The sequence below is a fragment of the Planobispora longispora genome (assembly GCF_016863135.1).
Taxonomy (GTDB): Bacteria; Actinomycetota; Actinomycetes; order Streptosporangiales; family Streptosporangiaceae; genus Planobispora; species Planobispora longispora.
The window spans coordinates 1-56,163 of record NZ_BOOH01000044.1 but is presented as its reverse complement, the minus strand read 5'-3'; the positions used below and the strand labels follow the sequence as shown (position 1 = coordinate 56,163).

General features: G+C 71.9%; 52 protein-coding genes (1 of these 52 only partly in view). 28 read left to right on the top strand and 24 right to left on the bottom strand.

The genetic code is table 11. The annotated features are described in order from the left end of the window. Both Plo01_RS26055 and Plo01_RS26050 read right to left on the bottom strand, forming a co-directional pair. Positions 1–45 carry the beginning of a baeRF2 domain-containing protein gene (locus Plo01_RS26055; RefSeq protein WP_203893325.1) on the bottom strand. It extends 1,029 nt beyond the left edge of the window, so only the first 45 of its 1,074 coding nucleotides appear in the window; the start codon lies at positions 43–45; its stop codon lies off the left edge, out of view. Continuing rightward, a complete protein-coding gene (locus tag Plo01_RS26050; RefSeq protein ID WP_203893324.1) occupies positions 42–461 on the bottom strand; it encodes a DUF2795 domain-containing protein in 420 nt (139 codons plus the stop codon). Before Plo01_RS26050 ends, Plo01_RS26055 begins: the two co-directional genes overlap by 4 nt. 187 nt (positions 462–648) lie before the next feature. Between Plo01_RS26050 and cbiE the strand changes: the two genes are divergently transcribed. From cbiE to ettA, 9 genes are all read left to right on the top strand, one after another. Further along, positions 649–1,815 (top strand): precorrin-6y C5,15-methyltransferase (decarboxylating) subunit CbiE, encoded by a 1,167-nt coding sequence (gene cbiE / locus Plo01_RS26045; protein WP_203893323.1) that lies wholly within the window; start codon positions 649–651, stop codon positions 1,813–1,815. Positions 1,816–1,987: 172 nt separating this feature from the next. After that, entirely contained in the window at positions 1,988–2,809 is an 822-nt protein-coding gene (locus Plo01_RS26040) for a sirohydrochlorin chelatase (protein WP_203893322.1), read from the top strand. 54 nt (positions 2,810–2,863) lie between these two features. Continuing rightward, positions 2,864–3,934 carry a nicotinate-nucleotide--dimethylbenzimidazole phosphoribosyltransferase gene (gene cobT, locus Plo01_RS26035; protein WP_203893321.1) on the top strand — a complete coding sequence of 357 codons (1,071 nt, stop codon included), beginning with the start codon at positions 2,864–2,866 and terminating at the stop codon, positions 3,932–3,934. A gap of 368 nt (positions 3,935–4,302) precedes the next feature. Then, positions 4,303–5,535: a uroporphyrinogen-III C-methyltransferase gene (cobA, locus tag Plo01_RS26030; protein ID WP_203893320.1), complete on the top strand. Its 1,233-nt coding sequence runs from the start codon at positions 4,303–4,305 to the stop codon at positions 5,533–5,535. 119 nt (positions 5,536–5,654) lie between these two features. Then, positions 5,655–7,931: a GTPase gene (locus Plo01_RS26025; protein ID WP_239317076.1), complete on the top strand. Its 2,277-nt coding sequence runs from the start codon at positions 5,655–5,657 to the stop codon at positions 7,929–7,931. Then, complete coding sequence (locus Plo01_RS26020; RefSeq protein ID WP_203893319.1) at positions 7,928–9,592, top strand: GTPase; 1,665 nt, start codon at positions 7,928–7,930, stop codon at positions 9,590–9,592. The genes Plo01_RS26025 and Plo01_RS26020 overlap by 4 nt, the downstream gene beginning before the upstream one ends. A gap of 245 nt (positions 9,593–9,837) precedes the next feature. Further along, on the top strand, positions 9,838–10,617 hold the full coding sequence (locus tag Plo01_RS41080; RefSeq protein WP_203893318.1) for a single-stranded DNA-binding protein: 780 nt from the start codon (positions 9,838–9,840) through the stop codon (positions 10,615–10,617). 500 nt (positions 10,618–11,117) lie between these two features. Continuing rightward, positions 11,118–12,413, top strand: a complete 1,296-nt coding sequence (locus Plo01_RS26010; RefSeq protein ID WP_203893317.1) for a GGDEF domain-containing protein — start codon at positions 11,118–11,120, stop codon at positions 12,411–12,413. Between the two features lie 59 nt (positions 12,414–12,472). Continuing rightward, positions 12,473–14,137: an energy-dependent translational throttle protein EttA gene (gene ettA, locus Plo01_RS26005; protein ID WP_203893316.1), complete on the top strand. Its 1,665-nt coding sequence runs from the start codon at positions 12,473–12,475 to the stop codon at positions 14,135–14,137. Positions 14,138–14,282: 145 nt separating this feature from the next. Here ettA and Plo01_RS26000 read toward each other — a convergent pair whose 3' ends face one another. From Plo01_RS26000 to Plo01_RS25985, 4 genes are all read right to left on the bottom strand, one after another. After that, a complete protein-coding gene (locus Plo01_RS26000; RefSeq protein ID WP_203893315.1) occupies positions 14,283–15,812 on the bottom strand; it encodes a glycoside hydrolase family 13 protein in 1,530 nt (509 codons plus the stop codon). Between the two features lie 54 nt (positions 15,813–15,866). Continuing rightward, a complete protein-coding gene (locus tag Plo01_RS25995; protein WP_203893314.1) occupies positions 15,867–16,265 on the bottom strand; it encodes a globin in 399 nt (132 codons plus the stop codon). Positions 16,266–16,395: 130 nt separating this feature from the next. Next, entirely contained in the window at positions 16,396–17,286 is an 891-nt protein-coding gene (locus Plo01_RS25990) for a mechanosensitive ion channel family protein (protein ID WP_239317074.1), read from the bottom strand. 565 nt (positions 17,287–17,851) lie between these two features. Then, positions 17,852–18,136, bottom strand: coding sequence for a hypothetical protein (locus tag Plo01_RS25985; protein WP_203893312.1), 285 nt, complete (start codon positions 18,134–18,136; stop codon positions 17,852–17,854). 340 nt (positions 18,137–18,476) lie between these two features. Between Plo01_RS25985 and Plo01_RS25980 the strand changes: the two genes are divergently transcribed. From Plo01_RS25980 to Plo01_RS25960, 5 genes are all read left to right on the top strand, one after another. After that, positions 18,477–20,057, top strand: coding sequence for an NsdA family TPR-like regulatory protein (locus tag Plo01_RS25980; protein ID WP_203893311.1), 1,581 nt, complete (start codon positions 18,477–18,479; stop codon positions 20,055–20,057). Continuing rightward, entirely contained in the window at positions 20,054–20,548 is a 495-nt protein-coding gene (locus Plo01_RS25975) for a GNAT family N-acetyltransferase (protein WP_203893310.1), read from the top strand. Before Plo01_RS25980 ends, Plo01_RS25975 begins: the two co-directional genes overlap by 4 nt. Positions 20,549–20,784: 236 nt before the next feature. Further along, positions 20,785–22,821: a tetratricopeptide repeat protein gene (locus Plo01_RS41075; RefSeq protein WP_275415420.1), complete on the top strand. Its 2,037-nt coding sequence runs from the start codon at positions 20,785–20,787 to the stop codon at positions 22,819–22,821. A gap of 641 nt (positions 22,822–23,462) precedes the next feature. After that, positions 23,463–24,080 (top strand): TetR/AcrR family transcriptional regulator, encoded by a 618-nt coding sequence (locus tag Plo01_RS25965; RefSeq protein ID WP_203893308.1) that lies wholly within the window; start codon positions 23,463–23,465, stop codon positions 24,078–24,080. Next, a complete protein-coding gene (locus Plo01_RS25960) occupies positions 24,077–25,237 on the top strand; it encodes an FAD-dependent monooxygenase (protein ID WP_203893414.1) in 1,161 nt (386 codons plus the stop codon). Before Plo01_RS25965 ends, Plo01_RS25960 begins: the two co-directional genes overlap by 4 nt. 80 nt (positions 25,238–25,317) lie before the next feature. Here Plo01_RS25960 and Plo01_RS25955 read toward each other — a convergent pair whose 3' ends face one another. The 3 genes from Plo01_RS25955 to Plo01_RS25945 form a co-directional block, all read right to left on the bottom strand. Then, positions 25,318–25,776: an NUDIX hydrolase gene (locus Plo01_RS25955; RefSeq protein ID WP_203893307.1), complete on the bottom strand. Its 459-nt coding sequence runs from the start codon at positions 25,774–25,776 to the stop codon at positions 25,318–25,320. Positions 25,777–25,998: 222 nt separating this feature from the next. Further along, complete coding sequence (locus Plo01_RS25950) at positions 25,999–26,634, bottom strand: DUF47 domain-containing protein (protein WP_203893306.1); 636 nt, start codon at positions 26,632–26,634, stop codon at positions 25,999–26,001. After that, a complete protein-coding gene (locus Plo01_RS25945; protein WP_203893305.1) occupies positions 26,631–27,569 on the bottom strand; it encodes an inorganic phosphate transporter in 939 nt (312 codons plus the stop codon). Before Plo01_RS25945 ends, Plo01_RS25950 begins: the two co-directional genes overlap by 4 nt. Positions 27,570–27,886: 317 nt before the next feature. On the opposite strand from Plo01_RS25945, the gene purU reads away from it, so the two are divergent. The 3 genes from purU (at position 27,887) to Plo01_RS25930 (ending at position 30,489) form a co-directional block, all read left to right on the top strand. Then, the gene (purU, locus tag Plo01_RS25940) at positions 27,887–28,744 is read left to right on the top strand and encodes a formyltetrahydrofolate deformylase (RefSeq protein WP_203893304.1); all 858 of its coding nucleotides are present in this window, start codon (positions 27,887–27,889) and stop codon (positions 28,742–28,744) included. A gap of 225 nt (positions 28,745–28,969) precedes the next feature. After that, positions 28,970–29,524, top strand: a complete 555-nt coding sequence (locus Plo01_RS25935) for a sigma-70 family RNA polymerase sigma factor (protein ID WP_203893303.1) — start codon at positions 28,970–28,972, stop codon at positions 29,522–29,524. Beyond that, positions 29,521–30,489 (top strand): maleylpyruvate isomerase family mycothiol-dependent enzyme, encoded by a 969-nt coding sequence (locus tag Plo01_RS25930; RefSeq protein WP_203893302.1) that lies wholly within the window; start codon positions 29,521–29,523, stop codon positions 30,487–30,489. The genes Plo01_RS25935 and Plo01_RS25930 overlap by 4 nt, the downstream gene beginning before the upstream one ends. An 80-nt stretch (positions 30,490–30,569) precedes the next feature. Here the strand turns inward: Plo01_RS25930 and Plo01_RS25925 are convergent, their stop codons facing one another. Continuing rightward, positions 30,570–31,217, bottom strand: coding sequence for a TetR/AcrR family transcriptional regulator (locus Plo01_RS25925; RefSeq protein WP_203893301.1), 648 nt, complete (start codon positions 31,215–31,217; stop codon positions 30,570–30,572). Positions 31,218–31,277: 60 nt separating this feature from the next. Here Plo01_RS25925 and Plo01_RS25920 point away from each other — a divergent pair, with 60 nt between their 5' ends. Continuing rightward, entirely contained in the window at positions 31,278–31,568 is a 291-nt protein-coding gene (locus Plo01_RS25920) for an antibiotic biosynthesis monooxygenase (RefSeq protein ID WP_203893300.1), read from the top strand. Positions 31,569–31,641: 73 nt separating this feature from the next. Beyond that, positions 31,642–31,980, top strand: coding sequence for a TrmO family methyltransferase domain-containing protein (locus tag Plo01_RS25915; RefSeq protein WP_203893299.1), 339 nt, complete (start codon positions 31,642–31,644; stop codon positions 31,978–31,980). A gap of 94 nt (positions 31,981–32,074) precedes the next feature. Here the strand turns inward: Plo01_RS25915 and Plo01_RS25910 are convergent, their stop codons facing one another. From Plo01_RS25910 to Plo01_RS25895, 4 genes are all read right to left on the bottom strand, one after another. Next, the gene (locus Plo01_RS25910) at positions 32,075–33,085 is read right to left on the bottom strand and encodes a methyltransferase (protein ID WP_203893298.1); all 1,011 of its coding nucleotides are present in this window, start codon (positions 33,083–33,085) and stop codon (positions 32,075–32,077) included. After that, positions 33,082–33,429, bottom strand: coding sequence for a VOC family protein (locus Plo01_RS25905; protein WP_203893297.1), 348 nt, complete (start codon positions 33,427–33,429; stop codon positions 33,082–33,084). Before Plo01_RS25905 ends, Plo01_RS25910 begins: the two co-directional genes overlap by 4 nt. Before the next feature lie 180 nt (positions 33,430–33,609). Continuing rightward, a complete protein-coding gene (locus Plo01_RS25900) occupies positions 33,610–34,431 on the bottom strand; it encodes a helix-turn-helix domain-containing protein (protein ID WP_203893296.1) in 822 nt (273 codons plus the stop codon). A 273-nt stretch (positions 34,432–34,704) separates the two neighbouring features. Then, positions 34,705–36,777: a prolyl oligopeptidase family serine peptidase gene (locus Plo01_RS25895; protein WP_203893295.1), complete on the bottom strand. Its 2,073-nt coding sequence runs from the start codon at positions 36,775–36,777 to the stop codon at positions 34,705–34,707. A 317-nt stretch (positions 36,778–37,094) separates the two neighbouring features. Here Plo01_RS25895 and Plo01_RS25890 point away from each other — a divergent pair, with 317 nt between their 5' ends. The 3 genes from Plo01_RS25890 (at position 37,095) to Plo01_RS25880 (ending at position 38,876) form a co-directional block, all read left to right on the top strand. Further along, positions 37,095–37,604 carry an HNH endonuclease gene (locus Plo01_RS25890; protein ID WP_203893294.1) on the top strand — a complete coding sequence of 170 codons (510 nt, stop codon included), beginning with the start codon at positions 37,095–37,097 and terminating at the stop codon, positions 37,602–37,604. 117 nt (positions 37,605–37,721) lie between these two features. Then, entirely contained in the window at positions 37,722–38,543 is an 822-nt protein-coding gene (locus Plo01_RS25885; protein WP_203893293.1) for a GNAT family N-acetyltransferase, read from the top strand. A 123-nt stretch (positions 38,544–38,666) separates the two neighbouring features. Next, the gene (locus Plo01_RS25880; protein WP_203893292.1) at positions 38,667–38,876 is read left to right on the top strand and encodes an FmdB family zinc ribbon protein; all 210 of its coding nucleotides are present in this window, start codon (positions 38,667–38,669) and stop codon (positions 38,874–38,876) included. A 119-nt stretch (positions 38,877–38,995) separates the two neighbouring features. Here Plo01_RS25880 and Plo01_RS25875 read toward each other — a convergent pair whose 3' ends face one another. From Plo01_RS25875 to Plo01_RS25865, 3 genes are all read right to left on the bottom strand, one after another. Beyond that, a complete protein-coding gene (locus tag Plo01_RS25875) occupies positions 38,996–39,481 on the bottom strand; it encodes a helix-turn-helix transcriptional regulator (protein WP_203893291.1) in 486 nt (161 codons plus the stop codon). A 317-nt stretch (positions 39,482–39,798) separates the two neighbouring features. Next, on the bottom strand, positions 39,799–41,637 hold the full coding sequence (gene ilvD / locus Plo01_RS25870) for a dihydroxy-acid dehydratase (protein ID WP_203893290.1): 1,839 nt from the start codon (positions 41,635–41,637) through the stop codon (positions 39,799–39,801). A 229-nt stretch (positions 41,638–41,866) separates the two neighbouring features. Further along, a complete protein-coding gene (locus Plo01_RS25865) occupies positions 41,867–42,562 on the bottom strand; it encodes a nuclease-related domain-containing protein (RefSeq protein ID WP_239317073.1) in 696 nt (231 codons plus the stop codon). A gap of 338 nt (positions 42,563–42,900) precedes the next feature. Here Plo01_RS25865 and Plo01_RS25860 point away from each other — a divergent pair, with 338 nt between their 5' ends. After that, positions 42,901–44,331 carry an amidase gene (locus Plo01_RS25860; protein WP_203893288.1) on the top strand — a complete coding sequence of 477 codons (1,431 nt, stop codon included), beginning with the start codon at positions 42,901–42,903 and terminating at the stop codon, positions 44,329–44,331. A 106-nt stretch (positions 44,332–44,437) separates the two neighbouring features. On the opposite strand, the gene Plo01_RS25855 is transcribed toward Plo01_RS25860, so the two are convergent. The 4 genes from Plo01_RS25855 to pepN all read right to left on the bottom strand — a co-directional run bounded on the left by Plo01_RS25855 (position 44,438) and on the right by pepN (position 49,172). Then, entirely contained in the window at positions 44,438–45,388 is a 951-nt protein-coding gene (locus Plo01_RS25855) for a hypothetical protein (protein WP_203893287.1), read from the bottom strand. Between the two features lie 77 nt (positions 45,389–45,465). Continuing rightward, a complete protein-coding gene (locus tag Plo01_RS25850) occupies positions 45,466–46,077 on the bottom strand; it encodes a methyltransferase family protein (RefSeq protein WP_203893286.1) in 612 nt (203 codons plus the stop codon). Between the two features lie 3 nt (positions 46,078–46,080). Beyond that, positions 46,081–46,440 carry an ArsR/SmtB family transcription factor gene (locus Plo01_RS25845; RefSeq protein WP_239317104.1) on the bottom strand — a complete coding sequence of 120 codons (360 nt, stop codon included), beginning with the start codon at positions 46,438–46,440 and terminating at the stop codon, positions 46,081–46,083. A 164-nt stretch (positions 46,441–46,604) separates the two neighbouring features. Further along, a complete protein-coding gene (gene pepN / locus Plo01_RS25840; protein ID WP_203893284.1) occupies positions 46,605–49,172 on the bottom strand; it encodes an aminopeptidase N in 2,568 nt (855 codons plus the stop codon). Positions 49,173–49,413: 241 nt separating this feature from the next. Here pepN and Plo01_RS25835 point away from each other — a divergent pair, with 241 nt between their 5' ends. Beyond that, on the top strand, positions 49,414–50,034 hold the full coding sequence (locus Plo01_RS25835; RefSeq protein ID WP_203893283.1) for a mycothiol-dependent nitroreductase Rv2466c family protein: 621 nt from the start codon (positions 49,414–49,416) through the stop codon (positions 50,032–50,034). Positions 50,035–50,309: 275 nt separating this feature from the next. Further along, a complete protein-coding gene (locus tag Plo01_RS25830; protein ID WP_203893282.1) occupies positions 50,310–51,719 on the top strand; it encodes an aldehyde dehydrogenase family protein in 1,410 nt (469 codons plus the stop codon). Between the two features lie 73 nt (positions 51,720–51,792). Here Plo01_RS25830 and def read toward each other — a convergent pair whose 3' ends face one another. After that, a complete protein-coding gene (def, locus tag Plo01_RS25825; protein ID WP_203893281.1) occupies positions 51,793–52,281 on the bottom strand; it encodes a peptide deformylase in 489 nt (162 codons plus the stop codon). Positions 52,282–52,380: 99 nt separating this feature from the next. On the opposite strand from def, the gene Plo01_RS25820 reads away from it, so the two are divergent. Further along, positions 52,381–52,848, top strand: coding sequence for a ribose-5-phosphate isomerase (locus Plo01_RS25820; protein ID WP_203893280.1), 468 nt, complete (start codon positions 52,381–52,383; stop codon positions 52,846–52,848). 29 nt (positions 52,849–52,877) lie between these two features. Here Plo01_RS25820 and Plo01_RS25815 read toward each other — a convergent pair whose 3' ends face one another. Both Plo01_RS25815 and Plo01_RS25810 read right to left on the bottom strand, forming a co-directional pair. After that, a complete protein-coding gene (locus tag Plo01_RS25815) occupies positions 52,878–53,027 on the bottom strand; it encodes a hypothetical protein (RefSeq protein WP_203893279.1) in 150 nt (49 codons plus the stop codon). 43 nt (positions 53,028–53,070) lie between these two features. Further along, complete coding sequence (locus tag Plo01_RS25810) at positions 53,071–54,318, bottom strand: GNAT family N-acetyltransferase (protein WP_203893278.1); 1,248 nt, start codon at positions 54,316–54,318, stop codon at positions 53,071–53,073. 118 nt (positions 54,319–54,436) lie between these two features. Between Plo01_RS25810 and Plo01_RS25805 the strand changes: the two genes are divergently transcribed. Both Plo01_RS25805 and Plo01_RS25800 read left to right on the top strand, forming a co-directional pair. After that, positions 54,437–55,552, top strand: a complete 1,116-nt coding sequence (locus Plo01_RS25805; protein WP_203893277.1) for a PP2C family protein-serine/threonine phosphatase — start codon at positions 54,437–54,439, stop codon at positions 55,550–55,552. A gap of 312 nt (positions 55,553–55,864) precedes the next feature. Beyond that, positions 55,865–56,047: a hypothetical protein gene (locus Plo01_RS25800; protein ID WP_203893276.1), complete on the top strand. Its 183-nt coding sequence runs from the start codon at positions 55,865–55,867 to the stop codon at positions 56,045–56,047. The last annotated feature ends 116 nt before the right edge of the window (positions 56,048–56,163 follow it).

Here is a 56,163-nt window from a genome sequence, read left to right as displayed (position 1 = left end):
CGGCCCCGTCCGCTCGTACAAGGACTGGAGCATGTCCAGTTTCATCCCTGATCCCTCTCCTCAGTGCCGTACCCCAGCGCCTCCGACACCTCGGCCATGTTCACGTAGGTCGCGTTCGGCAGTGACCGGAGGTCCGCGATGATCGGGTCCGGCGCCCCCTGCATCTCGGCACGGGACAGCAGGGCGTCGCGGTCGGCGGGGAAGACATCCGTGCCACTGATCCACTTGGCCAGGTCGCTGCGGCGCTCGGCCCCCTCCGGGGTGAGGCCGCGCGGGACGCCCGGCTGGTGGTCCGGCGGACGGTTCGTCGGCGCGGTGCCCTCCTCGCCCGGCGCGAGCGTGGGCTCGGGCTGCTTCCACTCCTGGGCGTGCGTGGTGCCCCCGCCCCGGGTCATCCCCTCGGTCTCGTGCTGCTGCTGGTCATCCAGGCGCGGGCCGTGCTTGGCACTTCCGCGTTCCATGGCGGTCACCCCTTTCACACTGGCTAGGCGACCCATACCCGGCGAATTGAGGACAAACATCGTGATTACGCGGGCTTGCCCCTTCGCGGGGAGGCTTGACCTCCGTATTGCCGAACAGGGAAAACGGGGTGCACCTGGTCTGATCCGCGTTGAGCCGTCACTCTGGAGGCGAGGACGGTGAGCACTGATGATCACAGTTGTCGGGGTGGACGGCTCCGGTCTCTCCGCGGCCGCGCGGGCCAGGCTGGACGAGGCGGTTCTGGTCACCGGATCCGAACGGGCCTTCCGCCGCCTGGGGCCCCTGCCCGCCGGGGTCACGAGAACCGACGGCCCTCTCCTGGAGATCGTGGACGCTCATCTGGAGTCGGGGGAGGGGCGGCTGGTCGTGCTCGCCGAGGGGGATCCCGGGTTCTTCGACGTGGTCCGACGGCTGCGCGGCCACGGGGTCACCCCGGAGGTCCTGCCCGGGCTCCCGTTCGTCTCGCGCGCCTTCGCCAAGGCGGGCCTGGCGTGGGAGGACGCCCTCGTGGTCACCGGCGGGCGGATCGACCGGGTGGTGAACGCCTGCCGCGCCCACCACAAGGTCGCCGTGCTGGTCACCCCCGGCATCGGGCCCGCCGAGATCGCCCGGGAACTGGCCCCCACCACCCCGCGCGCGCTGATCGTCTGCGAGGACCTCGGCGGCCCCGACGAACGGATCACGCACAGCCGGATGGGCGAGGCGACCACCCGGCCGTGGAAGGACCCCGACGTGGTGCTCGTCCTGGACCCGCTGCACCGGCCGTACGAGCCGAGCTGGGTGGCCGGGGCCCGGCCGGGGCCCGAAGAGTGGGCGCTGGACTTCGAGGGCGGCGGCCTGACCCCGGAGGTCCGGGCGTTCGTGCTGGCCAAGCTCGGCCCCCGGCTGGGCGACCTGGTCTGGGACGTCGGCGCGGGCGGCGGGGAGGTCGCGGTGGAGTGCGCCCGGATGGGCGCGGCCGTGGTGGCGGTGGAGCGCGAGGAGGAGGCGTGCGCCCGGCTGCGCCGCAACGTCATCGCGCACGGGGTGAAGGTCGCCCTGACCCGGGGGCAGGCGCCTCCGGCCCTGGAGCCGCTGGCCGACCCGGACGCGATCTTCGTGGGCGGCGGGGGCGCCGACGTGGTGGAGGCGTGCGCGGTCCGCAACCCCAGGACCCTGGTCTGCGCCCTGCGGACCGTGGAGCAGGTCGTCACCGTGCTGGGCATCCTCCGCGAGCAGGGCTACCAGGCCGAATGCGCGCAGCTGCAATCCTCCCGGCTGACCGTCCACACCGACGGAGGGCATCTCCTCTCCGCCGCCGACCCGGTCTTCGTCGTGCACTCCCGCAGACCGTGACCCGCCGGACGGCGGCGGCGCGGGACAGGGAGCGGCGGGAGAGGGAGTGAACGTCGCCGCGGCGACGGATGAACATCGTCTGCCCGTGACCTGTCCCTGCCGTGTCCTCATCGGCTATTCTCGCGAGTCGCCGCCACGCAATCGCAGGTCAAGGTCATTGGAGTCCTCTTTCATGAAGCCGCCGCTGCTGCTCATCGGGCAGGGCTCGCACGATGACAACGGATCCGCTGAATTCGGCAGGTTCGTCCACCGGCTCCGCTGTCGTCTGGACCGGACCGCGGCCGACGTCTCCGGCGGCTACCTCGCCAGGGCGACGCCGCGGCTCAGCGACTCGATCGCCTCGCTGGTCGCGCGGGGGCACCACCGCATGGTGGCGCTGCCGCTGAGCCTCGCCGGGGACACGCGGATCGGCGCCGAGATCCCGGCTGCGATGGCCCTGGAGCAGCAGCGCCATCCGATGCTCACCTGCGACTACGGCCGGCCCCTGGGAGCCGACCCGCGCGTGCTGGCGCTCCTGGCCGAGCGCCTGGCCGACGCCGCGGTCGAGGTGCCCAGCCTCCGCCTGGTCCCCGCCGGGGGTCCCGCGGAGGAGGAGCCCGAGCGGATCGAGACCGGCGAGACCGCCGTGGTGCTGGTCGGCGACGGCTCCACCTCGCCCGCCGTCAACGCCGACGTCCACCGCGTCTCCCGCCTGTTCTGGGAGACGCACGCGCACGAGTACATGACGGTGGAGACCGCCTTCGCCTCCCTCACCCCGCCCGGCGTGCCCGGCGGCATCGAGCGCTGCCGCCGCCTCGGCGCCCGCCGCGTGATCGTCGTCCCCTATCTGCTGTTCTCCGGCGGACTGCTGGAGAAGGTCTGGGCCCAGGCGATGGCCTACGCCGCCGGCCACCCCGAGCTGGACGTCCGCTGCGCCGAAGCGATCGGCGACTGCGAGGGCCTGGCCGACGTGGTCATCGAACGCTACGAGGAAGCGCTCGCCGCCGCCCGGTGATCTCCGGCCCCCGCCCGGTGACCTCGCGGGGGCGCTTTCGGGGACACTGGTGGCATGATCACCCTTGAGCAGACCATCGCCGCGATCCGGCCGTGCGACCCGGAGGCCGTCGCGGCGGCGCGGGCCCACCAGGAGCGGCTGACCAAGCCGCGCGGCTCGCTGGGCGTGCTGGAAGAGGTCGCGGTACGGCTGGCCGGGGCCGCGGCCGTCAGCCCGCCGCCCGTCCCGGCCCCCGCGGCGCTGGCCATCTTCGCCGCCGACCACGGGGTCCACGCCCGGGGCGTGAGCCCCTGGCCGCAGGAGGTCACCCAGCAGATGGTGGGCAACTTCCTGGCGGGCGGGGCCGTGGCCAACGCCTTCGCCAACCAGGTGGGGGCCACCGTGCGGGTCGTGGACGTCGGCGTCGCCGCCGACCTGCCCGCCGCGCCGGGCCTGGCGATCAGGAAGGTGGCGTACGGCACCGCGGACCTGTCCCGGGGACCGGCGATGACGCGCGAGCAGGCCGTCGCCGCCCTGGAGGCCGGGATCGCGACGGCCCGCGAGCTCGTGGAGGAGGGGGCCCGCTGCCTGGTCACCGGGGACATGGGCATCGCCAACACCACCGCCTCGGCCGCTCTGATCTGCGCCTTCACCGGACGGGACGCCGCCGAGGCGACCGGCAGGGGGACCGGCGTCGACGACGAGACCCTGACGCGCAAGATCGAGGTCGTCCGCGAGGGGCTGCGGGTGAACGGACTGCTCAGGGAGGGCGCCGTACCGGGCCTGGACATCCTGGCGGCGGTCGGAGGGCTGGAGCACGCGGCGATCGCCGGATTCATCCTGGGCGGCGCGTCCCTGCGGGTGCCGGTCATCCTGGACGGAGTGATCGCGGGATCGGCGGCGCTGGCCGCCGCCGCGCTGGCCCCGGACGTGCTGGACCACTGCGTGGCCGGGCACCGTTCGGCGGAACCGGGCCACGCCGTCGCGCTCGCCCACCTCGGCCTCCGCCCCCTGGTCGAGCTGGAACTCCGGCTCGGCGAGGGCACCGGGGGACTGCTGGCGCACCCGCTGGTCTGCGCGGCGGCGCGCGTCATGCACGAGGTGGCGACCTTCGACTCCGCGGGGGTCGCCGAGAAGGAGTCCTGACCGGGCAGTCGAGAAGGAGTCCTGACCGGGCAGTCGGGAAGGAGTCCTGACCGGGCAGTCGGGAAGGAGTTCCGGCCGGGCATTCGAGAGCGAGTCCCGACCGGGGAGCCGGGGAGGGGTTCCGACCGGGAAACCCGGCCGGGCCGGCCGCTCCGGCGGGGCCGGCCGGGGTACGACCTGGGTGATTGCCACTCGGAAGGTCACGACCCGGGCCGGCGCGGACGACTTGACACCATTCCGGCTCTTCGGAGACCTGATGATGTCAAGCTTGTTAACACAGTGACATCAAATGACGCGAGGTTAGCCGGTAGGTTTACCTCCTAACACGCCCTGCTTCACCGTTCGTCGCGAACAGGAGATCTGTCGCCATGTCGCCCTACCTGCTTGGTCTGCGTCTCTCCGGGCGGCGCGTTCTCGTCGTCGGCGGAGGCCGCGTCGCGCAGCGGCGCGTGCCGGCCCTGCTGGAGGCCGGAGCCCTGGTCACCATCGTCTCGACGAGCGTCACGCACGCACTCGACGACCTCATCGCCAGCGGGCGCGTGACCTGGGAGGCCAGGCCGTACCAGGTGGGAGACGTGGACGGGGCCTGGCTGGTGCAGGCCTGCACCGACGACAGGGCGGTGAACACCGCGATCGCCGCCGAGGCCGAGGCCAAGCGGATCTGGTGCGTGCGCGCCGACGACAGGGACGCCTCGGCCGCATGGACCCCCGCCAGCGGGCGGGTGGGCGAGATCGGCGTGGCGATCTCCGCGGGCGGCGACCCCCGGCGGGCGGCCGGGATCCGGGACGCCGTGGTGGAGGCCCTGCGCGACGGCACGGTCGAGGCCCGGCGCAACCGCACCAAGCCCGTCGGCGTCGCCCTCGTCGGGGGCGGCCCCGGCGACCCCGGGCTGATCACGGTCCGCGGCCGGCAGCTGCTCGCCCAGGCCGACGTGGTCATCGCCGACCGTCTCGCTCCGCAGGGCCTGCTCGACGAGCTCTCCCCGGACGTGGAGCTGATCGACGCGGCGAAGATCCCCTACGGCCGTTACATGGCCCAGGAGCGGATCAACGAGCTGATCGTCGAGCACGCCAAGCAGGGCAAGTTCGTGGTCCGCCTCAAGGGCGGCGACCCCTTCGTCTTCGGCCGGGGCGGTGAGGAGATGCTCGCCTGCGCCCGCGAGGGCATCCCGGTCACCGTCGTCCCGGGGATCACCAGCCCGGTCGCGGTGCCCGCGGCGGCGGGCGTGCCGGTGACGCATCGCGGTGTCAGCCAGGAATTCCACGTGATTTCGGTCCATGTTCCCCCGGGCGACCCCGCCTCCACCGTTGACTGGCCGAACCTGGCGCGGTCAGCGGGGACCTTGATCCTCATGATGGCGGTCGAGCGGATCGCGGTGATCGCCGAGACACTGATCTACGAAGGACGTTCACCGGAAACTCCCGTAATGGTGGTACAGGACGGTACTCTTCCCACCCAGCGAGCTCTTTACGCCACGCTGTCCACCGTGGCGGAGCGCGTGACCGCGGCTGGGATTCGGCCACCGGCGATCGTGATCGTCGGCGACGTCGTGAAGGTCGGCCAGGAGGTCGAGATGGTTCGAGCGGAGCGCATTCCGTGAAATCGGCTGCCAACAGGCCCGCGCCCCCGGGCGAGGGCGACCACGCACTCGGCGACGCCCCTCGGGAAGGGTCGGGAGACCCCTCCCCGGACCACTCCGAAGCCCCGGGTGAACAGACCGTGACCTTCCGCGCCATCCGCGACGACGATCTGGTCTCCGTCCACGACGAGGCGTCCCCCACCGCAGGCGAGGGGCCGGCCGCCGAGGGTGAGGAGTCCCCCGCCGCTCGCGGCGGAGAGGACGAGACGCTCTCGAACGGCCGGGTGTTCTCGGGCGATGGGACGCCTCCCGGTGATGAGGGGCTTTCCGCCGATCCTGCGGGCGACGCGGACGATCCCGAGGCGGCCGCCGAGGAGGGGCGCCCCGGGGACGCCGAGCCCGCCGAGGACCGGGACGATCAGGATCCGGCCGTGCCGGAGCACGATCGCGTCTCCCGCGAGGACGACCCCGCAGACCCGGCCGGAGGCTCCGGTGAGGCGTCCGGGACGGTCGTCGCCTCCTCCGGGGAGGACCGGGACGAGACCGAGGAGGGACGCTCCGGGGACGCCGAGCCCGCCGAGCCCGCCGAGGACCGGGGCGAGGCCGAGACGGATCAGGACGGGATCAACGCGGGCGAGGACGAGACCGCGTCAGGCGAGGACGGGACCGAGGCGGATCAGGACGAGGACGAGGCGGGGGAGAGCGAAGCCTGGGCGACCGGAGACTGGGTCCGGGAGACGCCGCTGCCCGAGGAGGTCTCCGAGGCGCTGACCAACGCCCTCACGGGGCTGCGGGAGAGCGTCACCGATCTCAGCTTCGGCCTGGACCTCCCCGGCGCCGAGGAGGCCAGGCGGGCCCAGACCGAGATCCTGACGCAGCTCGACGACTACGTGATCCCCCGGGTCCACACCAGCACCGCGCCGGCGCTCATCGTCATCGCGGGGTCCACCGGCGCCGGGAAGTCCACGCTGCTCAACACCCTCGCCAACGCGAAGGTCAGCGCGACCGGCGTGCGCCGTCCGACCACGGGAACGCCGGTCCTCGCCTGCCACCCCGACGACCACGAGTGGTTCGCCGAGGGCGGCCTGCTCGGCAGCCTGGAGCGCAGGCAGGCTCCCGGCGCCAAGCCGGGGCTCGACGGGCTCGTGCTCGTCTCCACCGAGCGCCTTCCCCAGGGCGTGGCGCTGCTCGACACCCCCGACATCGACTCGGTCGTCGAGGAGCACCACGAGATCGCCCACCGCATGCTCGACGCGGCCGACCTGTGGATCTTCGTCACCACCGCCGCCCGCTACGCCGACGCCCCCGCCTGGAGACTGCTCCGGCTGGCCAAGGAGCGCGGCGCCCGGCTGGCGATCGTGCTCTCCCGGGTTCCCCCCAAGTCGCGCGAGGTGGTCACCAAGCACTTCGTCCGGATGCTCACCGAGTACGGCCTCGGCGAGGTCGAGCGGTTCGTCATCGACGAGAGCAAGGTCGTCGACGGCATGCTCCCCGACCACGAGATCACCGAGCTGCGGCTCTGGCTGGCCGAGCTCTCGGTGGACGATCAGCGCCGGACGCAGGCCGTGCGGGCGACGCTGAACGGAGCCCTCGACAGCTTCCGGACCAGGGTCCCGGCCCTGGCCAGGCAGCTGGAGGCCCAGGTGGCCATCAGGGGCCAGCTCCGCGGCGACGTGGACGCCGCCTACACCGCCGCGCTGGCGGAGATCGACAAGGCGACGCGGAACGGCTCGCTGCTCCGCGGGGAGATGCTCGCCCGGTGGCAGGACTTCGCCGGGTCGGGCGACCTCATGCGGACCCTGCGTCTGCGTAAGCCCGGCCGGTTCGCCGGCAAGGCGAGCCGGCAGGGGCCCGAGCGGCTCAACGCGCTGAAGACCGCCCTGCGGACCGGGCTCGAGTCGGTCATCGTCTCGGCGGCGCAGCGGGCGGCCGAGGAGACCGTGTCGCGGTGGCAGCACCGTCCCGGGGCGGCCGAGACCCTGGCGCTCGCCCCCGGCCTCAGCCGTCCCTCCGATGAGCTTCTGCGCAGGACCAACCGGACCGTGGCCGCCTGGCAGGACCACCTCGTCCAGCTGATCCGCACCGAAGGCGTGACCAAGCGGGCGGTGACCAGGCTCATCTCGTTCGACGTGGAGTCCCTGGCGGTGATCTTCGCGGTCGGGCTGCTGGGGTACGGCGCCGCCGAGTCCGAGGGCAAGGGCGCGCTGCCCCAGCGGCTGCTGCACGCGCTGTTCGGCGCCGAGTCCCTGCGCAACATCGGGGCCAAGGCCCGCAGTGACCTCAGGGCCAGGATCGGCATGCTGTTCGACGACGAGACGTCGCGCTACATCCAGGTCCTCGACGGCGCAGGCATTCCTGACGAATCCGCCGCCACCCGCCTTTACCAGGCAACGTACAACCTCGAGGTCGCGCGATGAGCAGCACCATCGGTATCACCCCTCCGAGCGGCATCACCCCGGCGCGTCAAGGTCTCGGCAGCAGGCTCGCGGCGCTGGCCAAGATCGTTGAGCTGGGACCGGGCCGGGTCGATCCCAAACTCCTCACCGAGTCGGGCCAGCTGCTGCTCCGCGCGGGCGACCGGCTCAAGCTCTCCTCCGACCACACGGTGGTCGCCCTCGCCGGAGGCACGGGCAGCGGCAAATCCTCGCTGTTCAACTCGGTCTCCGGGCTCGACCTCTCGCCGACCGGCGTGCGCCGTCCCACCACGGCGCGCACCCACGCCTGCGTCTGGGGGCTGGAGGGCGCCGGACCGCTGCTCGACTGGCTGCAGATCCAGTGGCGGCACCGCTTCGCCAGGGCCAGCGCGCTGGACAAGGGCGAGAGCCGGCTCCACGGGCTGATCCTGCTCGACCTGCCCGACCACGACTCCATCCGGGCGCTCACCGACACCGAGGCCGATCGGCTCATCCAGGTCGCCGACCTCATCGTGTGGGTCCTCGACCCGCAGAAGTACGCCGACGCCTCCACCCACCGCCGCTACGTGACCGAGCTGGCCGGGCACGACGCGGTGACGATCTTCGTGCTCAACCAGGCCGACCGGCTCGCCCCGGAGGAGCTGGCCGAGTGCGTCGCCGACCTGGAGGACCTGCTCCGCCGGGAGGGCGTCGAGCACCCCACGATCGTGACCACCTCGGCGACCACGGGCAAGGGCGTGGACAACCTCAAGGCGGTCCTCGCCGACACCGTGGCCAGGCGCAGGGCGGCGATCCAGCGCCTGGAGGCGGACCTCGACCGGCTGACCCGGCGCCTGGCGGAGGTCGTTCCCGACGAGGACGCCCCGCCCCCGCCGGTGGCCATCGACGACGCCCGCCGGATCGGCCTGACCGACGCCCTCTGCGACGCCGTCGGGGTGCCGGCCGTCGGCGAGGCGCTGGAGAACGTGTACGGCGTGCGGTCCGTCGAGTGGGTCGGCTGGCCGTACGCCCGCTGGGCGGCCCGGCTCCGCTCCGACCCGCTGAACAGCCTGAACCTGGGTGACATCAAGGACGAGATCCGGGGGCTGACCGGCGGCGCGGTGACCGCGCAGCCCGCCGAGGTGGACAACGCGATCCAGGCCCTGGCCGACGGGCTCACCGGCGGGATGCACGAGACCTGGCAGAACGGCGTCCGCGACGCCGCGCGCTCCCGTTCGGCGCAGCTGCCGCAGGTGCTCTCGGAGGAGCTGACCGAGGTGGCCCCCTCGCTCGACCGGGTCCCGGCGTGGTGGCGGGCCCTCCTCGCCTGGCAGTACCTGCTGGTCCTGCTGTTCGTGGCCGGGCTCGCGTGGGTCGGCACGGCCCTCGCCTACGGCGTCTTCGAGGTCGGCGAGCTTCCCGCGAACCTGGAGGCGTTCGGCGACGCGTCCTCGCTGCCGTGGGTCGGCCTGATGATGGTCGCGGTCCTCGGCCTCGGCCTGCTCACCGCCATGGCCAGCCGGAACTTCGTGGTGCTCGGAGCCGGCCAGGAGCGCGACCGGCTCGAGCGCGAGATGCGCCGCAGGGTCGGCACGACCGCCGAGAGCATGGTGATCGAGCCGGTCGAACGGGAACTGGCCCGCTACAACGAGTTCTACACGGCGGTGCGGAGCGTGCGCGGCTGACGCCGGGTGCGGGAAGCCGATGCGGTGAGTCCCGTACGGCGGTGGGTGGCGTGCGCGGCTGACGCCAGGCGGGGAGTTCCCTGACGCGCTTCCCCTGTGTCGGGAAGCGAGCTGTCCACAGCTCCTTCCGGGGGCGCCCGGCCGTCCACAGATCGTCGTTCGGGGAGCCGTGCCCTGGACCACGCGAGCCATCGTGTCTCTGACATCGCGGGCAGCCCGCCCGCTCTCATGGGAGGCACGATTCGATGAACGACATCTACGTCACGCTGACCGGTAACGTCGCGGCTCCGCCGCGCCAGCACACCTTCGCCGACGGGTCGCGGGTCACCTCGCTCAAAGTGGCCTCGACCAGCCGTCACTTCGACCGGGAGAACCAGCAGTGGCGCGACGGGGAGACGACCTACTTCGGGGTGCGCTGCTTCCGGGGGCTGGCGGACAACGTCGCCCAGTCCGTCCGGGTGGGCCAGCCGGTCGTGGTCCAGGGGCGGCTGCGCATCCGCGAGTTCGTCCACGAGGGTGAGCGCCGGTTCATGGCGGAGGTGGAGGCCAACTCGCTCGGTCACGACCTGCGCTGGGGGATCGGCGTGTTCAGCAAGCCGCAGCGGGGTGGCGTGGTCCCGGCGCTGGGGCAGGGCGAGCGGAGCGAGCTGGACCGCGAGACCCACGACTGGGCACTGGGCGGAGCCGCCCCCGGGACGTCGTGGCGCGCGGACGCCCGGCAGCCGTCCATGACGACGACGGGCGGGGACGGTGGTTCCGGGGACGCGGCGGGCGGAGGAACGACCGTCACCGGCATGGACGCCGAGACCGGTGGCGGGAGCCGGCCCGGCGAGGGCGCGGATGGCGGGGCGGACATCTCAGACGGGACGGACACCTCGAACGGCGGTGCGGACACCGCGGAGGGCGTCGACACTCCGGACGGCGGTGCGGACGGTGTGGACGTCGCGGAGGCGGGCGCGCAGGTGATCCCCTGGGCGGGCAAGGATGACGTGCCGTGGCCCGTTGACACGCGGACGGCCGCCTGACCCCCGCAGGAGCCCGTCAGCCGTAGGGACCGTCGCAGGGTGGGAGCGGCTGCGCTGGCCATCGCGGCACGCTACCCGCAGGAGCCGTCAGCCGTAGGGACCGTCGCAGGAGCCGTCGGGGTCGTCAGCCGCGAGGGCCGTCGGGGCTGTCAGCCGCAGAGGCCGTCGCAGGAGTCGGCAGGAGCCAAGGGCCGGAACGAAGGACTACGCAGGGGAGGAGGCATCGGCCGGCGCGGCCGGTGCCTCACCGGGTGAAGGGCGGCGGCACCGCGGGATCGGCCGATGGCCGTGCGCATGTCAGACGCCGAGGCACCTGTCAGATCCAGGTTACGCCCCGCAGCATGGCTGCTCCTTTCCCTGGCGGACCGCTCGCGGAGAGAGCGGTTTCCAATCATGGGCCGACCGAGGTCAGTCCACTTCGTAAAGGTATCCGTTCCCATCGCGTGACGCACACTCCGCAACTATTGTGTTACACATCGTTAGTCAAAGAGGGGGGCGGCATGGCGGTGTCCAGTCACACCTCGGTCAAGCCACGTGAAGGCGTGGTGACCCTGGCCGACCGGTGGCCGCTGCTCGGGCAGCGCCGCCCGCTGGTCGTCTACCTCTGCGGGGTCGTGACGCTCGGCCTGGTCGTGCTCGCGTTCTCCGCCGCGACGAGCGTCGTGCGCGGGGCCGACGTCCTGACGTTCACGGCGCTGGTGTTGTGCGGGGCGGTCTGCATCGAGGCGACGCGGCGGCTGGGCATGCCCGCGGGGGTCTCCCGCGACCTGCTGTCCGCCTGGTGGCTCCCGGTGGCCCTGCTGCTTCCACCGGTCTACGCGCTTCTCGCGCCCATCCCCCTGCAGATCCTGATCCAGAAACGGGTACGCGAGACGGTTCTCTACCGGAGGGTCTTCAGCTCGGCCGCGATCGGGCTGGCGGGCTACGTCACCTCGACCCTGTTCCACCTGGGCGTCGGTGATCCGTCCGAGCTGACCATCGGCGTCGGAGGGCCGATCCTCGTGGCGATCGGCTGCGCCGTGGTGTTCACCGTGCTCAACACCGGGCTCATCGCCGTGGCCGCGCACACCGCCGATCCCGAGAGCAGCTGGCGCGAGGTGCTGTGGGATCGCGAGAGCCTGACCCTCGACGTGGTGGAGCTCTGCCTCGGCGTCCTCGTGGCCGTCACCTGCGGGATCGGCCTGCCGCTGCTGCTGCTGGCGCTGCCGCCGGTGGTCCTGCTCCAGCGGAGCCTCCTGCACGCCCAGCTCCAGGCCGCGGCCCGGACGGACGCGAAGACCGGCCTGCTCAACGCCGCCGCCTGGCAACGGGAGGCCGACACCGAGATCGGCCGGGCCCGGCGCACCGGGGAGACCCTGGCACTTCTGATCATCGACATCGACCATTTCAAGCGGGTCAACGACAACCACGGTCACCTGATCGGAGATCAGGTCCTGATCGGGGTGGCCGCCATGCTCCGCAGCCAGCTGCGTGACTACGACGTGGTGGGCCGGTTCGGCGGGGAGGAGTTCGTGGTCCTGCTGCCCCGGGCCGACGGCGTCGAGGCGCGGAGGGTGGCGGAGCGTCTGAGATCCCGCATCGCCCGGATGGCGGTCCCCGTGGACGAGGTCATGCTCAGCGTGACGGTCTCGACCGGCGTCGCCATCATGAACGTCCACGGAGACGACCTCATCGAGCTGCTCGCGGCGGCAGACCTGGCCCTCTACCGGGCCAAGGAACTCGGCCGGGACCGCGTCTGTCTCCCCGTCGTCCCCCCGGCCCGCCCACCCGGAGCCCCGGCCGCGGCCCCGGGCTGACCCCGTTCCTCCTGCGCTGGGCGAGCGAGGGCATGGCGACAGGCCCTAAGCTAGAAGGCATGCCGGAGTACATCTACACGATGCAGCGCGTGCGCAAGGCGCACGGCGACAAGGTTGTCCTCGACGATGTGACGCTGTCGTTCCTGCCGGGTGCCAAGATCGGCGTCCTGGGCCCCAACGGCACCGGAAAGTCGACGCTGCTGCGGATGATGGCGGGCCTGGAGCAGCCGTCCAACGGCGACGCCCGGCTCATGCCCGGCTTCACCGTCGGCATGCTCCAGCAGGAGCCCCCCCTCAACGAGTCCAAGACCGTGCTCGGCAACGTCGAGGAAGGCGTCGCCGAGACCAAGGCCATGCTCGACCGGTTCAACGAGATCGCCGAGCTGATGGCCACCGACTACAGCGACGAGCTGCTGGAGGAGATGGGCAAGCTCCAGGACGCCCTCGACCACCGCAACGGGTGGGACCTCGACAGCCAGCTGGAGCAGGCGATGGACGCGCTCCGCTGTCCGCCGCCGGACGCCGACGTCAGCAAGCTCTCCGGTGGAGAGCGCCGCCGGGTCGCGCTCTGCAAGCTGCTGCTGGAGCAGCCCGACCTGCTCCTGCTCGACGAGCCCACCAACCACCTCGACGCCGAGAGCGTGCAGTGGCTGGAGTCCCACCTGGAGAAGTACCCCGGGACCGTCCTGGCCGTCACCCACGACCGCTACTTCCTGGACAACGTGGCCACCTGGATCCTGGAGCTGGACCGCGGCCGCTGCTATCCCTACGAGGGCAACTACTCCACCTACCTGGAGTCCAAGGCCTCCCGTCTGAAGGTCGAGGGCCAGAAGGACGCCAAGCGCAGGAAGCGCCTGGAGGACGAGCTGCAGTGGGTGCGCTCCAACCCCAAGGCCCGCCAGGCCAAGAGCAAGGCCCGTCTCCAGCGCTACGAGGAGATGGCCGCCGAGGCGGACAAGTACCGCAAGCTGGACTTCGAGGAGATCCAGATCCCGCCGGGCCCGCGCCTGGGCACCACGGTCATCCGGGCCGAGAAGCTCACCAAGGGCTTCGGCGACCGCCTGCTGATGGACGGCCTCACCTTCGACCTGCCGCGTAACGGCATCGTCGGCATCATCGGTCCGAACGGCGTCGGCAAGACCACGCTCTTCCGCATGATCACCGGCGGTGAGACCCCGGGCAGCGGCTCGATCGTCATCGGCGACACCGTCAAGATCTCCTACGCCGACCAGAGCCGCGGCGGCATCGACCCGAACAAGAACGTCTGGGAGGTCGTCTCCGACGGGCTCGACCACATCAAGGTCGGCAACGTCGAGATGCCCTCCCGCGCCTACATCGCCGCGTTCGGGTTCAAGGGCCCGGACCAGCAGAAGAAGGCCGGTGTCCTGTCCGGCGGCGAGCGCAACCGCCTCAACCTGGCGCTGACCCTCAAGCAGGGCGGCAACGTGCTCCTGCTCGACGAGCCCACCAACGACCTCGACACCGAGACGCTCTCCAGCCTGGAGAACGCGCTGCTCGACTTCCCCGGCTGCGCGGTCATCACCTCGCACGACCGGTGGTTCCTCGACCGCATCGCGACCCACATCCTGGCTTGGGAAGAGGGCTCGAACTGGTTCTGGTTCGAGGGCAACTTCGCCGACTACGAGAAGAACAAGATCGAGCGTCTGGGCGCCGAGGCGGCCCGTCCGCACCGGGTGACCTACCGCAAGCTCACCCGCGAGTAGGGCGTCGCCCTCCGGCCTCCGCCGCGCCGCTCGACTCGGGCCGGCGACGTCGTCGCCGGCCGTTCCCCGGGGGAACGCTCCGCACGCCGCGGACCTCCTCCGGGGACTCAGCCGGGTTTTCCGGGCGCCCGGGGCCGGGCGGAGGTCACGACCTGTGGAGCCAGGCCGCGGTGTCCGGCGGGAGCATGTCGTCGCTCAGGGGAGCGCTCGCGATCAGGACGCGGTCGTGGGGCGGGAGCCGTACCGGATTGAAGCCGCAGTTGACCGCGCAGGTCAGCGGGCCGCGGGTGAAGAAAAGCGCACCCTCGGGGGAGTCCAGCCAGGTGATGCGGGCGGGCAGGGAGCCGCGCAGGACGCGGCGGGCCTGCAGGGCGCGGCGATAGAAGCTGAGAGTCGATTCGGGGTCGGACGCCTGACGTCCGGCGGTCAGCGCGGCCCACTCGATCGGCTGTGGGAGCCAGGGGGCGACGCCGGCGGGTGAGAAGCCGTACGGCGCGGCCGTGCCCGACCACGGGAGGGGAACCCGGCAGCCGTCCCGGCCGGGCACCTTCCCCTCCGAGCGGGCGAAGATGGGATCCTGGCGGGCCTCCGGGGGAAGATCCGTCACCTCGGGCAGCCCGAGCTCCTCACCCTGGTAGAGATAGGCCGAGCCGGGCAGGGCGAGCATCGTCAGCAGCGCCGCCCGGGCCCGGGCGAGACCGGTGGTGGAGTAGGGCAGGCCCTCGCCGTAACGGGTCACGTGACGCACCACGTCGTGGTTGGACAGCACCCAGGTGGGGGAGGCCCCGATGGCCATGGTGTCGTCGATGACGGTCCGGAACGCGGTGGGCGACCAGGGCGCCTCCATCCAGGCGAAGTTGAAGCTCTGGTGCAGCTCGTCCGGGCGGAGGTAGAGGGCGAGGTCCTCGATGGAGTCGGTCCACACCTCCCCGACGGCCATCCGGTCGCCGTCGTAGGAGTCGAGCACCTTGCGCCACTGACGGTAGACCTCGTGCACCTCGGGCTGTCCCCAGATGGGGGACTCGGTGCGGAACGCCTGCCTCTCGACCGGGGTGTCGGGCAGCCCCTCGGCCTTGTACAGGCCCATCGCCACGTCGATGCGGAACCCGTCCACCCCGCGGTCCAGCCAGAACCGCAGCACGTCGAGGAATTCGGCGTGCACCTCGGGGTTGCGCCAGTTGAAGTCGGGCTGGGCGGAGTCGAACAGGTGCAGGTACCACTGCCCGTCCGGGAGCCGGGTCCAGGCCGGGCCGCCGAAGACGGACTGCCAGTCGTTGGGCGGCAGCTCCCCGCCGTCCCGGAAGATGTAGCGCTCGCGGCCCTCGCCGCGCCGGGCGGCCTGGAACCACGCGTGCGCCGAGGAGCTGTGGTTGGGCACGATGTCCACGATCACCCGCAGCCCGAGCGCGTGCGCGTCGGCCACCATCGCGTCGAAGTCGTCCAGGGTGCCGAACAGCGGGTCGACGTCCCGGTGGTCGGCCACGTCGTAGCCGCCGTCCGCCATGGGCGAGCGGTAGAACGGGGTCAGCCAGATGGCGTCGACGCCCAGCTCGGCGAGGTACGGCAGGCGCTGCCGGACGCCGGCCAGATCGCCGACGCCGTCTCCCGAGGCGTCGGCGAAGCTGCGAACGTAGATCTCATAGACGACGGCCTCACGCCACCAGGGGTTTCCCATATGGGATGGGTTGCCCCCGCTCAGTGAGGTTTATGCCTCAAGGCGGCGCACCGGTCACGCGTCGGGCGCGTTGACCATGCTGTGCGCCGCGTAGACGAGGTAGTCCCACAGTCGCTTCTCCAGGTCCTGGGGGAGCTCCAGCGAGGTCACCGCGTCGTGCATGTGCTTCAGCCAGGCGTCGCGCTCGGCGCTGCCGATGACGAACGGGTTGTGCCGCATCCGCAGCCGGGGGTGGCCGCGCTCCTGGCTGTAGGTGCCGGGCCCGCCCCAGTACTGGATCAGGAACAGGCGCAGCCGGTCCTCGGCCCCGACGAGGTCGTCTTCGGGGTAGAGCGGGCGGAGCAGCGGGTCGTCCACGACGCCCTGGTAGAAACGGTGCACGAGGCGGCGGAAGGTCTCCTCGCCGCCGACCGCCTCGTAGAAGGTCTGGGGTTCCTCGGTGGTTCCTGACACACTTTCAGACTACGGGGTGGCGGAACGTGGAGCCGAACCCTCCCGCCCGCTTCCGGCGATCATCGTGAACCCCGGGTCCGCCGGGCGATCGCCGTGAACCGGTCCACCCGGTGAGTCGTGGACTCCGCGACTATCCGGCGATCGTGATGGACTCCCGGTCCAGGGCGGCCTTCACCCGCAGCCGGAGCTCCCTGGCGACCTGGGCCTGGCAGGACGGGATCGTCTTGACGCTGATCCGGAAGACGATGGCGGTGTCGGAGATCTGCTCGATCCCCCAGACCTGGGGCTCCTCGACGATGACGACGTCGCGGTACTCGGGGTCGTTCCAGATCTCGTCGGTGACCTCGCCGAGCAGTTTGCGGACGGCGGGCACGTCGGCGGTGTAGGCGACCGGGACGTCCACGGTGGCCCGCGACCAGCCCTGGGACTCGTTGCCGACGCGGGTGATGGTGCCGTTGCGGATGTACCAGACCCGGCCGTCGGCGTCGCGCACGCGGGTGATCCGGAGGGTGACGGCCTCGACGGTGCCGGTGGTGGCGGCGCCGACGGCGGCGCCGACGTCGATCACGTCGCCCACGCCGTACTGGTCCTCCAGGAGCATGAACATGCCGGCGATGAAGTCCTTGACGAGCTCCTGGGCGCCGAAGCCGACGGCCACGCCGACGATGCCGACGCTGGTCAGCAGCGGGGCGATCGGGACGGAGAGGCGGTCCAGGACGGTCAGGGCGGCGGTGCCGAGGACGACGATCGAGGAGACGGGCCGGAGCACCGAGCCGATCGTCTCGGAGCGCTGCCTGCGCCGCTCGGCGGCGACGGCGTCGAGCCCTTCGGGTTCCACCGTCTGCCTGCCGCGGAGCCGCAGGGCGAGCGAGTTTCCCGTGCCGGACGACGCGCGCCGTACCACCCGGGTGATCAGGCGGTGGGTCACGTTCCGCAGGATGAAGGCGATCACCACGATCAGCGCGATGGAGATCAGGCCTGCGACCACGGGCGCCCAGGTCGCGGGAAGGAAGGAGTTCACGATGCCGCAGATTACGTCACTGTCGCCGCTGCCGCCGCTACATGCGTTGGTCAACCCCCGGGTTATCTGAGCGGGGAGATCCACGATCGACGGCGTCGGTGTCCCGGAAGGCGTCGGTGACGGCACGGGCGACGGGGTCGATGAGGGGACGGGGGAAGGACTGGGGGACAGCAGGAACACGGAGAGGATCCCTCCCGGATCGGCTCGGTCGGCATGGGGCAAAGTCATCGACCGTACCCATATTGCCGACCAAGCCGGCCGTCGTCACATCACGCCGGGGAAGACGGGGACATCGGGACCCGGGGCCGCGGGGGGCGAGTCCTGACGCTCCGGTGACGTACGGCACGGACGGGGCACGCACCCGGAAGCGTGTCCCGTGCCGTTCCCGTGGGGGGATCCCCCCGATCACCGCCCGGACGAGCCCGGGCGGCGGCTCCGATTTCGGAGCCGGCGAGGTGTCCAGCGTCCAGGGACGCTCCGCACCGGTCACCTCGCCGGCTCCGCTGAGCCGCGGTGGGCGCGATGAGCCGGGACGGCTGCGCTCCATCCCGGGGCATCGCTTCTCTCACTCTCCTACCGCGGCGAGTACGCGTGCGACCTTGGTCGCGGCACCGGCGGGGTCTTCCGCCGTGTGCATCCGCTCACCCCAGGACCACCAGTAGTACCAATCAGGGTGGCTGGGGGCGGCCTGAGCTCGGCAGGTGACGTTCTCCGCCAGACTGGTCGCGTTCGGGTTGATCACGCGGACGAATGCGCGGCCCGAACGGGTCCGCACCACCCGGGCGTGCAACCCGCGAGCGTCAAGTTCCGACACCAATCGCTCCAGGTGCCCGAAGTCGTCTTCCTGCACCTCGATTCCCTCCTTTTCCGCTCCATCCGCACCGAATCGCATTCTTTTCTTCCGCTGAATCAGTGCTGGTTGGCCAAAGATGACTCACCTGGGCTCAAGGGTCAACGTCGCGGATTGGGAGGTCAGGGTGGGCCTTCTCCCAAGTAGGTTGAAAGAAACAGTCCGGCGGGAGACGATCCTTAGCCGATGGCTCTATTCCGAGGTTCCGGATGAGCCAAAGGTGGTCCATCATTCTCTGTAGGCGCAGTGCGACATCAGTGTCACACTGAGTCAGCGGGAGAGGACCGGTCGGGACATAGTGAACCAGCTCGCCCAGCTGGTGCACGAGAGAGGGGCCGGTATGTCCGGCAGGCAGCACAGGGAAACAGAGTTAGCGCGGCAGGTCCGGGCGCGAGGCCTGGCCGCGGGACGCACCGCGGCGCAGATCGCCGAGGAGATCTACGAGAAGTGCAGTGGCCAGTTCGGGACCACGCGCATCAAAGGTCATCGTCTCGCGCACGGCATCGCTCTCGCCGACGTGATCGAACAGGTCAGGGCACTGTTCGAGCGCGACGCGAAACCGACGCCGGGCATCGGGGAGACGCTCCTGTCCGCTTACGAGAGCGGGCTGAAGCGACCCGGCCCCGAATACCTGCATTACCTGTGCACCGTCTACCGGGTGGAACCGGTCGCCCTTGGATACGAGGGCCCGTGCATCTGCGGCCACGGCCACAAGATGCCCGGTGTCGTCCGAGGCGATCTCCAGGAGGGAAAACCCGACACTTCCCCTGGTCCGCGCGAGCTGTGGATCAAGCAGGCCAGCAGCGATTCCTCTGCGGACGGGGGCGAGGAGGACGAGAACGTGCTACGGAGAACGCTTTTGGGACTTCTGGCCGGCGGCACTGTCGCCCTGGACGGCCAGGTCCTCGGATCTGTCGAGAGCATCCGCCGGAGGATGGACGACACCCTGGTGTCGGCGACCGTCTCACCCGCGATGCTCGACCAGTGGGAAGAGGCCACCGTCGGCTTCGGGCGGCAGTACATGAACACGCCGCCGCTCCGGCTGCTCTGCGACGTGCTGCTGGAGTTCAGTTCCGTGCGCAAGGCCATGGAGCGCCGTCAGCCCGTCGACCTGCAGGAGAGGCTGTGCCGGATGGCGGCCCAGCTGGCCGGTCTCAGCGGGATGATCATGATTAACCTGGGAGACCACCGCATGGCCCGGTCCTTCTTCAGGACCGGCAGGACGGCGGCCGACGAGACCGGGGACCGCGCGCTGCGCGCCTGGGTCACCGCCAGGGAGGCGCTGGTCCCGCTCTACTACGGCGACCCCCGCGAGGCGCTCAACCTGGCCAAGAAGAGCCGCGACATGGCGGGCGAGACCCCCTGCGCGGCCCGGGCCATGGCGCCGGTCGTGGAGGCCCGGGCGATCGCGATGCTCTCGGGCACTTCGGGGACGGCGGGCCGCAAGGACGTCGTCGACCAGGCCAAGCGGGCGCTGTCCCGGGCCAGGGCGGCGTTCTCCCAGATGACCACGGCCGAGCAGGAAGACCTGGCCTTCGGCTACACCGAGCGGCAGCTCTACTTCCACCAGGGGGACGCGCTGGTCCGGCTGGGCCAGGCGATGGAGGCCGACCTCATCCTGGAGCAGGCCCTCACCAAGTACGGCCCGTCCGACTGGCTCGACCCCGCGCTCATCAAGCTCGACCGGGCCAAGTGCAAGGTCATGGAGGGCGACATCGACGAGGCGCTGTCGATCGCCACGAACACGGTCTCGGGCCTGGGCGAGGGCTGCCGCACCGAGATCCTCATGCGGCGGGCCCAGGAAGTGGTCCAGCTCGTGGAGAGCAAGGCTCCGAACCACCCGGACCTCAGGACCTTCCACGAGACGCTGCGCGCGGCTCCGGTGACCGAGCCGGTGACGCTGAGGGGTGGCAATGCATGAGCGACCTCGAGATCAGGCGCTACCGCTGGTCTGACCTCGACTCCGTCTGGGCGCTGCACCAGATCTGCCTGGCCCAGGTGGGCCTCGCCCCAGGTGACGGCGTCTGGTACGACGACGACTTCCCGCGGATCAACGAGATCTATCTCGCCGATCGGGGGGAGTTCCTCGTGGGAGAGGTCGCTGGACGGGTCGTGGCGATGGGCGGCATCCGCCGCGTCGATGATGAGACGGCCGAGATGTGCCGCCTCCGGGTCCACCCGGAGTTCCAGCGGCGCCGGTACGGCGCGCGGATGGTCTCGACCCTGGAGATCCGCGCCCTTGAGCTGGGGTACCTGCGGCTGAGGGGGGACACGACACTGAACCAGTCGGCTGCGATCGAGCTCTATCGCAAGTACGGCTGGCACGAAGTTCGCAGAGAAGTACGAGGCGGATGTGTCGTGATATATGGCGAAAAGGAGCTAATTGAGGCGATGTCCGTATCGCCTACATAACCTGGAATTCCAGACTATTCCTTTACCGGGGATTGCGATCTGATGAAATCGCGGAATATTTTTTCATCGTAGCTGCAGCTCGTTTCAGGGGATGCGATGAAAAAGATCATCGTCCGCAAGCCCGGCACCACCAGGCTGAGTGGCGCTTCCAGCGTCATCCACAAGGGGTGAGGAAACATCTCTGGCTGACCGGAAGAACACCCGGCTGTGACCGCGCGGACCCCCCCTCCCTCGAGGTGAACGGGCACCGGCGGTCACGTGGTCCCTACACCGTCGGCGGAGCTCTGCTGCGCGCGATCGTCCCTGAGGCCCTGGAGCGGGCCCCCGAGCAGGTCGCCTCCCACGACATCGAGATCCGGAGCGTGGCGCCCGATCTGCGGGACCGGGTGGCCGCGCGCCGGAAGACCTTGGACACCCTGGTCGAGGACGACGAACGGATCCTCGTGCCGGCGCCGCGCCGTACGCTCCGGCTGGCCAACGGGGTGGCGGAGTTCCTCGGCGCCTGCCTGCCCGCCCGCCGCGCCGCCGCGCCGTTCACGCTGGTGGTACGGAATATCCACGAGGCCGACCCGACCGATCGCGAACTGCTCGCGGTCATGCTCAGGCGCGTGGACCCGGACGTGCTGACGGTGATGATCGTGGCCTCCGGGCCGCCTCCATCCTGGTTCCGCGGCCGGGCGGCGCCGGAGGAGCCGCAGCCCCCCGGCCACGCTCGCGGGTGGTTCCCGGGCGACGACGAATCTTTCCCGCGGGACGGCGGACACCTCCTGAGCAACGGCGAACCTTTCCCGCGGGACGGCGGACACCTCCTGAGCAACGGCGGGCGGCACTCCTGCGACGCGGCGGCCCATGTGGCCTCCGAGTGCCTCGACGAGCGCTCGCGCGCCGCCTACGAGGCGGCCGGTGAGATGGAGCGCGCCAGGCTCCACGACCTGCGCGCCGCCGAGCTGGAGGCCACCGGGGAGTTCGCCCTCCGGCTGGGCGCCGTCCCCTTCCACCGCGAGCGCGGGACCGACCCCCGTGGCAGGGGGGCGGAGGCGCTGTGGACCGCCGTCGACCACTGTGTCCGCGAGGGTTTCCTGGACGCGGTGGCCGAGCTGGGCCCGCGCGGCGTGCGCCTGGCCGAGCCGGGCTCGGATCTGTGGTGGCGTTTCACCCAGCGCACGGCCGCGGTGCTGGGCGCCCTGAACCGCCACCAGGAGGCCCGCGACCTCTACGAGCACGCGCGTCGGGTGAGCCAGGAGCCCGCCGTGCACGCGGCCTGCGCGTACGGCACCGCCATGCTCGACGCCCGCCACCCCGACCCGGCCCGGCGCGACCTGGGCCGGGCCACCGGCTGGATCAACCAGGCCGTGGCCATCTCCACGCTGCTGCCCGACCCCCGGGAACGCGCCTTCAAACTGGGCTTCGACCGCAACGGCCAGGCGCTCATCGAGCTGCGCCGGGGACGGCCCGCCCGGGCGCTCGCGCTGGTGGAGTCGGCCCTGGCGCTGGCCGAGGAGGCGCTGCCGGACCGGCACCCGGTGCACCGGATGGTCCTGCGAGCCAACCGGGGGCAGCTGCTGGCGGCGCTGGGCCGGGGCAAGGAGGCGCTGGCCGACTACACGGCGGCCATCGCCATCGACCCCTGCTTCCCCGACCACTACCTGGACCGGGGCAACCTGCTGCTCGCGCTCGGCCGGGAGGAGGAGGCCCTGGCCGACTACGAGACCGCGATCGAGGTGAGCCCCCCGCTGCCGGAGGCGTACTACAACCGGGCCGAGCTCCGCCTGGCCCGGGGGGACCTGGAGGGCGGCCGGGCGGATCTGGACCACGTGCTGGAGCTGGACCCGGCCTACCTGGACGCCTACGTCAACCGGGCGGGCGCGCTGGCGGTGCTCGGGTGCGAGGCCGAGGCGCGTGCCGACGTCGAGGCCGGTCTGGCGCTCGACCCGGGCAACCCGCACCTGCTGACCGTGCGGGGGCAGCTGGACACCGAGGCGGAGCGCTTCGCGGCGGCCGCCGAGGCGTTCGAGGCGGCGCTGGAACGGGCGCCGGACCTCGGCGCGGCCTGGGCGAACCGGGGGACCCTCCGCTACCGGACGGGCGACCTCGAGGGCGCGGCGGCCGACCTGAGCCGGGCGATCGAGATCGAGGAGGGCGCGGAGCTGTACTTCAACCGGGCCATGGTGCTCCGGGCACTGGGCCGGGAGCGGGCCGCCCGCACCGACCTGCGCCGGGCCCTCGACCTGGCCCCCGGCGACCCGGACATCCGGGCCGCCCTGCAGCTGTGAGCCCCGTGCGCCCGGTTTTCACCTGAGCCTCCTGCGGCCGGTTCTCATGCGAGACTCGCGCGGCCGGTTCTCATGCGAGATTCGCGCGGCCGGTTCTCAGGCGGGGAAGACCTGCACGCGGTCGGGGTCCACGCTGAGCCGTACCGGATCGCCCGGGCCGTCCACGGCCGGCGACACGTCCCCGGGACGGAGCAGGCGCAGCGCCCGCTCCCCGGGGTCTCCGGAGGGTCGAGGGTGCGGTCCGCGGCGCCTCGGTGAAGGAATCTTCTTCCCGGGGGGAGGATTGCCTCCTTCAGAGGAACTCTTTCCCTCTCACTCTTCGCGGGTGTGGATTTTTCCCCCGGAGGGGAGACGACTTCTCCCGAGATTTTCCCCGGCTCACCCCGTTGTTTCCTGGGTTGAAAATTCTCCTCCTGAGGAGGGGATCTTCCCCACTGAGATTGACGTGTCTTGTCCTGATGTGCGGGATACGCCGGAGGTTGCGCCGTCAGTGTCCGCCGGGGGCGGGATGGCCGAGGTCGTCGCCGAGATGCGTGGGCGCCGCGAGCGCCTGCCCGGTTTCCGTCGCGCCCAGCGCATCCGCGACCCGTGGACAGCCTGCCGGTTGCCTGAGGGCTGAACATCTGTTTAGTATGCTGAACATGTGTTCAGCCCATGAGGACCTCACCGCCCGGGCCGTCATCCGCGACCGGGCCCTGGAGCTGTTCGCGGCCCAGGGCCCGGACGCGGTGACCGTGCGGCGGATCGCGGGGGCCGCCGGGGTCTCGCCCGCGCTCGTCATCCACCACTTCGGCTCCAAAGAGGGGCTGAGAGCCGTGGTCGACGAGTACGTGGCCGGGGTGTTCGACGGCATGTTCGCCCGTGCGGCGGCCGGGGAGCTCGACCTGTCGGACGGCGCGTCCTTCGCCGAGGCCCTCCTGAAGGACCTCCCGCCCGGCTCGCCGATCCCCGGCTACCTGCGCCGCCTGCTGCTGTCCGGCGACGCCGCCGGGACGCGGATCTTCCGCCGCTGGTTCGCGGCCTCCCGGGCGATGCTCGACGCGCTCGCGGCCGCCGGGCAGATGGCCCCGGGCCGCGACCCCGAGGTCCGCACGGCCTTCGTCATGTCCGCCGACCTGGTGCTGCTGCTCCTGCGGGACCAGCTCGCCGACGTGCTCGGCGCCGACCCCCTCGGCCCCGAGGGGACCGCCCGCTGGGCCGGCGAGGTGCTGGACATCTATCGCGACGGACTGTTCTGCACGGAAGGGGAACCCCGATGAAGGTCTTGATCTGCGGCGCCGGGATAGCCGGGCTCACGCTGGCCTGGTGGCTGCGGCGCGGCGGCGCCGAGGTGACGATCGTGGAGAGGGCGGCCGGGCCGCGCAGCGACGGCTACATGATCGACTTCTTCGGCTCGGGCCACGACGTGGCCGAGCGGATGGACCTCCTCGGCGCGCTGCGTGACATCGCCGCCGACATCGACGAGCTCGTCTACGCCGACCCGCGCGGCCGCCGGACCGGCGGCCTGCGCTACGCCTCCGCCCGGGCGGTGCTCGGCGGCCGGGTGCTCAGCCTCATGCGCGGCGGCCTGGAGACGGTGATCCGCGAGGCCCTGGACCCCGGGGTGGAGATCCGGTACGGCACCAGCATCACCGCGGTCCGCGACGTTCCCGGCGGGGTGGAGGCCGAACTGACCGACGGGACGGCGTTCCGGGCGGACCTGCTGGCGGGCGCCGACGGCATCCACTCGGTGGTGCGCCGCCTGGCCTTCGGCCCCGAGGAGCGCTGGCTGCGCCCGCTGGGCTACCACACCGCCTCCTACCTGATCCGGGACGCTGGCCTGGCCGGGGAGGTCGGCAGGCGGGCGATCCTGGTGAACGTCCCGGACCGGCAGGCCGGGGTCTACCCGACGCGCGACGGCGCCCTGGCGGCCTTCCTCGTGCACGCCCTCCCGGACCCGGCCCTGCCCGCCGATCCCCGCGCCGAGCTCGCGGCCCGCTACCGGGGCATGGGCGACCTGACCGACCGGGTGCTGGCCCACTGCCCGGAGGATCCGTACTACGACTGCGTCGCCCAGATCCGGATGCCCCGCTGGAGCCGGGGCCGCACGGTCCTGCTCGGCGACGCCGCGTACGCGGTCTCGCTCATGGCCGGGCAGGGCGCGTCGATGGCGATGGGCGGCGCCTACACGCTGGCCGTCGAGCTGCTCGGCGCGGACACCGAGGCGGCGCTGGAGCGCTACGAGCGGCGGATGCGCCCCTTCGCCCTGGCCAAGCAGGAGAGCGGCCGGACCTCCGCGGAGTGGATGGTGCCGCACCAGGCGTGGCGGATCGCCCTGCGCAACCGCCTGTTCGGCCTGGCCGACCTGCCCGGCGGCGCCGCCGTCATGGGCCGCGCGTTCCGGAGCCTGAGCTCCAGCGTCATCCCGGCAGCGTGAGCCCGGACAGGACCTCCGCCAGGTCCGGCGTCATCCCGGCAGCGTGAGCCGGGACAGGACCTCCGCCGCCAGGTCCGGCGTCATCCCAGCCGGGTGAGCCGGGACAGGACCCCCGCCAGGTCCGGCGGCTCCAGCGCGTCGGGCAGCGCGGCCATCTCCTCGGGCGAGAGCCAGCCGTAGCCCAGGTAGGTGTCGTCCTCCTCGGCGGTGAACGCGCCGGGGTCCACCGCGGGGGTCTCGCCGAACCTGGCCAGGTAGAACCGCTCGGTCTTGGCGTAGCGCACGCCGAGCCAGGTGAAGTCCCGCCGTACCGGCACCCACCGGTCCAGCACCGCCGTGCCGGGCAGCCCGGTCTCCTCGGCCAGCTCCCTGCGGGCGGCCTCCAGCGGCGTCTCGCCCGGATCGATCCCGCCGCCCGGAGGCTCCCACAGGGTCAGCCCGCTCGTCGCGTCACGCCAGTGCAGCAGCAGCACCCGGCCCCGGCCGTCCATGCACACCACCCGCGCCGCGGGCCGGTCATTCACCTCGGACTCGCTCATAGGCTCCGGACGCTACCACCATCAATCGATCAAGGGGACCCCTCGGAGGCCATCGAAGAATGCGATGACCTGGGGAGACGTTGTCGGCCCCGACGTCTTCACCCGATCATCCACGGCGGGGACCCTCACGCCGGGCCGGACCTCTCCGTCCTCCAGAGGACGATCACGCACGTGCGCAACGCGGCGATCCGGGACGCACTCCCGCTCACCGACGAGGAACGGTCAGCGCTTCATCACGCCGTCGGCGATGGCGTCGGCGGCCACGCCGATCGCCATGCCGACGATCTCCAGGCGGCGGACGAGCTCACGTTCCTTCATGGTCTCGGAGGTGATCTCCCCGGAGAAGATGCGGGCGATCTCGTACTGGTACATGCGCTGGAGGGTGCCGCTGATCTTCTTGGCCTCCAGGGCGTCGTGGGTGACCGTCGCGGTGCCGGCGGAGACCAGGTCGCGGACCGCCGTCTCCAGCGCCTCGATGCCGGCGATCACCTGGTCCAGCATGGGGGCGAAGCGCTGCTGCTCGCGGACCCGGTAGAGGTGGGACTCGCGGACGAAGTCGCGCAGGGAGTCCAGGATGTCGTCGATCGAGCGGGACAGCCGGAAGATGTCCTCGCGGTCGATGGGGGTGACCAGGGAGCCGGACAGCTCCTCCACCAGGCGGGCGCGCTGGGTGTCGCCCCGATGTTCGATCTCCCGCATCTCCTCGTGCGCGTCGGTCCTGCGGGTGTCGCCGCCGATCATCGCCATGGCCAGCCAGGCGCCCTCCTTGGTCGCCTCCAGCTGACCGATCAGCGCCTCGGCGAGGGCGCTGTCCATGTGCCCGGTCATCAGGTCCCGGACCCTGCGTAGCCGCTTCAAGCCATCACCCCTCTGACGATGAGCGCCGCCGCCCCGGCGAGCAGCGCGCTCACCGGCAGCGTCAGCATCCAGGCGAAAACGATCTTCATGGCGGCGTGCCAGCGCACCCGCTTCACGCTCTCCGCCGCTCCGGCCCCGATCAGGGACCCGGCGATGGTCTGGGTCATGCTCACCGGCGCGCCGATCGCCGCGCAGCCGATGACCGCGGTGCCGGTGGCCAGCTCGGCGGTCACCCCGTGCAGCGGGCGGGAGGCGAGGATCTCGCGGCTGAGCAGGCGGCCGGCGCGCGGCAGGCCGTACACCGCGCCGGCTCCGAACAGTCCGGCCACCGCCACGCAGGTGGACAGGGGCGCGTCCGACAGGCCGAAGGCGAGCATGAAGACGGCCAGCATCTTCTGCCCGTCGTTGGCCGCGTAGGCCAGGCACTGCAGGGTGAACCCGGCCCGGTGCCACCACCGGAGCGTACGGCCGTGCGCCAGCCGTACCAGGAGGATCCTGACCGGGACCGCGAGCAGCGCCCCCACGAACGGGGCCGCCATCGCGACCCCGAGCACGAACACCACCCCGCCGTAGGAGACCGGTACGCCCCAGCCCAGGTCGGCTCCGGTCAGGGCGCCCACGATGGCGAGGGTCAGGCTGGTGGGCCGCCCGCGGTTGCTCAGGAACATGACGACGGTCAGCGCGGACAGGACCGCGACGGCCAGGGCGACCTGTCCGTCGGGCCCCTCCATGGTCGCCAGCCGGGTGGTGAAGGTGATCGCGACCTGGTGGGTCACCGAGGGGACCAGCGCGACCGCCGCCATCATCATGAGCACGCCGGTCACCGGCCGGATGCTGGGGATCTTGAGCCCTGTCGCCAGCAGCGCGCCGCCGTCGTTGACCCCGCTGATGACCGCGAACAGACCGGCGAGCGCCGCCAGGGCGATCGAGCTCACGGTCCTCCATTCCAGCCGAACACCGGGTGGACGACGAGGCCGGTTCGGCTATGGGGCCCATAGGCGAACGACGGCTGCCTCCGGCGTCGGCCCGCAGGTAGCGTCCGCAGTGCGCTGATACGTAGTTACTACCCAAGATCGCGTGAATGATGGACGAGCAGCCGGTCCTGTTGAACCCCGGCCCGTGCCGTCGCCCCGGCCTTCCCCGAGGGCGGCCCCGCGTGCGGAGCGGTGGAGGTGGATGTGGCCGGCACGCTGTACCCTGCCCAGACCGGCCTCACGGCACCGTACGATCCGACCTCCGCAAGGGTGAAGGCATGAGTTCCGCCGAGTATGTTCTGACCCTGTCCTGCCCGGACCGTCCCGGCGTGGTCGCCGCGGTCTCCGGATTGCTCGCCGGGCGAGGTTGCAACATCATCGAGAGCCAGCAGTTCGGCGACCGGGACGCCGGGCGGTTCTTCATGCGCGTGCAGTTCTCCACCCCCGGCACGGCCTCCGAGGACAAGCTGCGCGTGGCCTTCGCCGAGCTGGCCCCCGAGTTCGGCATGGAGATCACCCTGCGCGACACGGCGGTCAAGCCGCGCGTGCTCATCCTCGTCAGCAAGTACGGCCACTGCCTGAACGACCTGCTCTACCGGGTCCGCTCCGGCACGCTGGACGTCGAGATCGTCGCGGTCGCCTCCAACCACCCGGACCTGCGCCCGCTCACCCAGTCCTACGGCATCGACTACCACCACCTGCCGGTGACCCCGGAGACCAAGTCCCGGCAGGAGGCGGAGATCCTGGCGCTGGTCGAGCACTACCGCGCCGACGCGGTGGTGCTCGCCCGCTACATGCAGGTGCTCTCGGAGGACCTCTGCGCCAAGCTGGCCGGACGGGCGATCAACATCCACCACTCGTTCCTGCCGTCGTTCAAGGGCGCCAAGCCGTACCACCAGGCCCACGCCCGGGGCGTCAAGCTGATCGGCGCCACCGCCCACTACGTCACCTCCGACCTGGACGAGGGGCCGATCATCGAGCAGGAGGTCGCGCGGGTCAACCACAGCCACTCCCCGGAGGACCTGGTCGCCATCGGCCGGGACCTGGAGTGCGTCGCCCTGGCCCGGGCGGTGAAGTGGCACGTCGAGCAGCGCGTGCTGCTCGACGGGCACAAGACCGTCGTCTTCCCCCGTTAAGGGGTTCCGGGATTTCCGACGAGAGCCGGTATTGCGAACATCCGGACCGGCGCCGGAGACGAATGAGTGGTAGCCGCCTGCTTATGTCCCTCGTTCGCCTGTTATTTCCGGTACCGGAGGAATTGATGCGCATTGAGCACCTCATCAAGGGTGGCCGTCCTCTCCACATTCATGTCGGATGGTGAAAAGCTCGGACAACAGCCGACTATTCGGGAGCGTGGTGCCATGGAGGCACCGGTCGCGGACGACCGCCTGCTGCACCAGCGGGTCGTGGGCGGCGAGGAGACGGCGCTGGGGGAGGTCTACGACCGCTTCGCGCCGCTGGTCTTCGGCCTCGCCGTCCGGATCACCCGGGATCGCATGATCTCGGAGGACATCACCCAGGAGGTCTTCGTGGCCTTCTGGGAACGCCCGCTCGCCTTCGATCCCGCGCGGGGGACGCTGCGCGCCTGGCTGGCCACCATCGCCCACCGGCGGGCGGTGGACCACGTCCGGGCGCAGGAACGCCGTAAGGCTTCGGTGCTCGGCCCACGCCTGCTGGAGCCGGAACCGGAGAGGCTGGAGGACCAGGTACTGTCACGGCAGGAGGCCGACGGAGTGCGCCTGGCGGTCGGCAAGCTCCCCGACCACCTGCGCGAGGTCATCGAGCTGGCCTACTACCGGGGGCGCACCTACCGGCAGGTCGCCGACGAACTCGGCCTGCCGGAGGGCACCGCCAAATCCAGGATCCGGCTGGGACTGCGCCGGCTGGCCGACGCGCTGGCCGAGGAGGGCACATGAACGACGACCCGGCTCGCCGCCTGTATCTCGACGCCCTGACGGAGGCGGCAGAGGTCCCGCGGACGTCGTTGCGCCCCCTGCTGTTCACCGCCGCCCGCGCCCGCCGCCGCCCCGCGGTCGCGGCGTCGGGCTGGACGGCCCCCTACGCCGGACGGATCGCGGCCATGGACGCCCTGCTGGCCGAGGTGGACGAGGACGACTGGCACAAGGAGACCGTCGAGGGGTGGACGCTCCAGGAGCTGCTGGCCCACCTCGCGGCGAAGGACGGGCTCGTCGCGCTCGCGGTGGGCGCCCCCGTCCTCGGCCCGCCGGTCACCGTGGACGAGGCGCTCGCCCGGACGGCGCAGCTGCAGGAGTACGAACGCCGCCGGGAGCCCGGCCAGACCCGCCGCGACTGGCGGGCCCAGGCCGACGCGCTCTGCCGCCACCTGGCCGCGCTGCCGCCGGACACCCCGGCCGACGTGAGCGGGTTCCCCATGGCGGCCGCCGACCACCTGCTGGGCAGGGCCCTGGAGACCTGGCTCCACACCGCGGACGCGGCGGGCGTCGTGGGGATCGCCGTGCCCGACCCGGTCCCGGAGCACATCGCGCCCACCGCCGACCTGTGCGTGCGGGTCATGCCGGTCACCATGAGGGTGAGCGGGCACGCGGTGCCCGAGGGCCGGGCCGTACGGCTCGTGCTGACCGGCCCGGGCGGCGGGCGGTGGCACGTGCCGCTGCACCCCGGAGGGCGGGCCGTGCGCGAGGACGGCGCGGCCGGGGGGACCGGGCTGGACGGCGCCTCGGCCGGGGGGATCGGGACGGACGGCGCCTCGGCCGACGCCACGATCACCTGCGACGTGGTCGAGTTCTGCTTCCTGGTGGGGGGCAGGGGAGAGCCCGCGACGTTCGCGGCCGAGGTGGAGGGCGACTCCGCCCTCGCCCGCGACCTGCTGCACGCCGCCCCCGCCCTCTCCGGCCCCTGACCGCGCCTCCGTCGCCCGGGTCCCGCGCCGCCGGCCGGGTCCGTGGATCCGCCCGCCACGGCTCACGCCGGGGCCGGTGGTCAGCGCCGGCGGTCCTGATCCGAGCAGAGCTGGCTGCGCAGGGTCGCCTCGGCCCATCGCTCCCAGCGCTCGCGCGGCCAGCCCCGCTCCTGTGCGAACAGCAGGTACAGCTCGGGGCTGAGCAGGCCGTACAGCAGGTCGGCGGCTTCTTCGGCAGAGGCGTCCGCCCGCGCGCCGGGCTTGCCGACGAGCGCCTCGGCCGCCCCGCGGTGGACGACATATCGGGGATCGACGTCGTGCGACCACAGGGCGGCGACCTCGGGGTCGCTCGCGCGTGCTCCGTCCAGCACCCTGCCGATCGGCGCGGCCCGTTCCAGGACCGAGGTCGTGCCCGCGACGTAGGCGCTCAACATGTCGCGGGCGGTGCCGGCGGCCAGCGCGTCCACATACCACGGCCGGTCCATCGTGGCCGTCGGCTCGTCGTCGCCCGCGATCGTGACGTCGACCAGTTCCTTGAGCAGGGTGCGCTTGTTGCCGAAGACGAAGTAGATCGTCTGCAGTGCGACCCCGGCCCGCTCGGCGACGTCCTGCAGGTTCGTCGCACCGTAGCCGTCCTGCGTGAACAACTCCAGCGCCGCCTGCAGGATGCGCCGCCGCGTCTCCCGTGCTTTCTGGGTCCGCTTGCTGATCCGCTTGACATCGCTCATGGCTAGAGTCTATCTCTAGATTAGATTACTAGAAGTTAACTCTAGAAATGAGGTTCAGTGATGGCTGTCATCACCGTCACCCGCTTCCAGGCCGATCCCGCCGACACCGAGCGGGTCCGGGCCCGGCACGCCGCCCTGGTCTCCGCGATCAGGGCCGCGGCGCCCGGCCTCACCGAGGCGCGTCTCGGCCGGCTGGGCGACGGAACATGGGTCGGCGTCTGGCGCTGGGACTCGGCCGCAGTCCTGGCCGCGGCCCGCCAGGCCGCGCCCGGCACCCCCGCGGCCGTCGAGGCGTTCGCGGTGGCCCGCGACGTCACCGCGGAGGACATCGAGGTTCTCGAGGAACTCTGACCGCCTGTCTCAGCCCCGGAACCCGGGGCTGAGACTCCCCTGGACCAAGGAGGCGACATGATCGAGCTCGGCGGTGCTCGGACTCGAGCACTTCTCCCACCTGGAGGTCGTCTTCCTCTTCGACCGGATCGACCCGGCCACGGTGCGCGGCGAGCCCCGCCCTCCCAGAGGCGACCCGGATGCGGAGCCCGTGGGAGTCTTCGCCCACCGCGGGCCGTACCGCCCCAACCGCCTGGGGGTCTCCCGCTGCCGGCTGCTCGCCGTGGACGGCCTGGACCTGCACATCGCCGACCTGGACGCGCTCTCCGGATCGCCGATCCTCGACGTCAAGCCGTACCTGGCCGAGTTCGCCCCCCGTCACCCGGTCACCCAGCCGGACTGGGCGACCGAACTCATGAAGCGTTATTACTGAAGGCCCGCCCCCGCCCGAAGGCGCGCCCCGCCCTTTCGGAGCCCAGCCCGATCGGCGGGCCGGGCTCCGGACGGTGGAGCCCCGGCCGCGCCGTTCAGGAGCGGGCGGAGATCATGCGGACCAGGGTGTCCGGGAACGGATCGGTGATCTCCACCGAATGGAACCCCGCCCCGGTCAGGAGCGCGCGGAACTCGGCCTCCGTCCGCTCCTTGCCGCCGGTGGCCACGAGCATGTTGATGTCGCTCATCACCGCCCCCGTGGCGGCCGGGGAGTCGATCCGCTCCGGCAGCGTCGGCTCCAGGAGCAGCAGCGCGGCCCCCGGGTCGGCCGCCGCGTGGCAGACCCGCAGGATCGCGGTGGCGCGCTCGTCGTCCCAGTCGTGGATGACGCCCTTGAGCAGGTAGGCGTCGGCCCCCTTCGGCACCTCCTCGAAGAAGTCGCCGCCGACGATCTCGCACCGGTCGCGGAGATCCGCCAGGTTCCGCTCCGCCTCCGCCAGCCCGCTGGGCAGGTCGAAGAGCACCCCTCGCAGGTCCGGTACGGCGCGCAGGATCACCGAGAGCAGGGTGCCGTCCCCGCCGCCCACATCCACCAGTGTCCCGAACCGGGTGAAGTCGAAGCCCGCGACGATGCTCGGCGCGATCCTGCGGGTGCCCTCCGACATGGCCCGGTTGAAGACCGCGGACTCCTCCGGGTGGCGGGCCATCCACTCGAACGCCGGCGAGCCGGTGACCAGGTCCCAGGCCGGTTCCCCGGTCCGGACGCTGTCGATCAGCCGGCCCCAGCTCGCCCACACGTTCGGCCCGCAGAACAGCCGGAACAGCGCGCGGAACGACCCCGGGGCGTCGTCCCTGAGCCGGTCGCCCGCCTCGGTGAGCGCGAACCGTCCGGGCGCGGTCTCGGTGACCATCCCCAGGCAGGCCAGCGCCCGCAGCAGCCGGCGGAGCGAGGGGGCGTGGGTCCCGGTCGCGGCGGCGAGTTCGGCGGCGTCGCGCTCGCCGCCGGCCAGGTGCGTCGCCAGGTCGAGCTCGGCGGCGACGTAGACGATCTGGGTGGGCATGTAACCGGAGATCAGCTCCCACGGGGAGCTCGGGGGCGTCGTCATGGCCGGTGCGTCCCGAAGTACCAGAGGTTGCCCTCGGGGTCCTCGCACGCGTACTCGCGCGAGCCGTACGACTGGTCCGTCAGCTCCATGGTGATCCGTGCTTCCGCCGTCACGGCCCTGTCGTGGTGGGCGTCCGGGTCGTCCACGGCGATGTAGACCCCGGGCCCGCCCGGCTCACCCGGCCCCAGCATGATCATGCCGGTGCCGGCGAGCAGCTCGGCGTGCTTGATCGCGCCGTCGTCTCCCTTGGAGACCTGGTGGACCTCGAACCCGAACGCCTTGCTCAGCCAGTCGATCGCCGCGTCGGGGTCCCGGTAGCGGGTCAGGGGATAAACCGTTCGCATCGTCGTCTCCCTCCGTGTGGATGGGTCCACGATCTCCCGGCCCCGGTCCTGCGGGCTTGGAAAAATCTGACCCGCCCGCTCCCGGCGCCGGGTCCCGGGCGGGGAAGGCTGACCCGGCCGCGCCCGATGCCCGGCTCATCCCGGCCTGGCTCACCTAGAGACGGCTCAGCCTGAGGCGGCTCATCCCGAGACGGCGACGGAGCCCTCCGGCCAGGGGCGGGCCAGCTGCCGGGGGGTGGCCCCGGCCATGGCCCGGAAGTCGCGGTTCATATGGGCCTGGTCGTAGTAGCCGCAGGCGGCGGCGGTGTCGGCCGCGGGCAGGCCGGCCCGGAGGCGGCCGGCCGCGTGCTCGAAGCGCATCACCCGCGCGACGGCCTTGGGGGACATCCCGATCTGGTCGTGGAAGCGGGAGACCAGGTGGCGATGGCTCCACCCCAGCTCACCGGCGAGCTCCGCGATCGGAAGCGCGCCCCGGGAGGCGCGGAGCCGCCGCCAGGCCCAGCCGACCCGCGGGTCGGACTCGGGGGCGGCGTGGATCCGCCGGGTGAGCAGGGCATCGAGGAGCGCGAGCCGGTCGTGCCAGTCGGGGACGGCGGCCAGCCGCTCGACGGCGGCGCCCGCCCAGGGGCCGAGCACGTCGTCCAGGGAGACGACCCGGTGGGCCAGCTCGCTCATCGGCAGGCCGAACAGCCGGCGCGCGCCGAGGGGGGTGAGGTTGACCTGCACGCCCTCGGTGGCCCCGGCTATGACCGTGTCCACGTAGACGTCGTGCAGCCCTCCGGCGAAGGAGGCCAGCCGCTCCCGCGTGCCCGGCCCGCTGAGCCCGATCGGCTCGCCGAGCCCGAAGATCACCACCACCCCGGCGAACGGCGGCTGCCGCCGGATCAGCGGCTCCTCGTAGCGCTCGGCGTAGGCCGACAGCTCTGTCACGTATGGGCGCAGGAAGGCGCCCGGCCTGCCCTCGGCGAAGGTCAGGCCACCGGTCACGGCGGTCCCGTCCACGGTCCGAACGATAACCGCCGCGACCGACACTTTCCCGCCGTACGGCGGCGCCGGGAACCGCCGCACCCCTCCTCGCCGCCCCGGCGCCGGGAAGACGGTTCGCCGGGGGCGGTGAGGTGGCGGGTGGTTGGTCTCGGGACGGGTTCTCGTTCCGGCGCCGAGGGGATGGTTCGCCGGGGGCGGTGAGATGGCGGGTGGTTGGTCTCGGGACGGGTTCTCGTTCCGGCGCCGGGGAGGACGGCTCGCCGGGGGAGCGGTGAGCCGGCCGGGAGGTCAGCGGAGCAGGCCGGTGTGGTGGGCGAGGAAGGCGAGCTGGTCGGCGGCGAGCTCGATCGTCTTGCTGACGGCGCGGGCGCCGTGGCCGGCCTCGGCCTCGTTGCGCAGCAGGATCGGCCGGTCGGCGCCCTGGGCGTGCTGCAGGGCGGCGCACATCTTCCAGGCGTGCAGCGGGTGGACCCGGGTGTCGGACTGGAAGACGGTGAACAGCGTCGCCGGGTAGGAGACGCCCTCCTTGACGTGGTGGTAGGGGGAGTAGGACCACAGCCAGGCGAACTCCTCGGGGTCGCCGGCCGTGCCGTACTCGACGTTCCAGGTGGCGCCGAGGCCGAAGAGCTCGTAGCGGACCATGTCCAGCAGCGGGGCCGAGCAGACCACCGCGGCGTAGAGGTCGGGGCGCTGGGTGAGGGCCGCGCCGACCAGCAGGCCGCCGTTGGAGCCGCCGGAGATGGCCAGCCGGTCCGCAGTGGTGACGCCCGCCGCGATCAGGTGCTCGGCCGCCGCGTGCAGGTCGTCGAAGACGTTCTGCTTGTGGGCGAGCATCCCGGCCCGGTGCCACTCCTCCCCCTGCTCGCCGCCGCCGCGCAGCTGGGCGATGGCGTAGGCGCCGCCCGCCTCCACCCAGGCCAGGATCGAGGCCGAGTAGCCGGGGGTCATCGAGATGCCGAAGCCGCCGTAGCCGTACAGGATCGTCGGGCGGGGACCTTCGGCCCCGGGCGGGGAGATGACCAGCATGTGCACCTCGGCGCCGTCGGCCGAGCGGTAGACGACCTGCTCGGTGGTGACGTCGGGCACCTCGACGGCGCCGGGCGAGGCGGCCCAGAGGGTGGTCTCGCCGGTACGGGCGTCGTAGCGCTGGATGGTCGGCGGAGTGGTGTTGTCGGTGTAGCCGAACCACGCCTCGTAGCCGCCCTCGGGGCGCTCCGTGATGCCGCCGATCGTGCCCAGGCCCGGGGTCGGCACCGCGCCGACCCGCTCCCCGGTGCGCAGGTCGTGGACGGAGATCTCGCTGATCGCGTGGCGGGTCCAGCCGACCAGCATGACCGGCCGGTCCAGGTCGTCGAGGATCGCGAAGTCCGACAGCACGGCCTCGGGGTCCTGCGGGATCAGGTCGCGCCAGTGCTCGGCCTGCGGGGTGGCCGGGTCGGTGACGCAGACGCGGGCGCGCGGGGCGTCGCGGTCGGTGAAGACGTACAGCAGCCCGTCGCGGCCGAAGTTCAGGGCGGTCTGGGCGTCCACGCCCTCCTGGACGACGATCAGCTCCGGGGCCTCGGGGGAGGCGGCCTCCAGGTCGGCGATCCACAGGTCGTTGCGCGGGGCCGTGCCCCGGGAGGCGGAGATCTGCAGCCACCGGCCGTCGCGGGAGACCGAGACGCCGTAGTAGTTGGTCTTCTCCATCCCGTCACCGAAGATCATGACGTCGTCCTCGGTGGAGGTGCCGACGCGGTGCAGGTAGACCCGGCGGTGGAACTGCTCCTCGCCCTCGGGCACCTCCGTCGCGGGCAGCCTGCGCACGTAGTAGAACGCCTCGCCGCCGGGGAGCCAGGCGACGGGGGAGTAGCGGCACCGGTCGATCGGCCCCTCGATCCGGACCCCGGTCGCGATGTCCATCAGGTAGAGGCTGGACTCCTCGTCGCCGCCGACCGAGACCTGGTAGGCCAGCAGACGCCCCTCCTTGTCGGGCTGCCAGGCGTCGAGCGTGGTCAGCCCGGTCGGGTCGAGCGCCATCGGGTCCAGCAGCGCCCGCTCGGCGCCGCCGGGGTCGACGGTGTAGAGCACGGCGTGCTCCTGCTCGGGGGTGCGCCGCATGAACATCCGGCGCTCGCCCCGCCAGACCGGCGCCCCGACCGAGCCGGACTTCAGCAGCTCGGCGACCCGCGCCCGGAAGCGCTCGCGACCGGGGAGCGCCGCCGTCCCCGCGGTGAAGAGGGTCTCCTGCGCCGAGAGCCACTCCTTGGTCGCCGGGTCGTCGGGGTCCTCCAGCCAGCGGTAGGGGTCGGGAACGGGGGTGCCGTGCAGATCGTCGACGACGTCGTCACGGCGGGCGGGCGGGTAGGGCTGTCGCGTCATGGCTGGAACCCTACGGCGTCCGGGGATCGCCGGGGCGCGGTCCGGCCGGTGGCCGTACCGGAGAGGCTTAGGAGGAGTGAAGAACAGGTAATGCGGGCATAAAAGCACCACGAGCCCCTCCCGTCATTTATGGGTGGCGGGCAAGGCGACAGAGAAGCCAAACTTGGTGGAGGACGGTGCCGTGGTGACCATCCGCTGGGCCGTCCGGCGGAGGTCATCATGACGGAAGCGCCCGGGCCCCAAGAAGGGCCACCAACCGGGGCACGTGAGATCGTGCCCCCGACCCAGACGCGCCACGTGCCGGGAAAGGCCCGCTGATGCGTCAAGTCCTCCTACTCAACGCCACTTACGAGCCTCTGACCACCCTCTCCCTGCACCGCGCCGTCGTGCTCGTGCTCCGGGAGAAGGCGGACGTCGTCCACCGTGACGGGCGGGGCGCCGTGCTCCGGTCGGCGAGCCGCACGCTCGACGTGCCGTCGGTGATCAGGCTCCGCCGATACGTCCGCATCCCCTACCGGTCGCGGATCCCGCTGACCCGCACCGCCCTGATGCGCCGGGACGACTACCGGTGCGCCTACTGCGGTCAGAAGGCCGAGACCATCGACCACGTGATCCCCCGTTCGCGCGGCGGGACCCACACGTGGGAGAACTGCGTGGCCTCGTGCACCACGTGCAACCACCGCAAGGCCGACCGGCTCCTGGAGGAGCTGGGCTGGACGCTCAACGTGGCGCCGGTGGTGCCGCGGGGCGTGCACTGGCGGCTGATCGGCGCGCAGGTCGCGGGCGATCCCCAGTGGGCGCCCTATCTGGCGGAGAACGCCGCCTGACGGGCGCCGCCCGGTGAGCGCGGCCCGGCCGCCGGGCGCGGTACGGCGGGCGCCATCCGGTGGACACGGCGGATATCCGCTCGCCCCGGCGCGGTCCGTGTCGGCACAATCGGGTGCATGGCATGGACCTTCACCTCGGACGTCGAGGTGTTCGCCGGGGCGGCGGAGCCGTGGTTGCTGCGCGACCCCGTCCGCAACACCGCCCCGTTGACGGTCGTGCGCGCCATCCGCTCCGGGGTGTACGCCGACGACCTGCTGCTGGGCTGGCTCGATCGGGACGGTGAGACGGTCGCCGCGGTGCTCCAGACGCCGCCGCGCGGGCTGCTCCTGCCCGACCTCTCCGTGGAGACCCTGCCGGCCCTGGCCAGTGCGCTGATCGAGATCGAGCGGGCGGTCCCCGGCGTTCAGGGACCGCTGACGCAGGTCGAGGCGTTCGCCGCCGCGTGGTGGCGGCCGGAGCGTGAGCGCGTGTCCGAGCGCCTCTACCGGCTCGGCTCCCTGAGCCCGGTCCGGCGCTCCGCGGCCGGGACCTCCCGCACGGCGGCCGTCGCCGACCGGGAGCTGATCGTGAAATGGCTCACGGACTTCCACATGGAGGCGATGGACGACGCCGTGACGGACCCGGCCCCGCTGGTCTCCAGCCGGATCGGCCGTGAGGAACTGATCCTGTGGGAGGACGGCGGCCGTCCCGTCGCGCTCGCGGGCCTGTCCTCGCCGATCGCCGCCATGTCGCGGATCGGCCCGGTCTACACGCCGCCGGAGTTCCGGGGCAGGGGGTACGGCGAGGCGGTCACGCGCGCCGCGACCCACAGGGCGCTGGAGGCGGGGGCGACCGAGGCGGTGCTCTTCACCGACCTGTCCAATCCCGTCTCCAACTCGATCTACCAGGCGATCGGTTACCGTCCGGTCGCCGACTACGCCTCCATCACGTTCGCCTGACGCTCCCGGCGTCCCGGGACGCCGGGAGCGTCAGGCGGGTGCTGTCGTACGGGCCTCCCGGGATGACCCGTGCGGGCGCCCGCACGGGTCATCCCGGGACGCCCGTCTGGGTAATCTGGTGGTATGCCGCGTTACGACTTCCGCTGCCGCTCCTGCGGTTCCACCTTCGAGCTGTCCCGCCCGATGGCGCAGTCCGACGAGCCCGCGGCCTGCCCCGCGGGACACGACGACACCGTCCGGCTGCTGTCCACGATCGCCGTCACGGGGAGCGCCGGTGCTCCCCGGCCCTCCGGCGGCGGCGGGGGTTGCTGCGGGGGCGGCTGCTGCGGCTGACCCGCCCGGAGGTGACCCCGGAGTCCCGGTGACTCCGGGATCCCGATGACGCCGTGAGGTCCCCGCGGCCGGGAGCGATCCCGGCCGCCGGGCCCCGCCGTGTCGTGCCTGCTGAGGCGTTATGCCGCGCGCTTGCCCTGGAAGGGCAGGAAGCCCTCGGGCCGGTGCGGGCGGGCGGGGACGAATGTGGGCTCGGTGGCGATGATCCGGTCGAACCGGAAGGCGCGGATCGCGCCGCGCATGCGGCACATTCCCACGAGATACCAGTGTTCGCGATGGACCATGCAGGTCACCGGGTCGACGTCGCGGATGCTGACCCGGCCGGAGGCGTCGCGGTAGTGCAGCCGGATCACGAGCCGGGAGGTGATGGCGCCGGCGATGGTCCTGGCCCGGTCGGCGACCGGAGCGGGCAGCGGGGCGGTCAGGGTGGCGAGGGTGGTGGCCACGACGTCGTCTCCGAGCTCCAGGTGCTCGAAGGCATGGCGGAGACCATGCCGGGCGGCGTCGGCCTGGGGACCCGATCCCAGATGGGCGAGGGAGAGGGCGAGGGCGGCGATCTCGGCGGTCGTCAGGGGGCTGGCGGGGGACTTCACGACGTTTGCCATACCTCAAGGATAGGTCGCGACACCGACATTTTTCGAACAGAGATGCCGGATTCTCAACACTGTGACCCTCAAGCGACATGCCGGACTATTCGCCGTACAACGGCGCCGGGAACACCGCGCGGCCTCTCGCCGTACGGGCGCCGTCACGGAAGTAAGCCCGGGGATGGGAGCAAGCGCGGTCCCGGGGTCGTACGGGCGCCGTCAGCGGCCCCGAAGAGCGGCCCGGGGACGCGGATCCCATGGCCCGGCGGGAGCGCGGGGTTCGCGTCCCCGCCGGGTGAGGGGCCGGATGCGGCGGCCGGCGTGCCGGGGACTCCCTAGCGGGAGAGCTGGGACAGGTCGCGGGAGGCCCCGGTGGAGGCGGAGGTGGTGAGGGCGGCGTAGGCCTGCAGGGCGGCGCTCACCGGGCGGTGACGGTCGCGCGGGCGGTAGCGGCCCAGATCGGCCAGGAGCCTCTCGCGGCGGGCGGCCAGCTCGGGCTCCGCCACCTTCAACTCGATCGAGCGGCCCGGGATGTCGATCTCGATGACGTCGCCGTCCTCGACCAGGGCGATGGCGCCGCCCTCGGCGGCCTCCGGGGAGGCGTGGCCGATGGACAGGCCGCTCGTGCCGCCGGAGAAGCGGCCGTCGGTGATCAGGGCGCAGGCCTTGCCCAGGCCCTTGCCCTTCAGGAACGAGGTCGGGTAGAGCATCTCCTGCATGCCCGGCCCGCCCTTGGGCCCCTCGTAGCGGATGACGACGACGTCGCCCTCCTTCACCCGGTTGTTCAGGATGCCCTCGACGGCGTCCTCCTGGGACTCGAAGACCACGGCGGGCCCGGAGAACTTCCAGATGGACTCGTCCACCCCGGCGGTCTTGACGATGCACCCCTCGACGGCGATGTTGCCGTAGAGCACGGCCAGGCCGCCGTCGCGGGTGTAGGCGTGCTCCATGTCGCGGATGCAGCCGCCCTCGCGGTCGAGGTCGAGGGAGTCCCAGCGGGCCTCCTGGGAGTAGGGCCTGACGGTGCGGACGTTGCCGGGGGCCGCGTGCCACAGCTCCACCGCCTCGGGCAGCACGTCGGGCGAGCGCACGTCCCAGGCGGCGAGGTAGTCGCCCATCGTGCCGCCGTTGACGGTGTGCGCGTCCCGGTGGATCAGACCGCCCCGGGCGAGCTCGCCGAGGATGGCGGGGATGCCGCCGGCCCGGTGGACGTCCTCGACGTGGTACTTGTCGGTGGCGGGGGCGACCTTGCTCAGGCACGGCACCCGCAGCGAGATCTCGTTGATCTCCTTGAGGCCGAAGTCGACCTGCGCCTCGCGGGCCGCGGCCAGGATGTGCAGGATCGTGTTGGTCGAGCCGCCCATCGCCACGTCCAGGGCCATGGCGTTCTCGAACGCGTCCTTGGTGGCGATGCTGCGCGGCAGCACGCTCTCGTCGTCCTGCTCGTAGTAGCGGCGGGTGATCTCCACCAGCTGCCGCCCGGCGTCCTGGAACAGCTTCTTGCGGGCCTTGTGGGTGGCCAGGATCGTGCCGTTGCCGGGCAGCGCCAGGCCGATGGCCTCGGCCAGGCAGTTCATCGAGTTGGCGGTGAACATGCCGCTGCACGAGCCGCAGGTCGGGCAGGCGTTCTCCTCCATCGCCAGCAGATCCTCGTCGGAGACGCTGTCGTCGGCGGAGGCGATCATCGGGTCGATCAGGTCGAGCTTCTTGCCGGGCGTCTTGCCGGCCTCCATCGGCCCGCCGGAGACGAAGACCGTGGGGATGTTGAGCCGGAAGGCGGCCAGCAGCATGCCCGGAGTGATCTTGTCGCAGTTGGAGACGCAGATCATCGCGTCGGCGCAGTGGGCGTTCACCATGTACTCGACCGCGTCGGCGATCAGCTCGCGGCTCGGCAGGGAGTAGAGCATGCCGCCGTGGCCCATCGCGATGCCGTCGTCCACCGCGATCGTGTTGAACTCGCGCGGGATCGCGCCCGCCTCGCGGATCGCCCCGGCGACGACGTCGCCGACCTCGCGCAGATGGACGTGCCCGGGGACGAACTGGGTGAAGCTGTTGGCCACCGCGATGATCGGTTTGCCGAAGTCGCTGCCGGCTACGCCCGTCGCCCGGAGCAGGGCCCGGGCTCCGGCCATGTTCCTGCCGTGAGTGACCGTACGAGACCTGAGGGCGGGCATGACGCTTCTCCCATCATCGACACTGGGTCTTCAAATGGTACGGCCGTCGCCCGCTTGGTGAGACCCGAGGTCCACTTGACGGACGCCGGGGCCGGGGAGAGCGGGGGCGGGACACGGAGGAGACGGGCGGGCAGAAGCCGGTGCGCGGACGCCGCCGCGGGAACGAGAACGCCCGGCGGGCCGGGCCGCCGGGCGTGGATGGACGGGGGAGTCCCGCGGGGGGACGGGGTCAGCGTTCGGAGGAGACCTGCTCGGTCCGGGTCATGCGGGACGGCGGACCCTGCTCGGGAGCCTCCGGGTAACGCGGCGGCAGCACCCGCTGGGCCGCCTCGTAGATCCTGGAGATCTCGGCGTCGGTCAGCGACCGCTCCCGCTTGGTGATCCACTTGCGGACGTGGCCGCCGTCGAAGACGTCGACCTCGCGGATGTTGAGGACCTTCCACGGGATGGCCGGGCCGTAGATCGCCAGGGAGGGGATGACCATGATCTCCCGGCCGAGCTCCGCGCCGATCAGCTCGGAGGCCCGGCTGGCCTCCCAGCGGGCCTCGTCGAGGCGGGCCTTCTGGGAGAACGGGCCCAGGAACAGCTTGCGGTGCGACTGGGCGCGGACCGGGAGCCGCTTGTCCCACTTCTCGGAGTCGACGGCGTAGATCCCGGTCGGCCCGACGACCAGGTGATCGATCTGGGCGTCGCTGTCCGGGATCGCGCGCGCGTGCAGGGTGCGGTAACCCCGCCGCTCCAGGCCCTTCAGCTGCGCCTCCGTGCGCCGCTCGGCGACCGAGGCGCGGCGCCAGGCGGGAACCGTCGAGTTCGAGCGGGCGCGCACCACCGTGTCGGCGATCGCCGCCGCGATCGCCGCCGTGACGCCCATGCGCCAGCTGATCAGCAGGAACCCGACGGCGACCCCCGCGACGACGGCGATCACTACGCGGCGTACCAGCGGGCGGTAGCGGGGATGGCTGAGCAGACTCAGCAGTGAGACGCGTTCGACGGGCGCGTACGTAGACGAATGCGTGGGCGGACGAGGCGTCGCCCTTTTGGCGGTCGGGCCCTCGCCGGCCCAAATCGGTGACGTAATGTTACCGTCTTCTGGCACCTGACCGGAATCCACGTAACTCACGGTAGCTGACCTTCAAACGGGGTGCCTAGTACTCCGCAACTCACACTTTTGTGACCGCCGTCACCCGCATGGCGGTACGCGGTAGCGGGTATCTATACATATCTCTCTAGATAACCCTGCTGATTCCGCCTACCGTGCGGGGCGTGGCAGAAATACATGATCTCACCGCTCTGGAGCAGGCGGCGGCCGTACGCCGCAGGGAGATCTCGCCGGTCGAGATCACCGAGCACTACCTCGACCGCATCGGGAGACTGGACCCCGATGTCGGCGCCTACGTGACCGTGACCCCCGAGCTGGCGCTGGAGCAGGCGCACAAGGCCGAGGCGAGAGTGCTCGCCGGCGAGGTCGAGGAGAACGCCTCGCCACTCCTCGGGGTGCCGATCCCCATCAAGGACCTCAACCTGGTCAAGGACGTGCCGATCCACTTCGGCTCGGCGACCTACGACGACTTCGTCGCCCCGGTGGACGACAGCGTGGTCGAACGGCTGAGGGAGGCCGGGACGGTCATGCTCGGCAAGACGGCCACGCCCGAGTTCGGGATGCCCTGCTACACCGAGACCTCCGTCTCGCCGCCCACCCGCACGCCGTGGGACCTGTCCCGCTCGGCCGGAGGCTCCAGCGGCGGGGCCGCCGCCGCGGTCGCGGCGGGCCTGGCGCCGGCCGCCCAGGGCAGCGACGGCGCGGGCTCGATCCGGATCCCGTCCTCCGTCTGCGGGCTGTACGGCATCAAGCCCACCCGGGGCCGGATCAGCTTCGCCCCGATCATCCCCGACCTGGCCGGGCTGTCCACCAACGGCCCGATCGCCAGGACCGTCGCCGACGCCGCCGTGCTGCTGGACGCGATGGCGCACAACAACCCCGGCGACCTCTACCACGCGCCGCCGCCGGAGCTGGGCTCGTTCGCCGCCTACGCGGACCGGGATCCCGGCCGGCTGCGGATCGCCCGCTACGCCGAGCCGCTGGTCCCCGGCGCGGTGGTGGACCCGGAGGTGCTCGCCGCCTACGAGCACGCCTCGGAACGGCTGGCCGCCCTCGGGCACGAGGTGGTCGACATCGCGCCGCCGTTCTCGGCCGACCTGGTGCCGCAGTTCGTCACGCTCTGGTACGCGTTCGCGTGCATGCACCCGGTGGACCTCACCAAGCAGGACCGGCTGCGACCGCTGACGGCCTGGCTGCGGGAGCGCGGCTACGCCACCCCCGCGCCGGACTTCCTCCAGGCCCAGTCGGCGCTCCAGCTCGCCACCCGGTTCGGCCTGCTGGTGACCGACGAGTACGACGCGGTGCTCACCCCGACCGTCACCGCCCCGCCCCGTCCCGTGGGCTGGTTCGAGGAGGGCGGGGACCCGGAGGAGACCTTCGAGCGGATGAAGCGCTTCGCCGCCTTCCCCGCCATCTACAACGTCAGCGGCCAGCCCGCGGTCAACCTGCCGCTGTACTGGACGGAGGACGGGCTGCCGATCGGGGTCATGCTGGCCGCGCGGTTCGGAGACGAGGGCACGCTGATCTCGGTCTCCGCGCAGCTCGAGGCGGCCGCGGGAGGTTTCTGGGGCGAGCGCCGCCCGGCCGTCTGGTAGGAGGCGCCGCGTGGTCCGGCGGGTCGTGCCGTCCGGGCGGCTGACGGGGCGCGTCGCCCGGTCCGGCGGGTCGTGCCGCCCGGTCCGGCGGGCCGGGGCGCTCCGGTCAGCCGGATCGCAGCAGCGTCACCAGGTGCGCGGCGATGTCGTCCAGCAGCGTCGAGGTCGGCACCGGCGCGGCGGCGATCGAGGAGAACAGGCTGGGCAGGCCGGGGAGCGGGAAACCGTCCTCCGCCGAGGCCGCCTGGCCCACCTCGCTCTTGGCCAGCACGACCCGGCTGCGCTGCCAGGCCTCCTGGACCTCCTCCGGGGAGGGCACGCCGAAGCCGTGCCCCACCGGGGCCGCGTGGCGCAGCCGTACCAGCGGGGTGTCGGCGAAGGCCAGCGCCACCCGCGCGCGGGCGGCGAGGTCGTCGCGGCGCTCCGGCTCCACCCAGTCCATCGCGGTGCACGGGTTGCGGCAGTCGGCCACGCACGTGGCCAGAGCCCCCGCCACCTGGCTGTGCTGCCGGTCGAAGTAGGCCCGCCAGCCCTCGGCGGGCTCCCCGGCCACCCGGAGGGTCCGGTTGGCGGCCGACTGCTCGGGCTTGGTGTGGTCGCACTCGCGGTCGCCGATCACGCCGAACCTGCTGCCCGGGGCGGTGAGCCCGGCGGGCCAGCGGGCCGGGTCGCCCGCGTGGCCGAGCACCGTCTCGAAGGCGAGCAGCGGGAGATACTCGCTGGCGATGTGCAGGGCGGCGACCATGGGGCTGAGCTCTCGCCGGTGCCACCGGACCGAGATCACCTCCAGCAGCAGCCCGTAGGCCGGGCGCAGCGACTCCAGCGCGCCGCGCGGCTGCTCCTTGGGGGTCTGCGGCATGGTGCACGCCCGGGCGCGCCGCCGCAGCGCGGGCGGCACCTCCCGGGCCTCGACCGCGAAGTCCTCGGCGTCGAGGGAGAGCAGCCGCTGCCCGAACTCGCAGACGGCCGCGACCACCGGGTCGTCGGTGAGCGCCTCCAGGTCGGCGAAGGCGTGTCGCCGGGCGAGCGTGACGAGCACGTCCTGTACCGAATCCACGCTCAGACGATATCGGCGATCCGGCGGTGGCCGTTCCATCCGGAATCCGGGGAAGCGGTGGCCGCCGCGGCCGTCCGTCAGTGAGCGTGGGGCAGGCGTCCGACGCCGGGCAGGAACCGGCCGACGCCGGCGGCGTAGTGCCGGTAGGCGCACCCGTGCACGCGCCGCAGGTAGGGCTCCTCCACCGCGCGCACCTGCAGCTGGACGGAGGTCACCAGCGTGACGAGGGCGAGCAGGGCGACGGGGTTGGGCGTCATCAGGGTCAGCCCGCAACTGGTGGTGATCATCGCGGTGAAGATCGGGTTGCGGGCCAGCGCGAACGGTCCGTCGGTGACGAGGGCGGTGCGCTCGGAGGCGTCCACGCCGATCCGCCAGGAGGCGCCCATGGCCAGCTGCGCGGCCAGGGTGGCCACGGCGCCGCCCAGGGCGATCGCCAGGCCGGCGGCGCGGGCGAGCGGGTGGTCGAGCGCGGACAGGGGCGCCAGACCGGCCAGGGCGGCGACCGGCCCGGCCAGGCCCAGGACGAGGGCGGCGACGAAGGCGAGCTTGGCCCACCACGACAGCGAGCCGACCGGGCCGGCGTCCAGGCGCAGTCCGCTGTCGCCGGTCCGGCGCCAGTGCAGGAACGTGCGCCAGCCGAAGGCCAGGCCCGAAGCGATCAGATACAACAGCAAAGCGGTGAGGGCCATGAGTCAGTCCTTGTCGCGGTGGATCGGGCACAGCGCGACCGCGTGGCCGGTGGCGGCCAGAAGTTGCTCGGCGGCGGCCAGCAGGTCCATCAGCTCGGGTCTGGTGAGGCTGTAGAACGACTGGCGGCCCTCGGTGCGGTAGTCGACCAATCCGCAGTCGCGCAGGCAGGCCAGATGCTTGGAGACGGTGGACTGCGCCAGTGCGAGCTGGGAGGTCAGGTCCACCACCCGGGCCTCGCCGCGGGCCAGCCGCTGCACGATGCGCAACCGGGTCTCGTCGGCCAGGGAGTGGAACAGCGCCGCGGCCGGGGAGACCCCCGCGGCGATGCCGGCGCTGACGCACCGGTCCTCTTCAGGATCAATCGTCACATGGCGATGATATTCCATGATTGGGATGAGTTGGCAAGAGGGGACGGTTTCCCGCCGTGCCGCCCCCGCCGGAAACCCGCCGGAAGCGGGTCCGCCCCCGCCGGGTTTCCGGCGGGGGCGGGTCTGCGTGGTTCCGGCGGTCGTTCAGACCGGACCGGCTAGGCGGATGCGGCGTCCTTGGCGCGGGCGCGCAGGGCCCGGCCGATGCCGTCGGCGCCCTCCAGGAGCAGGCGCTTGAGCGCCTGCGTCGGCCGGGTCTCCTCGATCAGCCGCTCGGTCTTGGCCACGGTCTCCGGGGAGACGGCCAGGGCCGGGTAGCAGCCGACCGCGAAGCTCTGGGCGCTGTCGAAGGTCCAGGACTCCCAGATGCGGCCGATCTCGGCGAAGTACCGGTCGGCGTAGGGCTCCAGCAGCTCCGGGTGGCGCGGGTCCATGAAGCCGAGGATCGTCGAGCGGAGCAGGGCGCCGCTCAGCTTGCCCTCGGTCATGGTCGTCCAGGCGGTGGCCTTGCCGTCGGCCGTGGGGATCGAGGCCCGCGCCAGGGCGGCCGAGCGCTCGCCGGTGGCGGTGGGGTCGCGCAGCAGCTCGGTGGCGATGTCCTCCTCGCCGAGCACGCCGTTGGAGACCAGGGCCTGGGTGAGCGTCCAGCGCAGGTCGGTGTCGACGGCCAGCCCCTCCAGCGCCGCCGTGCCGTCGAGCAGGCCCTTGAGGAACGCCAGGTCCTCGGCGGAGGAGGCCACCGCGGTCAGGGCGTTGACGTAGGCGAGCTGGTGGTCCGAGCCGGGCTCGGCGGCCTCGGCCAGCGAGCGCAGCGAGGAGGCCAGCAGGGCCAGGCCCTCGGCGCGCCAGGCGGGGTCGGCGTACTGCTGGACGGCCTGGCGGGCCTGGCGGAGCACGGTCTGGGTGACGGTGATGTCCTTGACCGAGGAGATGCCGGAGGTGACCAGCGCCACGTAGTCGCGGGTGGACATCTCGGCGTCGCGGGTCATGTCCCAGGCGGCCGACCAGCACAGCGCCCGGGGCAGCGACTCGGCGAACTTGACGATGCCGCCCTCGACGAGGGTGCGCAGCGAGCGCTCGTCCAGCCGGATCTTGGCGTAGGTCAGGTCGTCGTCGTTGATCAGGACCAGGTCCGGCTGGACCTCGCCGACCAGCTCGGGCACCGCCGTACGGGCGCCGACCACGTCCAGCTCGACCCGCTTGACCCGTACCAGGACGTCGCCCCGCAGGGCGTACAGGCCGATGGCGACGCGGTGCGAGCGCAGCGTCGGGTAGTCGGCCGGGGCCTCCTGCAGCACGTCGAAGGCCGTGAAGCGGCCCTCGGCGTCGACCTCGAACGACGGGCGCAGGGTGTTGACCCAGGAGGTCTCCAGCCACTCCTTCGACCAGGACGACAGGTCGCGGCCGCTGGTGCGCTCCAGCGCGCCCAGCAGGTCGGCCAGCTCGGTGTTGCCCCAGGCGTGCTCGGTGAAGTAGTCGCGGACGCCCGCCAGGAAGTTGTCCAGGCCCACGTAGGCGACCAGCTGCTTGAGGACGGACGCGCCCTTGGCGTAGGTGATGCCGTCGAAGTTGACCTCGACCGCGTGCATGTCGACGATGTCGGCGGCGATCGGGTGGGTGGAGGGCAGCTGGTCCTGGCGGTAGGCCCAGGCCTTCTCCACGTTGGCGAAGGTCGTCCAGGCGCCCTGGCCCCAGCGGGTGGCCTCGGCCTGGCACAGCACGGAGGCGTAGGTGGCGAACGACTCGTTCAGCCACAGGTCGTCCCACCAGCGCATGGTGACCAGGTCGCCGAACCACATGTGCGCCATCTCGTGCAGGATCGTCTCGGCGCGGCGCTCGATGACCGCGTCGGTGACGCGCGAGCGGAAGACGTAGTCCTCCAGGAAGGTCACGCAGCCGGCGTTCTCCATCGCGCCGGCGTTGAACTCCGGCACGAACAGCTGGTCGTACTTGCCGAAGGGGTAGCGGACGCCGAAGATCTTGTGGAAGAAGTCGAAGCCCTGGCGGGTGAGCTCGAAGATGTTGTCGGCGTCGAGGTGCTCGGCCAGCGAGGCGCGGCAGTAGACGCCCAGCGGGATGCCGTCGTGCTCGGAGGTCACCTTGTGGTACGGCCCGGCGCACAGGGCGGTGATGTAGGTCGACATCACCGGGGTCGGCGGGAAGTGCCAGCGCTTGGCGTCCTGCAGCGCGCCGTGCTTGCCGCGGTGGCCCTCCAGCTCCTCGACCTCGTCGGGGGCGGCGTTGGAGATGACCTCCCAGTGGGAGGGCGCGAGCACGGTCAGCTCGAAGGTCGCCTTCAGGTCGGGCTGGTCGAAGCAGGCGTACATCCGGTGGGCGTCGGCCGTCTCGAACTGGCTGTGCAGGTAGACGCTCTTGTCGACCGGGTCGACGAAGCGGTGCAGGCCCTCGCCGGTGCGCATGTAGGCGCAGTCGGCGTCGATGCGCAGCTCGTTGCTCTCGGCCAGGTTCGGCAGCGGGAGCCGCCCGGTCTCCGGGTCGTAGGCGGCCACGTCCAGCTCGGCGCCGTTCAGGACGGCCGTGCGCACCTTGGCGCCGGCCAGGTCGATGAACGTCTCCGCGCCCGCCCGGGTGCTGGTGAAGCGGACCGTGGTGATGCTCTCGAAACGCTCTTCGCCCTCGGTCAGATCGAGCTCCACCGCATACGACTGCACGCTGAGCAGCCGTGCGCGCTCGCGGGCCTCGTCACGGGTCAGATTGCCTGCCACTACCGCTCCTCGTCACGACTTCCTCCGCTCCGTTGCGGAGGGCTGCCTGAATCCTGCCACGTCAGGCAGGAGATCGCCGCTTCGGAAACCCCGCGGCAGAGTGATCATCGCATATGAGCATAAAGAGGCCGTCAAGGCAATAATCCTCCGCGAAACAGGGAGACCAATCCGCCGGGGAATAGGGGGATCCTCCCCCAGGTTGTTGCGGTGCGGAATGTCCGCTGAACGAGGAAGCTGACAGATGACTGAGCGAACCCCCGTCGACCTCTGGTTCGACCCCTTCTGCCCGTTCGCGTGGATGACCTCGCGCTGGTTGCTGGAAGTCGAGAAGGTACGGTCGATCGAGCCGCGCTGGCACATCATGAGCCTCAACATCCTCAACGAGGAGAAAGACGTTCCCGACTCCTACCGGGAAATGATCGCCAAGGCCATCGGCCCGGTCCGGGTGGTCGCCGCCGTGCAGGGGAAGTACGACTCCGAGACGGTCGGCCGCCTCTACACCGAGCTCGGCGTCCGCTTCCACAACCAGGGCATGATCAAGCGGCTCGGCAGGCTGCGCGAGACCGTGGAGGAGGCGCTGGAGGCGGCCGGGCTGGACCGGACGTTCGCCGACGCGATGGAGTCCGAGGAGTACGACGAGGCGCTGCGCGCCTCGCACGACGACGGGATCAACCGGGTCGGCCAGGAGGTCGGCACCCCGGTGATCGCGGTCGGCGACGTCGCCTTCTTCGGCCCGGTCATCTCGCCCGCGCCCAAGGGCGAGGAGGCCGGCAAGCTCTGGGACGGGGTCCAGGCGGTCGCGAGCTTCGACGGCTTCTTCGAGCTCAAGCGCTCCCGGACCAGGCCGCCGATCTTCGACTGATCCCCCGGCCGGCGGTCTCCGGCCGATCTCCGGTCATCCACCCGATGTCCGCGCCGTCCCGGCGCGGACATCGGGCTGCATGCCCAAGTGTCGGGATATTACGAGTTTTTAAGAATCGCCGACTTTTCATTGGCTTATGGCGGCATCGCCCTACTCTGTGTAGGAGCGGTGTCATCCACTGCGGCGAGAGGGTCATTGCTGTACGTAATCACTCCGACACGCTGAGTAATCCATGAACTCTCGCCTTATCACGTTCCGCGCGCGAGGATGAGGGCATGCGTCACCTTTACCTGAACGGAGCATGGCAGGCGTCGGCGTCGGGCGAGAGCATCGACGTGATCAATCCCGCGACGGAGGAACTGATCGACCGGGTGCCGGCGGGCTCGCCCGCCGATGTGGACGCCGCCGTCGCCGCCGCCCGCGCCGCGCTCCCTGCCTGGTCCGGCACGGCGCCCGCCGAGCGCGGCAAGATCCTGGCCGCCGCGGCCGAACTGCTCCGGGAACGCGCCGACCAGATCGCCAGGATCATCGCCACCGACATGGGCGCCCCGTACGGCCTGGCGATGAAGGTGCAGACGTTGATGCCGGCGGGGGTGCTGGCCTCCTACGCGAGCCTGGCCGAGTCCTACGACTTCGACACCGAGCGGATCGGCAACTCCTGGATCCTGCGGGAGCCGGTCGGCGTGGTCGGCGCCATCACGCCGTGGAACTACCCGCTCCACCAGATCGTGTGCAAGGTCGGCCCGGCGCTCGCCGCCGGCTGCACGGTCGTCCTCAAGCCCAGCGAGGTGGCGCCGCTGGCGGCCTTCGCGCTGGCGGGCATCTTCGACGAGGTCGGCCTGCCCCCCGGGGTGTTCAACATGGTCAGCGGCCGGGGCCCGGTGATCGGCGAGGCCATCGCCGCCCACCCCGGCGTGGACATGGTCTCCTTCACCGGCTCCACCCAGGCGGGCCGCCGGGTCGCCGCGCTCGCCGCGACGACGGTCAAGCGGGTGGCGCTGGAGCTCGGCGGCAAGTCGGCCAGTCTGATCCTGCCCGACGCCGATCTGGCCGCGGCGGTCAAGGTGACCGTGGCCAATGCCTTCATCAACTCCGGGCAGACCTGCTCCGCCTGGACCCGCATGATCGTCCACCGGGACCAGTACGACGAGGCCGTCGACCTCGCTGTGCAGGCCGCGCGGAAATACACCGTCGGCGACCCCTTCGACGAGGGCACCAAGCTCGGCCCGCTGGTCTCCGCGACCCAGCGCGACCGGGTCATCCGCTACATCAACCGGGGCCAGGAGGAGGGCGCCCGGCTGGTGACCGGAGGGACCGACCACCCGCTGGATCGCGGGTTCTACGTGGAGCCCACGGTCTTCGCCGGGGTGGCGCCCGGCATGGTGATCGAGCAGGAGGAGATCTTCGGTCCGGTCCTGTCGGTCATCCCCTACAGCAGGGGCGAGGACGAGGCCGTCTCCATCGCCAACGGCACGCCGTACGGCCTGGCGGGCGCGGTGTGGGCGGGCGACGAGAGCCGCGCGGTCTCCGTCGCCCGGCGCCTGAGCACCGGCCAGGTGGCGATCAACGGCGGCCGGTTCAATCCGCTGGCCCCCTTCGGCGGCTACAAGCAGTCGGGCATCGGGCGCGAGCTGGGCGAGTTCGGCCTCGAGGAGTATCTGGAGGTCAAGTCGCTCCAGCTCTGACCTCCCGCGAGGCCGCGCCCGCGGGGACGGCCGGGGCGCCCGATGCCGGGGCGCGGTGTCAGGGCGTCCGGTGTCAGGGCGCCTGGAGCAGGACCTTCCTGGCGGCGTCCTTGGCCAGGCGGTCGACGTAGAGCATGCCGTTCAGGTGGTCGGTCTCGTGCTGGAAGCAGCGGGCGAGCATGCCCCGGGCCTTGACCTTCACCGGCCGGCCCAGCTTGTCGAGGCCGCTGACGGTCACCCCGGCGGCCCGGGGCGTCCTGGCGTAGATCGGCTTGCCGCTCTCGCGCCCGGGCACCGACAGGCAGCCCTCCCCGTCGAGGACCTCGGCGTCGTCGTCGATCGTCAGCTCGGGGTTGATCACGTGTCCCCTGCGGTTGCTGCAGTCGTAGACGAACAACCGCCTGCCGACGCCGATCTGCGGACCGGCGAGGCCCACGCCCTGCGCGGCGTACATCGCGGCGAACATCTCGTCGATCAGGCGGCGCAGGTCGCGGTCGAAGTCCACGACCGGCTCGGCGGGCGTGCGCAGGACCGGATCCCCGATCACTCGGATGTCGCGCATGTGGGGGCTCCCTGGTGTAAGGGCTCAGACAGTGGATCGGCTCTTACTTTAGCCGGGGGCGGCGGCCGGGCGGCCACTCGCACCTGCGAAACTGGGCGGGTGCGTGTCTACATCGGTGCCGACCATGCCGGCTATGAGCTCAAGAACCACCTCGTCTCCTGGCTGAAGGAGCACGGCCACGAGGTCACGGACTGCGGTCCGTTCGTCTACGACGCCGAGGACGACTATCCGCCGTTCGTCCTGCGCGCGGCCGAGGGGGTCGCCCGGGAGCCCGGCAGCCTGGGCGTCGTGATCGGCGGCTCGGGCAACGGCGAGCAGATCGCGGCCAACAAGGTGCGCGGCATCCGCGCGGCGCTGGCCTGGAGCGAGGACACCGCCAAGCTCGGCCGCGAGCACAACGACGCCAACGTGATCAGCATCGGCTCGCGGATGCACACCGCCGAGGAGGCGACCAGGTTCGTCGAGCTCTTCCTGGCCACTCCCTACTCGGGCGCCGAGCGGCACAGCCGCCGCATCGAGCAGCTCGCCGCATACGAGACCACGGGCGAGCTCCCGCCGCTGCCGTAACCCCTCCCGCCCGTGCCCGCACCCGGTGCTCACTTGTCCCGGGCGCGGGCCTCCTTGCGGGGCATCTCGTCGCGGAGCGGCCTGCGGTCGGCGGCCTCCTGCTGCTCGGGTGAGGGCCGGGAGACGTCCCTGGCCCGCATCGCGGTGATCGCGGTGATCTGCAAGCTCTGCAGCGCCATGCCTCCACCATAACCCGCCGGGGCGGAGTCCCCCGGGAGCCGCTCAGAAGATCAGACCGGCCCAGGGCGCGGGCTCCCACGACATCGCGGTGGACAGCTCCCGTACGGCTCCCGCCCGCGCCTCCCGGACCAGGCCCGCCTCCTGCAGCGAGGTGAGCCTCTGCCCGCCGAGGTAGGCCGCGCCCAGGGCGCCCACCGGGAGCGTCAGGTCGGCGGCCCGTCCCGGCTCCTCGCTCTCCTCGACGGGAACGCACCGGGCGGCGGAGGAGTCGGCCGTCAGCCGCCAGCGCCGGGCGTTCCACGGGCAGACCGCGTCCTCGACCTCGAACACCACGTCCACCGGGGCCGAGTAGCGGCGCGCGGCCAGGGCCCGGCCGACGTCCACGAGCCGGATCCACAGCTCGTCCATCCAGCGCGCGTGGAGCTGCCTGACGTCGGCCAGCAGGTAGGTCAGCGGGTCGTCGACCGGGCGGTTCCCGGTCGTGACCCGCGAGACCAGGTCGCGGTCCAGCACGTGCCGCCAGAGCAGGGCGCAGGCGGCCGGGTCCAGGCCGAAGAGCTCCTTCAGCCGCACCTCGCCGTCCGGCACGCCGGCGTCGTTCCAGCTGGGCTTGATCCTGAAGAGCGCGTAGCCGCGCGGGCCGCCGTCGTCCTCGACCACGACGGCGCGCAGCGGTCCGGCGCCGCCCTGGTCGGCCTCGGTGTCGGTGAGCACCGAGTTCCACCGCCCGGGGGTGCGGGCGTACAGGCCGGGGCGGCTGCCGAGCACGGCGTCGAAGACCTTCTCGAAGGTCTCCCCGGTCTCGGCGGGCTTGACGATCCGCAGCCGCAGCGCGGGGTCGACCGGCGCGCCCGGGACGAAGGCGGCGCGGTGCGTGGGGACGTCGAAGACCATGCCGTCGGCGGCTCTGCCGTACCCGAACCGCCCGTAGATCACCGCCTCGGAGGCGTAGAGCGCGGCGACCGCCTCGCCCCGCTCGCGCAGGTCGGTCAGCTGACGGGTCATCAGCGCGGTCAGGACGCCGCGGCGGCGGTGGGACGGGAGGACGCCGACGGCTGTGACGCCGCCGACCGGGATGGGGCCGCCGGGCACCGTCATGGTGAAGCTGCACACGGCGGTGACGCCCACGAGCAGATCGCCGTCGTACGCTCCCAGGGAGCGCTCGAACTCGGTGTTGGCCCGGAACAGCTCCGCGCGGTACGGGGGGATGGGACTGCCGAACGCCTCCTCGTCAACCGTGATCCAGTCGGACCAGTCGGACTCGGTCATCGGGCGCAGCGTAAGACTCATTTTTCCTACGGTAGGCACGGCAAACCATCCCGGCCATACAATATCCGTGCTTAATGATCTAGGTGTTGGTCAAGTGGGCTCCCCGAACCGGGGGCGGACCGATACAGTCAGGCGCATCATGAGTTCCCGTCCGGTGCCGTTGATCCCTACAGGGCTCCGCGCGTTCCTGGTGCGGGTCCCCTTCCTCGTGCCCGCGGTGCGCTTCATCCGCCGCGGGCTGCTGACCCGGGACCGCAACCTGCTCGCCACGCTGACCGTGCTGACCCTGGTGCTCGGCGTCCTGGCCGCGCGGGTCTCGGTCGAGTGGTTCTCGCCCGCGCTGATGATTCCGATCGTCCTCGTCGGCGGGCTCCAGCTGCGCCTGCGCAGCCTCGCCAAGCTGCTGTGCGCGATCGTGGTCGCGCTGGTCTACGTGGGCGTCGCCGGCGACTTCGGATACATCGGCCCGGGGACGCTCGCCGCCTTCGGGTTCACCTCCGTGCTGGCCGCGGTGATGGCCCGCACCCGGGGCAAGCTCGGCGTGCAGGGGCTCCGGGGCGACGTGATGCTGCTGGAGCTGCGCGACCGGCTCAAGAGGCAGAGCGAGCTGCCCGCGCTGCCCAAGGACTGGGGCGCCAAGGTGGTGCTCAAGCAGGCCGGGGGCTCCTCCTTCGGCGGTGACTTCCTGGTCTCCCTGCGGGACGGTGACACGGTGGAGCTCGCCCTGGTCGACGTCTCCGGCAAGGGCGTCGACGCGGGCACCCGCGCGCTGATGTTGTCGGGGACCTTCGGCGGTCTGCTCGGCTCGGTGGACGACTTCCTGCCCGCCTGCAACGCCTACCTGCACCGCCAGCGCGAGGCCGAGGGGTTCGTCACCGCCGTCCACGTCCGGCTCAACCTCGCCACCGGCGAGTACGCCATCACCTCGGCCGGGCACCCCCCGGTGGTCACGTTCGAGGCGGGCACGGGCACCTGGCGGGTCTCCCCGGCCAAGGGCGTGGTCCTGGGCGTCGTCCCCGACCTGCACTGCGAGCCCGACCGGGGGATGCTCCGCAAGGGCGACGCCCTCATGCTCTACACCGACGGGCTCATCGAGCAGCCCGGGCGTGACATCGACGCCGGTCTCGACCGGCTGCTCGGCGAGGCCGAGCGCCTGCTGCCCTCCGGCTTCTCCGGCGGCGCGCGCAACCTGGTCACCTCCATGTCGGCGGGGCACAACGACGACTGCGCGCTGGTGCTCATCTGGCGCCCGTGACTCCCCGCAGGCCCTGGCTCCCGCAGGCCCTGGCTTCCCGCGGGCCCTGGCTCCCGCGGGCCGTGGCTTCCCGCGGGCCTTGAAGTCTCGCGATCCGCGGTTTCTCGCCGTTCCCGGTGCTCCGCCGCCCACGCCCCTTCGTCACGTACGGCGCATGCTCGCGTGCGCACCGTGACGAATCACATGGGTCCGATCGTGGTTCTGGTCACTGGCGACGGCGGAAACCGCCTGGAATTCTCGTAACAGCTATCCAAATGAATGCCAAAGACCCCGGGATTTCCGGGGAGTGGGGCGAAAAGGATCAAATTCGTTGTGAACAGACGACATCGGCCTCGCCTTCTGCTGGACGGCGGTGAGCCGGGCGCGGGAAAGCTGCCCAAGCGCATTCCCGGTGAGGCCAAGCGGCGCATCGACCTCCTCGACGCGCAGGAGGGCGAACCTCACCCGGACGAGACCGACGGCGGCGACCGCCGCGACCTGCCGGCCACCGCGTAGCGGCCCGGCGTCGCCGTGGCGGCCCGGCGCCACGCGTAGCGGTCTGGCGCCACGCGTAGCGGTCTGGCGCCACGCGTAGCGGTCTGGCGCCACGCGTAGCGGTCTGGCGCCACGCG

Excerpts from the sequence above, each read along its gene's own strand:
- Plo01_RS25930 (WP_203893302.1), top strand. The coding sequence starts at position 29,521 with ATGAACGACGACCCGGCTCGCCGCCTGTATCTCGACGCCCTGACGGAG.
- Plo01_RS25805 (WP_203893277.1), top strand. The coding sequence starts at position 54,437 with ATGAGTTCCCGTCCGGTGCCGTTGATCCCTACAGGGCTCCGCGCGTTC.
- Plo01_RS25980 (WP_203893311.1), top strand. The coding sequence starts at position 18,477 with ATGTCCGGCAGGCAGCACAGGGAAACAGAGTTAGCGCGGCAGGTCCGG.
- Plo01_RS25885 (WP_203893293.1), top strand. The coding sequence starts at position 37,722 with ATGGCATGGACCTTCACCTCGGACGTCGAGGTGTTCGCCGGGGCGGCG.
- Plo01_RS25960 (WP_203893414.1), top strand. The coding sequence starts at position 24,077 with ATGAAGGTCTTGATCTGCGGCGCCGGGATAGCCGGGCTCACGCTGGCC.
- Plo01_RS25955 (WP_203893307.1), bottom strand. The coding sequence starts at position 25,776 with ATGAGCGAGTCCGAGGTGAATGACCGGCCCGCGGCGCGGGTGGTGTGC.
- cbiE (WP_203893323.1), top strand. The coding sequence starts at position 649 with ATGATCACAGTTGTCGGGGTGGACGGCTCCGGTCTCTCCGCGGCCGCG.
- cobA (WP_203893320.1), top strand. The coding sequence starts at position 4,303 with ATGTCGCCCTACCTGCTTGGTCTGCGTCTCTCCGGGCGGCGCGTTCTC.
- Plo01_RS25920 (WP_203893300.1), top strand. The coding sequence starts at position 31,278 with ATGGCTGTCATCACCGTCACCCGCTTCCAGGCCGATCCCGCCGACACC.
- Plo01_RS26040 (WP_203893322.1), top strand. The coding sequence starts at position 1,988 with ATGAAGCCGCCGCTGCTGCTCATCGGGCAGGGCTCGCACGATGACAAC.
- Plo01_RS25810 (WP_203893278.1), bottom strand. The coding sequence starts at position 54,318 with ATGAGTCTTACGCTGCGCCCGATGACCGAGTCCGACTGGTCCGACTGG.
- Plo01_RS25835 (WP_203893283.1), top strand. The coding sequence starts at position 49,414 with ATGACTGAGCGAACCCCCGTCGACCTCTGGTTCGACCCCTTCTGCCCG.
- cobT (WP_203893321.1), top strand. The coding sequence starts at position 2,864 with ATGATCACCCTTGAGCAGACCATCGCCGCGATCCGGCCGTGCGACCCG.
- Plo01_RS25890 (WP_203893294.1), top strand. The coding sequence starts at position 37,095 with ATGCGTCAAGTCCTCCTACTCAACGCCACTTACGAGCCTCTGACCACC.
- Plo01_RS25895 (WP_203893295.1), bottom strand. The coding sequence starts at position 36,777 with ATGACGCGACAGCCCTACCCGCCCGCCCGCCGTGACGACGTCGTCGAC.
- Plo01_RS25965 (WP_203893308.1), top strand. The coding sequence starts at position 23,463 with ATGTGTTCAGCCCATGAGGACCTCACCGCCCGGGCCGTCATCCGCGAC.
- Plo01_RS25905 (WP_203893297.1), bottom strand. The coding sequence starts at position 33,429 with ATGCGAACGGTTTATCCCCTGACCCGCTACCGGGACCCCGACGCGGCG.
- Plo01_RS26050 (WP_203893324.1), bottom strand. The coding sequence starts at position 461 with ATGGAACGCGGAAGTGCCAAGCACGGCCCGCGCCTGGATGACCAGCAG.
- def (WP_203893281.1), bottom strand. The coding sequence starts at position 52,281 with ATGCGCGACATCCGAGTGATCGGGGATCCGGTCCTGCGCACGCCCGCC.
- purU (WP_203893304.1), top strand. The coding sequence starts at position 27,887 with ATGAGTTCCGCCGAGTATGTTCTGACCCTGTCCTGCCCGGACCGTCCC.
- ettA (WP_203893316.1), top strand. The coding sequence starts at position 12,473 with ATGCCGGAGTACATCTACACGATGCAGCGCGTGCGCAAGGCGCACGGC.
- Plo01_RS25910 (WP_203893298.1), bottom strand. The coding sequence starts at position 33,085 with ATGACGACGCCCCCGAGCTCCCCGTGGGAGCTGATCTCCGGTTACATG.
- Plo01_RS41080 (WP_203893318.1), top strand. The coding sequence starts at position 9,838 with ATGAACGACATCTACGTCACGCTGACCGGTAACGTCGCGGCTCCGCCG.
- Plo01_RS25815 (WP_203893279.1), bottom strand. The coding sequence starts at position 53,027 with ATGGCGCTGCAGAGCTTGCAGATCACCGCGATCACCGCGATGCGGGCC.
- Plo01_RS26010 (WP_203893317.1), top strand. The coding sequence starts at position 11,118 with ATGGCGGTGTCCAGTCACACCTCGGTCAAGCCACGTGAAGGCGTGGTG.
- ilvD (WP_203893290.1), bottom strand. The coding sequence starts at position 41,637 with ATGCCCGCCCTCAGGTCTCGTACGGTCACTCACGGCAGGAACATGGCC.
- Plo01_RS25830 (WP_203893282.1), top strand. The coding sequence starts at position 50,310 with ATGCGTCACCTTTACCTGAACGGAGCATGGCAGGCGTCGGCGTCGGGC.
- Plo01_RS26000 (WP_203893315.1), bottom strand. The coding sequence starts at position 15,812 with ATGGGAAACCCCTGGTGGCGTGAGGCCGTCGTCTATGAGATCTACGTT.
- Plo01_RS25880 (WP_203893292.1), top strand. The coding sequence starts at position 38,667 with ATGCCGCGTTACGACTTCCGCTGCCGCTCCTGCGGTTCCACCTTCGAG.
- Plo01_RS26020 (WP_203893319.1), top strand. The coding sequence starts at position 7,928 with ATGAGCAGCACCATCGGTATCACCCCTCCGAGCGGCATCACCCCGGCG.
- Plo01_RS25975 (WP_203893310.1), top strand. The coding sequence starts at position 20,054 with ATGAGCGACCTCGAGATCAGGCGCTACCGCTGGTCTGACCTCGACTCC.
- Plo01_RS25850 (WP_203893286.1), bottom strand. The coding sequence starts at position 46,077 with ATGGCCCTCACCGCTTTGCTGTTGTATCTGATCGCTTCGGGCCTGGCC.
- Plo01_RS25875 (WP_203893291.1), bottom strand. The coding sequence starts at position 39,481 with ATGGCAAACGTCGTGAAGTCCCCCGCCAGCCCCCTGACGACCGCCGAG.
- Plo01_RS25935 (WP_203893303.1), top strand. The coding sequence starts at position 28,970 with ATGGAGGCACCGGTCGCGGACGACCGCCTGCTGCACCAGCGGGTCGTG.
- Plo01_RS25925 (WP_203893301.1), bottom strand. The coding sequence starts at position 31,217 with ATGAGCGATGTCAAGCGGATCAGCAAGCGGACCCAGAAAGCACGGGAG.